50 protein-coding genes, 1 tRNA gene and 1 pseudogene (2 of these 52 only partly in view) are annotated in these 56,555 nt (G+C 63.1%); 23 read left to right on the top strand and 29 right to left on the bottom strand.

Features of this window, described 5'->3' with window-relative positions:
- The 5 genes from NKI66_RS01955 to NKI66_RS01935 form a co-directional block, all read right to left on the bottom strand.
- Positions 1 to 208 carry the 5' portion of a hypothetical protein gene (locus NKI66_RS01955; protein WP_352750642.1) on the bottom strand. 53 nt of this gene lie to the left of the window's left edge, so the window shows 208 of its 261 coding nt (coding positions 1-208); the start codon lies at positions 206 to 208; its stop codon lies off the left edge, out of view.
- Between the two features lie 4 nt (positions 209 to 212).
- A complete protein-coding gene (locus NKI66_RS01950; protein WP_013528973.1) occupies positions 213 to 467 on the bottom strand; it encodes a hypothetical protein in 255 nt (84 codons plus the stop codon).
- Between the two features lie 68 nt (positions 468 to 535).
- Positions 536 to 1,600, bottom strand: coding sequence for a SagB/ThcOx family dehydrogenase (locus NKI66_RS01945; protein ID WP_352750641.1), 1,065 nt, complete (start codon positions 1,598 to 1,600; stop codon positions 536 to 538).
- Positions 1,601 to 2,026: 426 nt separating this feature from the next.
- A complete protein-coding gene (locus tag NKI66_RS01940; RefSeq protein ID WP_352750639.1) occupies positions 2,027 to 2,776 on the bottom strand; it encodes a helix-turn-helix domain-containing protein in 750 nt (249 codons plus the stop codon).
- Positions 2,777 to 3,104: 328 nt separating this feature from the next.
- Positions 3,105 to 3,180, bottom strand: a tRNA-Ala gene (locus NKI66_RS01935).
- A 256-nt stretch (positions 3,181 to 3,436) separates the two neighbouring features.
- Between NKI66_RS01935 and NKI66_RS01930 the strand changes: the two genes are divergently transcribed.
- Together NKI66_RS01930 and NKI66_RS01925 are read left to right on the top strand one after the other, a co-directional pair.
- A complete protein-coding gene (locus tag NKI66_RS01930) occupies positions 3,437 to 3,727 on the top strand; it encodes a YggT family protein (protein ID WP_023811703.1) in 291 nt (96 codons plus the stop codon).
- A gap of 37 nt (positions 3,728 to 3,764) precedes the next feature.
- Positions 3,765 to 3,932: pseudogene (locus NKI66_RS01925) on the top strand (DUF167 family protein); the annotation flags it as partial.
- 195 nt (positions 3,933 to 4,127) lie between these two features.
- Here NKI66_RS01925 and NKI66_RS01920 read toward each other — a convergent pair.
- The 3 genes from NKI66_RS01920 to NKI66_RS01910 are packed head-to-tail and all read right to left on the bottom strand — an operon-like array spanning position 4,128 to position 6,824.
- Complete coding sequence (locus NKI66_RS01920) at positions 4,128 to 5,009, bottom strand: MurR/RpiR family transcriptional regulator (protein WP_127268067.1); 882 nt, start codon at positions 5,007 to 5,009, stop codon at positions 4,128 to 4,130.
- Between the two features lie 10 nt (positions 5,010 to 5,019).
- Positions 5,020 to 6,087 (bottom strand): ABC transporter ATP-binding protein, encoded by a 1,068-nt coding sequence (locus NKI66_RS01915; RefSeq protein ID WP_352750637.1) that lies wholly within the window; start codon positions 6,085 to 6,087, stop codon positions 5,020 to 5,022.
- Positions 6,088 to 6,089: 2 nt separating this feature from the next.
- Positions 6,090 to 6,824 (bottom strand): SDR family oxidoreductase, encoded by a 735-nt coding sequence (locus NKI66_RS01910; protein ID WP_352750716.1) that lies wholly within the window; start codon positions 6,822 to 6,824, stop codon positions 6,090 to 6,092.
- A gap of 269 nt (positions 6,825 to 7,093) precedes the next feature.
- Here NKI66_RS01910 and NKI66_RS01905 point away from each other — a divergent pair, with 269 nt between their 5' ends.
- The 4 genes from NKI66_RS01905 to NKI66_RS01890 all read left to right on the top strand — a co-directional run bounded on the left by NKI66_RS01905 (position 7,094) and on the right by NKI66_RS01890 (position 11,660).
- Complete coding sequence (locus tag NKI66_RS01905) at positions 7,094 to 8,326, top strand: ABC transporter substrate-binding protein (protein ID WP_023811707.1); 1,233 nt, start codon at positions 7,094 to 7,096, stop codon at positions 8,324 to 8,326.
- Positions 8,327 to 8,463: 137 nt separating this feature from the next.
- Positions 8,464 to 9,333, top strand: coding sequence for a carbohydrate ABC transporter permease (locus NKI66_RS01900; RefSeq protein WP_023811708.1), 870 nt, complete (start codon positions 8,464 to 8,466; stop codon positions 9,331 to 9,333).
- On the top strand, positions 9,330 to 10,154 hold the full coding sequence (locus NKI66_RS01895; RefSeq protein ID WP_013528984.1) for a carbohydrate ABC transporter permease: 825 nt from the start codon (positions 9,330 to 9,332) through the stop codon (positions 10,152 to 10,154). The genes NKI66_RS01900 and NKI66_RS01895 overlap by 4 nt, the downstream gene beginning before the upstream one ends.
- A 24-nt stretch (positions 10,155 to 10,178) precedes the next feature.
- Positions 10,179 to 11,660, top strand: a complete 1,482-nt coding sequence (locus NKI66_RS01890; RefSeq protein ID WP_352722568.1) for a M81 family metallopeptidase — start codon at positions 10,179 to 10,181, stop codon at positions 11,658 to 11,660.
- A gap of 114 nt (positions 11,661 to 11,774) precedes the next feature.
- Here the strand turns inward: NKI66_RS01890 and NKI66_RS01885 are convergent, their stop codons facing one another.
- The 6 genes from NKI66_RS01885 to NKI66_RS01860 form a co-directional block, all read right to left on the bottom strand.
- Complete coding sequence (locus NKI66_RS01885) at positions 11,775 to 13,829, bottom strand: M3 family metallopeptidase (protein WP_023811710.1); 2,055 nt, start codon at positions 13,827 to 13,829, stop codon at positions 11,775 to 11,777.
- Between the two features lie 97 nt (positions 13,830 to 13,926).
- Entirely contained in the window at positions 13,927 to 14,361 is a 435-nt protein-coding gene (locus NKI66_RS01880; RefSeq protein WP_023811711.1) for a hypothetical protein, read from the bottom strand.
- Complete coding sequence (locus tag NKI66_RS01875; protein WP_023811712.1) at positions 14,358 to 15,002, bottom strand: carbonic anhydrase; 645 nt, start codon at positions 15,000 to 15,002, stop codon at positions 14,358 to 14,360. The genes NKI66_RS01880 and NKI66_RS01875 overlap by 4 nt, the downstream gene beginning before the upstream one ends.
- A gap of 148 nt (positions 15,003 to 15,150) precedes the next feature.
- Positions 15,151 to 15,921 (bottom strand): DUF429 domain-containing protein, encoded by a 771-nt coding sequence (locus NKI66_RS01870; protein WP_023811713.1) that lies wholly within the window; start codon positions 15,919 to 15,921, stop codon positions 15,151 to 15,153.
- On the bottom strand, positions 15,918 to 16,802 hold the full coding sequence (gene pdxY / locus NKI66_RS01865; RefSeq protein ID WP_023811714.1) for a pyridoxal kinase PdxY: 885 nt from the start codon (positions 16,800 to 16,802) through the stop codon (positions 15,918 to 15,920). The genes NKI66_RS01870 and pdxY overlap by 4 nt, the downstream gene beginning before the upstream one ends.
- Before the next feature lie 13 nt (positions 16,803 to 16,815).
- On the bottom strand, positions 16,816 to 17,067 hold the full coding sequence (locus NKI66_RS01860; protein WP_023811715.1) for a hypothetical protein: 252 nt from the start codon (positions 17,065 to 17,067) through the stop codon (positions 16,816 to 16,818).
- Positions 17,068 to 17,229: 162 nt separating this feature from the next.
- Between NKI66_RS01860 and NKI66_RS01855 the strand changes: the two genes are divergently transcribed.
- The 6 genes from NKI66_RS01855 to ppa all read left to right on the top strand — a co-directional run bounded on the left by NKI66_RS01855 (position 17,230) and on the right by ppa (position 21,688).
- The gene (locus NKI66_RS01855) at positions 17,230 to 17,868 is read left to right on the top strand and encodes a LemA family protein (RefSeq protein WP_023811716.1); all 639 of its coding nucleotides are present in this window, start codon (positions 17,230 to 17,232) and stop codon (positions 17,866 to 17,868) included.
- Between the two features lie 200 nt (positions 17,869 to 18,068).
- Positions 18,069 to 18,884, top strand: coding sequence for a TPM domain-containing protein (locus NKI66_RS01850; protein ID WP_031213429.1), 816 nt, complete (start codon positions 18,069 to 18,071; stop codon positions 18,882 to 18,884).
- A 4-nt stretch (positions 18,885 to 18,888) separates the two neighbouring features.
- Positions 18,889 to 19,770, top strand: a complete 882-nt coding sequence (locus tag NKI66_RS01845; RefSeq protein ID WP_023811718.1) for a TPM domain-containing protein — start codon at positions 18,889 to 18,891, stop codon at positions 19,768 to 19,770.
- A gap of 8 nt (positions 19,771 to 19,778) precedes the next feature.
- Positions 19,779 to 20,417 (top strand): TPM domain-containing protein, encoded by a 639-nt coding sequence (locus NKI66_RS01840; protein ID WP_023811719.1) that lies wholly within the window; start codon positions 19,779 to 19,781, stop codon positions 20,415 to 20,417.
- A 117-nt stretch (positions 20,418 to 20,534) separates the two neighbouring features.
- Positions 20,535 to 21,041 carry a GNAT family N-acetyltransferase gene (locus tag NKI66_RS01835; RefSeq protein ID WP_023811720.1) on the top strand — a complete coding sequence of 169 codons (507 nt, stop codon included), beginning with the start codon at positions 20,535 to 20,537 and terminating at the stop codon, positions 21,039 to 21,041.
- 113 nt (positions 21,042 to 21,154) lie between these two features.
- A complete protein-coding gene (ppa, locus tag NKI66_RS01830; protein WP_013528997.1) occupies positions 21,155 to 21,688 on the top strand; it encodes an inorganic diphosphatase in 534 nt (177 codons plus the stop codon).
- Positions 21,689 to 22,008: 320 nt separating this feature from the next.
- Here ppa and NKI66_RS01825 read toward each other — a convergent pair whose 3' ends face one another.
- Positions 22,009 to 22,602, bottom strand: a complete 594-nt coding sequence (locus NKI66_RS01825; RefSeq protein ID WP_023811721.1) for a hypothetical protein — start codon at positions 22,600 to 22,602, stop codon at positions 22,009 to 22,011.
- A 45-nt stretch (positions 22,603 to 22,647) separates the two neighbouring features.
- Complete coding sequence (locus tag NKI66_RS01820) at positions 22,648 to 23,265, bottom strand: TetR/AcrR family transcriptional regulator (protein WP_023811722.1); 618 nt, start codon at positions 23,263 to 23,265, stop codon at positions 22,648 to 22,650.
- Between the two features lie 72 nt (positions 23,266 to 23,337).
- Between NKI66_RS01820 and NKI66_RS01815 the strand changes: the two genes are divergently transcribed.
- Together NKI66_RS01815 and NKI66_RS01810 are read left to right on the top strand one after the other, a co-directional pair.
- On the top strand, positions 23,338 to 24,621 hold the full coding sequence (locus tag NKI66_RS01815; protein WP_352676976.1) for an MFS transporter: 1,284 nt from the start codon (positions 23,338 to 23,340) through the stop codon (positions 24,619 to 24,621).
- 180 nt (positions 24,622 to 24,801) lie between these two features.
- Positions 24,802 to 26,376, top strand: a complete 1,575-nt coding sequence (locus tag NKI66_RS01810) for an alkaline phosphatase D family protein (protein WP_352676978.1) — start codon at positions 24,802 to 24,804, stop codon at positions 26,374 to 26,376.
- An 85-nt stretch (positions 26,377 to 26,461) separates the two neighbouring features.
- On the opposite strand, the gene NKI66_RS01805 is transcribed toward NKI66_RS01810, so the two are convergent.
- A complete protein-coding gene (locus NKI66_RS01805) occupies positions 26,462 to 26,743 on the bottom strand; it encodes a hypothetical protein (protein WP_245486184.1) in 282 nt (93 codons plus the stop codon).
- 197 nt (positions 26,744 to 26,940) lie between these two features.
- On the opposite strand from NKI66_RS01805, the gene typA reads away from it, so the two are divergent.
- Positions 26,941 to 28,770, top strand: coding sequence for a translational GTPase TypA (typA, locus tag NKI66_RS01800; RefSeq protein WP_128304081.1), 1,830 nt, complete (start codon positions 26,941 to 26,943; stop codon positions 28,768 to 28,770).
- 62 nt (positions 28,771 to 28,832) lie between these two features.
- On the opposite strand, the gene NKI66_RS01795 is transcribed toward typA, so the two are convergent.
- A complete protein-coding gene (locus NKI66_RS01795; protein WP_128304080.1) occupies positions 28,833 to 29,459 on the bottom strand; it encodes a DUF1062 domain-containing protein in 627 nt (208 codons plus the stop codon).
- 394 nt (positions 29,460 to 29,853) lie between these two features.
- Here NKI66_RS01795 and NKI66_RS01790 point away from each other — a divergent pair, with 394 nt between their 5' ends.
- Complete coding sequence (locus tag NKI66_RS01790) at positions 29,854 to 30,468, top strand: LysE family translocator (protein ID WP_128304079.1); 615 nt, start codon at positions 29,854 to 29,856, stop codon at positions 30,466 to 30,468.
- 4 nt (positions 30,469 to 30,472) lie between these two features.
- On the opposite strand, the gene NKI66_RS01785 is transcribed toward NKI66_RS01790, so the two are convergent.
- Together NKI66_RS01785 and NKI66_RS01780 are read right to left on the bottom strand one after the other, a co-directional pair.
- Complete coding sequence (locus tag NKI66_RS01785; protein ID WP_023811729.1) at positions 30,473 to 30,796, bottom strand: YciI family protein; 324 nt, start codon at positions 30,794 to 30,796, stop codon at positions 30,473 to 30,475.
- A gap of 136 nt (positions 30,797 to 30,932) precedes the next feature.
- Positions 30,933 to 31,496 (bottom strand): peroxidase-related enzyme, encoded by a 564-nt coding sequence (locus NKI66_RS01780; RefSeq protein ID WP_352441035.1) that lies wholly within the window; start codon positions 31,494 to 31,496, stop codon positions 30,933 to 30,935.
- 135 nt (positions 31,497 to 31,631) lie between these two features.
- On the opposite strand from NKI66_RS01780, the gene NKI66_RS01775 reads away from it, so the two are divergent.
- Entirely contained in the window at positions 31,632 to 36,446 is a 4,815-nt protein-coding gene (locus NKI66_RS01775; protein WP_352750634.1) for an NAD-glutamate dehydrogenase, read from the top strand.
- A gap of 84 nt (positions 36,447 to 36,530) precedes the next feature.
- Here the strand turns inward: NKI66_RS01775 and NKI66_RS01770 are convergent, their stop codons facing one another.
- Positions 36,531 to 38,675, bottom strand: a complete 2,145-nt coding sequence (locus NKI66_RS01770) for a TonB-dependent siderophore receptor (protein WP_352441033.1) — start codon at positions 38,673 to 38,675, stop codon at positions 36,531 to 36,533.
- A 353-nt stretch (positions 38,676 to 39,028) separates the two neighbouring features.
- Between NKI66_RS01770 and NKI66_RS01765 the strand changes: the two genes are divergently transcribed.
- The gene (locus tag NKI66_RS01765) at positions 39,029 to 40,405 is read left to right on the top strand and encodes an MFS transporter (protein WP_023811732.1); all 1,377 of its coding nucleotides are present in this window, start codon (positions 39,029 to 39,031) and stop codon (positions 40,403 to 40,405) included.
- 254 nt (positions 40,406 to 40,659) lie between these two features.
- On the opposite strand, the gene purH is transcribed toward NKI66_RS01765, so the two are convergent.
- The 4 genes from purH to htpX form a co-directional block, all read right to left on the bottom strand.
- A complete protein-coding gene (purH, locus tag NKI66_RS01760; protein WP_352722564.1) occupies positions 40,660 to 42,276 on the bottom strand; it encodes a bifunctional phosphoribosylaminoimidazolecarboxamide formyltransferase/IMP cyclohydrolase in 1,617 nt (538 codons plus the stop codon).
- Between the two features lie 350 nt (positions 42,277 to 42,626).
- A complete protein-coding gene (locus NKI66_RS01755; protein ID WP_352722563.1) occupies positions 42,627 to 44,351 on the bottom strand; it encodes a heparinase II/III family protein in 1,725 nt (574 codons plus the stop codon).
- Positions 44,352 to 44,498: 147 nt separating this feature from the next.
- A complete protein-coding gene (locus tag NKI66_RS01750; protein ID WP_352722562.1) occupies positions 44,499 to 45,893 on the bottom strand; it encodes an RsmB/NOP family class I SAM-dependent RNA methyltransferase in 1,395 nt (464 codons plus the stop codon).
- Positions 45,884 to 46,903, bottom strand: coding sequence for a zinc metalloprotease HtpX (gene htpX, locus NKI66_RS01745; protein WP_352722561.1), 1,020 nt, complete (start codon positions 46,901 to 46,903; stop codon positions 45,884 to 45,886). The genes NKI66_RS01750 and htpX overlap by 10 nt, the downstream gene beginning before the upstream one ends.
- A gap of 137 nt (positions 46,904 to 47,040) precedes the next feature.
- On the opposite strand from htpX, the gene NKI66_RS01740 reads away from it, so the two are divergent.
- A complete protein-coding gene (locus NKI66_RS01740; RefSeq protein WP_023811736.1) occupies positions 47,041 to 47,262 on the top strand; it encodes a DUF1674 domain-containing protein in 222 nt (73 codons plus the stop codon).
- Between the two features lie 8 nt (positions 47,263 to 47,270).
- Here the strand turns inward: NKI66_RS01740 and NKI66_RS01735 are convergent, their stop codons facing one another.
- Positions 47,271 to 47,936, bottom strand: coding sequence for an HAD-IA family hydrolase (locus tag NKI66_RS01735; protein ID WP_352722559.1), 666 nt, complete (start codon positions 47,934 to 47,936; stop codon positions 47,271 to 47,273).
- 168 nt (positions 47,937 to 48,104) lie between these two features.
- On the opposite strand from NKI66_RS01735, the gene NKI66_RS01730 reads away from it, so the two are divergent.
- The 3 genes from NKI66_RS01730 (at position 48,105) to NKI66_RS01720 (ending at position 52,451) form a co-directional block, all read left to right on the top strand.
- Positions 48,105 to 48,974 carry a transglutaminase-like domain-containing protein gene (locus tag NKI66_RS01730; protein WP_023811738.1) on the top strand — a complete coding sequence of 290 codons (870 nt, stop codon included), beginning with the start codon at positions 48,105 to 48,107 and terminating at the stop codon, positions 48,972 to 48,974.
- Positions 48,975 to 49,321: 347 nt separating this feature from the next.
- On the top strand, positions 49,322 to 50,797 hold the full coding sequence (locus tag NKI66_RS01725; RefSeq protein WP_352750632.1) for a TadE/TadG family type IV pilus assembly protein: 1,476 nt from the start codon (positions 49,322 to 49,324) through the stop codon (positions 50,795 to 50,797).
- 385 nt (positions 50,798 to 51,182) lie between these two features.
- On the top strand, positions 51,183 to 52,451 hold the full coding sequence (locus tag NKI66_RS01720; RefSeq protein ID WP_352441020.1) for a class I SAM-dependent methyltransferase: 1,269 nt from the start codon (positions 51,183 to 51,185) through the stop codon (positions 52,449 to 52,451).
- Between the two features lies 1 nt (position 52,452).
- Here the strand turns inward: NKI66_RS01720 and NKI66_RS01715 are convergent, their stop codons facing one another.
- Positions 52,453 to 53,196 (bottom strand): MOSC domain-containing protein, encoded by a 744-nt coding sequence (locus NKI66_RS01715; RefSeq protein WP_352555461.1) that lies wholly within the window; start codon positions 53,194 to 53,196, stop codon positions 52,453 to 52,455.
- 2 nt (positions 53,197 to 53,198) lie between these two features.
- Positions 53,199 to 55,154 (bottom strand): acetate--CoA ligase, encoded by a 1,956-nt coding sequence (gene acs / locus NKI66_RS01710; RefSeq protein ID WP_352750629.1) that lies wholly within the window; start codon positions 55,152 to 55,154, stop codon positions 53,199 to 53,201.
- A gap of 313 nt (positions 55,155 to 55,467) precedes the next feature.
- On the opposite strand from acs, the gene NKI66_RS01705 reads away from it, so the two are divergent.
- Positions 55,468 to 55,740 carry an usg protein gene (locus NKI66_RS01705; protein WP_109664371.1) on the top strand — a complete coding sequence of 91 codons (273 nt, stop codon included), beginning with the start codon at positions 55,468 to 55,470 and terminating at the stop codon, positions 55,738 to 55,740.
- Positions 55,741 to 55,798: 58 nt separating this feature from the next.
- On the opposite strand, the gene NKI66_RS01700 is transcribed toward NKI66_RS01705, so the two are convergent.
- On the bottom strand, positions 55,799 to 56,555 hold the 3' portion of the coding sequence (locus NKI66_RS01700) for an aldo/keto reductase (protein WP_128304069.1). The gene runs 278 nt beyond the window's last position; the window shows 757 of its 1,035 coding nt (coding positions 279-1,035); its start codon lies beyond the right edge, outside the window; it ends in the stop codon at positions 55,799 to 55,801.

Raw genomic sequence — 56,555 nt, 5'->3', positions numbered from 1 at the left:
GGATCGCGGTTGCATCGGAGGGGTGGCCCCTGATGATGTTGGCGACCTCGGCATCGGCCTGCTCGAACCAGTAGACCATGTCGGCGCGGTGCAGATTCGTTGCGGCTTTCTTCAGCAGCGGCAGCAGGCTTTGCAACGCGCACAGCGTCTCCCAGCGGTTTGGCCGGGAGGTCGAGCCGGCCACCGCGCATGCGGCTGACGATTGCATATCGCTACGCTCTGCGTGGCTGGGCGGCACGATTGTCTTTTGCCTGTGCCTTGGGGTGCAGCGGGTTGCCGCTGAGCTGCGCATGCCTGGCCGGCCGTGCGCCGCGAAGAACGTCGAAGGCCTCCGCATAGGCCATGCCCAGCAGATAGGAGATCATCGGAAAACGGCTTGCTTCGGCCATTTGCACGAGCTCATTGGTCATCGACGAAATATATTGAAGACTATCGATTTCCGACTGGCGTAAGGATTGATTTGGCACGTGCTGCTCCTGTCTCTGGTTATACCGTGGGGAACGCGTTACTGGCTGTGATGCACATAGTTGGTCGGCTAATTGATGGACTGGCCCGCCGTGGACGGATCTCTTTCCGGCGTCGAGAGGGTCAAGGCATAGATCGGTGCGTCGGTGAGACTGTCGAGACCAAGCAGCCGCTTGATGGCGGAATGATTGAGCGCGGCTGTCGGACATGCCGACAGGCCATGATTGGTCGCCGCCAGCATGATATTCTGGCCGATATGGCCGGCCTCGATCAGCACGACACGATAGGCGTTGGCGTCCTCATATTTCCACATCGTGCGATCGAGCCTGGCGCAAAGCAGGATCAGGCACGGCATGCTATCAGCCCACTCCTGTCCGCCGACCAGTTCGGAGATCTTCGGCAGATGATTCGCGGAAATCCTGCCAAGGTCGTGATCGGCGGCGGAATAGTGATAGACACCGGGCTCGAGGCAATCGACGCCGAGCGCGACCACATAGGCCTCGTAGGGATTCCGCGCGCCGCCGGAAGGGGTCATGCCAAGCGGCAGGGTGCCAACGCAATTGGCGGTCTCGCCGATGATGCCGAGCCCTGCGAACAGGCAATCGGAAAGCTGTTTGGCTGTGATTGTGGGCTGAGCCGCCGTGCGGTTGGTGCGGCGCCGCGCCATCAAGCTAAGAAGTTCGTTGTCTTCCAGTGCATTCGGCAGCTGGATAGCGCCGGCGGAATTCTTGAGCAGGAGGTCCGGCTGCGGCGTATGGCCGGCGCGTTCTATCTGCCGCTCTTCCGCCTGCTCGATGGTCATGTATTCGCTGTCCTGGACGCAGAAATGCATCAGCGCCGTCGGAAGCCCCCAATTCCATTGTCCTGAAAATTGTTCCTCCTGCTCAGCGAGAGGCGATCCGGCGGTGACCAGGGCGGAAAAATCGAGCAACTGCGGAACGACAGCCTTCAACTCGGACTTCGACCAGCCATGGGCGCGGGCAATGTCCGCCGTCGATGCCCATTTGTCCCACGATGCGAGAAGCCCGACCATCTCAGGGCTGCATTCGAAGACGCTTCTGGTCAGGAAGTTGCATGCCGTGACCTTGTTCGGTCCGGGGTAGAAAACGAGCGTTTTCGAAGAGCGCATTTTCATAAAGCTGATGCCATCTGCGGAGCCGAGGCGCCGACAAGCGAACCGCTCGTCGGCGCAGAACGGCTTCAGCGCTTGTTGTAGTGCATGCCCTGCGAAAAGAAGACGGTCTGCGTGCCGGCGGCAATCGTCAGCTTCGGAGCATTGATCACTTTCTTGGCCATTTTTATCCCTTTCCTGACCCCCATTTGGGATCCGTTGAAAGACCCCCAGAACGGGATCCGCGTGAAGAAGGTAAGGTCGGAAGAGTTAATGGTTTGTTAAAATTATAGTAAAACCACGAGCTGAAGACGGACGTGTGGATTATCTTTCCTGGCATTAAAGTGTAAAATATCGATTTTATTCAGATACAGAGTAGACAATCGTTGGCGTACGCTTTATCGGCGTATGCTTATTCTTATTTGGCGTAAGGGACGGCGATCCGAAGGATTAGCCCAACCCGTCCCGGGTGAGGCTGACAACCAGTTGGTCGATGCCCGGATCGTCGAGACTGATGACATGCGCCATGCTGATGGCATCCCTTGGGTGGATGTTGGCAATGTCGCGCCGCATGATGACGGACACGAATGCCGGGCCGGACTCCGTCAGAAGCATGGCCTTGCCCATCAGCACCGGTTCGGAGATGGGGGCCCACTGCACGGAGATCAGCGAGGGCTCTCCGGTCTGGCGGCGATTGATGCCGCTGAAATAGATCCAGTTCAGCCGCGAGATCGCCACGCCATAGTGATTGCCGCGCGCTCGTGCCCAGGTCGATCCCCGGCGCTCCGACCATCCGGTCACCCTTCGGAAGGTGACCAGTTCGGCTTCGCGCCGCACGAAGGTCACCGAGCGCACCAGGAGATCGAGGCGGCCCGGGATCGAAAAATAGGTGAAATAGGTGCCGCCCGCGATCGAAGGGCTGGGAGGGCGGATCATCTGGTTGAACAGGCTCTCGGACACCGGCGGCAGGCCGCGCATCGCTGGCTCGGGTGCGCCGGGATCCTGGTACAGTTCGGCCTCATCGATCCGAAAGTAATCGCATATCAGCTTGGCGGTGGCCTTGTTGGGAACGGTCTGCCCTTGCAGGTAGCGTTCGAACTGCGTGCGATTGATGTGCAGCTCACGGCATACCGCACTTACGGAGGCATGGTCCTTGCACAGCCGTCTAAGATTTGCAGCGAGATTCTCGCGAATTGACACGTCTTTGCTTCCGCGGGCGATTTTTCATTTAGACTCGAAATCCATATAGCGTCTCCGGTCGCCCCCGCCGAAACGCCCTGGTCACAACGCACAGAAAACTGATTTGGTAATCTCAATTTAGTGGGGCGGTTTGCAAAAAAAACGGAAACAATCGATGAGCGCTTCCGCTATAAGTCCAATTGACAAAAGTATTGCCGGATATTGCGAAACAGGCGGTGCGGCCCGCGGCCTTCTAAGGCGCGCTGGCACGGCAAATGCCAACCGCGGGGGCAAGCCGGGACGAGCGTCGCGGACTGCATCTGGCGCGGAGAGTGGGGAATTATTCCGCTGGTGGAGCTGAGGAGGATCGAACTCCTGACCTCGTCATTGCGAACGACGCGCTCTCCCAGCTGAGCTACAGCCCCGTCCAGCGGATGGGCGCATTTATCGGGCGCCGCGGTTTCCTGTCAAGGCGGAGGTTTGCCGAAATCCAGTGCCGTCAAGCGTGAAGCTGGCGCCGGCGGAGGGCGGCCTTGCCGGTTTTGTGTAGTCGCGCGTTCGTTGCAGTGTCGGCGACATGCCCTACAGGTCCGATTGACCCGGCATTGGCGCCCCACAGAAAGGCGGCCCTTGCCGGTTTCGCGTGCAATGGCTACATGTCGGCAACAATTGGAGACCGGCATGCTCGCCCTCATTCAGACAATCGTCATGGCGCTTGACCTCTACTGGTGGATCATCATCGCCTCGGCGATCTTTTCCTGGCTCTATGCCTTCAACGTCGTCAACTCGAAGAACCAGTTCGTCGGTTCCATCGGCAACATGCTCTACCGGCTGACCGAGCCGGCGTTGCGGCCGATCCGCCGTTTCATGCCGGACCTTGGTGGCATCGACATCTCGCCGATCATCCTGCTTCTGATCCTGTTCTTCCTGCGGCAGTTCCTGCTCACCACGGTGGCGCCTCTGATCCTGTGAGCAGGACGACGGCATGAGCACGCCGTTTCGCCTGCGCGAAAACGGCGCCGCCAATCATGCGCTCGAAAAGCTGCTTGCCAAGGCTCTGGGCGTGCCCGGGTCCGCCGTCTCGTTTGTCGCCGGCGGCACCGCGCGGCTGAAGACCGTGCACATCTCAGGCGACCAAGCAATGTTGGCCAAGGCTGTTGAGACGCTCTGCCCATAGAGCCTAATTCTGCTAGGCCGTGCCCCTCATCCGGCCGCTGCGCGGCCACCTTCTCCCCGCTGGGGAGAAGAGACTTGGGTCGACGCTGCGCACTCCTCTCCCCTCGGGGAGAGGTCGGATTGCTACGAATTGCCTCTTTGCAATTCGGTTGGCAATCCGGGTGAGGGGGCTTTTTGTCCGGCGCGATGACCCCCTTCAGTCCCCCAGCGGCAAACGCGGATCGTCGACTTTCAACGTGTTCACGCTCTGCTTGATGCGGCGCAGATTCTCCAAAACCCTTGGTCCGCGCGTCTCGGCGACCGAGGTGACGATCATGTCGACGATCGACAGCAGCGCATAGCGCGACGATGTCGGCTTGTAGATATTGCCGTCCTCGAGCGACTGGAAATGGATGACGGTGTCGGCGACCTTGGCGAGTGCGGAGTCCGGCGGGGTGATGGCGATTGTCGTGGCGCCATATTGCTGGGCGACCTGGACCGCATCGATGACCGATCGTGCATAGCCCGAGACAGAGAAGGCGATCAGCGTGGTATCGGGCGTGGCAACGGCGGCGTACATGCGTTGCAACTGTCCGTCGATCTGCGCCAGCACCGACACGCCAAGCCTGAACAGCCGGTTCTGCATTTCGGTCGCCATCATGGACGAAATGCCACCGGAGCCGATGCACAGCACATTACCGGAAACAGCGATGCGCGCGGCGACGGCGACCAGCGTCGTCATGTCGAGGTTTTCGCTGGCGCGCTGGATGGCCGATATCGCCGCTTCGGTGATGGCTGAAGCGATGCGCTGTTCGCGGGCATCGCGGCTCAACGGCTCCGGCGACAGATACTGGCCGCCGATGGCGATGGCTTGCGCCAGATAGAATTTGAAGTCGCGCAGGCCCTCGCAGCCGAGGTTGCGGCAGAACCGCGTCACCGTCGGCTCGCTGACACCGACGCGCAAGGCAATTTCCGAAATGGCCGCCTTGGAAACGAAATCGAGATCGGCAAGTACGAAGCCGGCCAGCTTGCGATCCGACTTCGTTCCGTCCTGCGACATCAGCTGCAGGCGGGTGATGATGTCGGCCGGCGTCTTCATGCTGCTATTTTCATAGAGGCAGGCCCGTCGCCTTGTCGAACAGGTGGATGTTACCGGGATCGACCGATACCGGCAGCAGGTCTCCCGGCCTGACCGGCACCCTGTCACGGAACACGGCGCGTACCGTATCAGCACCGATAGCGCCGTAGACATGTGTTTCGGAGCCGGTGGGCTCGACGACATCCACCCTGATCGCCATCGCGTCGACAGCCTCGCCGATGACAAAATGCTCGGGCCGGATGCCAGCCTCCACCGCGCTGTCCGCCGGCACCTGTTTGCCGGCAAGCGCAAGCCGCCCGCCACCGGCCGATTCGAACCAGGTTTTCCCGGGTGTCGTCTTGAGCGAACCGGACACAAAGCTCATCGACGGCGAGCCGAGGAAGGAGGCGACGAACTTGTTGGCCGGCCTGTCATAGAGCTCCAGCGGCGCCCCGACCTGCTGGATCCTGCCGCGGTCCATCACCACGATACGGTCGGCCATCGTCATGGCCTCGATCTGGTCGTGGGTGACATAGACGATCGTCGATTTCAGCCGCTGGTGCAGCGCCTTGATCTCGACGCGCATCTGCACGCGCAATTGCGCGTCGAGGTTGGACAGTGGCTCGTCGAACAGGAACACAGACGGTTCGCGCACGATGGCGCGGCCCATGGCGACGCGCTGGCGCTGGCCGCCCGACAGCTGGCGGGGATAGCGGTCTAGATAGGAGAAGAGATTGAGGACGCCGGATGCCTTCTTGACCTTCTCATCAATCACCGTGCGCGTCTCGCCGCGTATCTTCGGGCCAAAGCCGATATTGTCCGATGCCTTCAGATGCGGAAACAGCGCATAGGACTGGAACACCATGGCGATGTTGCGCTGCTGCGGCGGCAGCGCATTGGCGCGCACGCCGCCGATCAACAGGTCGCCGGAGGTGATCGTCTCCAGGCCGGCCAGCATGCGCAGCAAGGTCGACTTGCCGCAGCCGGACGGGCCGACGAGGACGACGAACTCGCCGCTCTTGATATCGAGGCTGATGTTTTCGAGTATCTTGTGCTGGCCGAAGGATTTCGACAGGTCGCGGAACTCGACGTCGGTCATGCTCACGCTCCCAATATGTCGTCGATGAAGGGCAGGCAACCGGCGGTCAGTCCCGCGTCCACGGGCATCACCACACCTGTTATTCCCGATGCGCGATCGGACGCAAGGAAGGCGACGGCTTCCGCCACTTCCGCGGCGTTGACGATGCGGCCGAGCGGATACAGCCGCTGCAATTTGCCGAGGATTTCGGGATCCTTGGCAAGGCGGTGGTCCCAGGCGGCGGTGCGGATCGATCCGGGGCAAACGACATTGGCGCGCAGGCCGCTGCGGCCGAGCTCGACGGCGATCGCCTTGGCATAGGCGTTGATGCCGGCCTTGGCGGCGGCATAGGCGGGATTGCCGAAATGCGCGATGGCGTTGACCGAGGAGATGAAGACGACGCTGCCTGAGCCGCGGCCAGCCATCGCCTTGACCAGCGGGTCGGCGAAGTTCATCACGCCGGTCAGGTTGAGGTCGAGTTCCTGCTCTATTCTGTCGGGATCGAGCGCCGAAATCGTCTCGGCGCGCGTCCAGCCGGCATTGTTGACGAGAATGTCGGGCACGCCATCCCGGTCGAGGATCGCAGCGATCGCCGTGGTTATCGACGCCTTGTCGAGAAGATCGAAGACGTGGCGGGAGGCAAAATGCGGGCTCTTCAACGCCTCGCTCGACTGGTCGCAGCCTATGACCCTGGCGCCCCTTTGCGCCATCAGCGCCACGATCGCCGTGCCGAGGCCGCCGCCAGCACCCGTCACCACGACAGTCTTGCCCTCGAACTCGGTCCTGCCTTCGAACTTGGCCCTGCCTTCGAACTCGGCCCTGCCTTCGAACTCGGATTGCGAAACCACCGTGCGTCATCCTCCGGGAGTTCTGACAGATCGTGCAAGGCCTAGGCCCGTAAATGTAATTAAGCAACAAAATAATCCGCTTGCAAGCCTTCAAATCATCGATAATGTAGGAAAGTCACATAATCTTCTGCTCCGGCAACGAAGAGGCGCGCAGGCGCAAAATCAAAATGGGAGATCAAATGAGCCTTGCAAAATGGACTGTCGGCCTGATGGCCGGAATGAGCACGCTGGCAATTGCGGCGCAGGCGGATGCGGGCGAGGTGCGGGTCACCGTGGCCGAGTACAGCGCCAAGACTGCTCCCTATTTCGCCGACGTCAAGAAGGAATTCGAGGCGGCGAACCCCGGCATCACCGTCAAGTTCGAAGTGGTGCCGTGGGATGTGCTGCTGCAGAAGCTGACCACCGACATCACCGCCGGCACCAATGCCGATCTGTCGATCATCGGCACGCGCTGGCTGATCGACTTCGTCCAGCAGGATGTCGCCGAGCCGCTCGACGGCTACATCAAACCCGACTTCAAGGACCGCTTCATCGATACCTTCCTGTCGCCCTCGATCATGGACGGCAAGACCTACGGCCTGCCGATCGCGGCCTCGGCGCGCGCCATGTACTACAACAAGGAGCTGTTCGAGAAAGCCGACATCGCCAAGCCGCCGGCAACCTGGACCGAGCTGCAGGACGATGCGCGCAAGATCAAGGCGTTGGGGTCCGGCACGTTCGGCTTCGGCCTGCAGGGCAAGGAGATCGAGACCGACGTCTATTACTATTATGCGATGTGGTCGCAGGGTACCGAAATCCTCAACAAGGACGGCACTTCGGGCCTGAGCACGCCAGGTGCGCTTGAGGCCGCCAAGCTCTATAAGTCGATGATCGACGAAGGCCTGACCGAACCCGGCGTCACCTCCAACAACCGCGAGGATGTGCAGAACCTGTTCAAGCAGGGCAAGGTCGGCATGATGATCACCGCACCCTTCCTGTCCAACCAGATCAAGGACGAGGCGCCCAACCTGAAATACGGCGTGGCGGCCATTCCGGCTGGTCCGACCGGCGCGCGCGGTACCTATGGCGTCACCGATTCCATCATCATGTTCAAGAACTCCAAGAACAAGGACGAGGCCTGGAAGCTGCTCGACTTCCTGTTCACCACGGAGCAGCGCGCCAAGTTCACACAGGGCGAAGGCTTCCTGCCGGTGAACAAGGAAGAAGCCAAGATGGACTATTACGTCAACAATGCCGATCTGGCGGCGTTCACCGCGCTCTTGCCCGACGCCCGCTTCGCGCCGGTCATTCCGGGCTGGGAAGAAGTCGCCCAGATCACGTCGGACGCCATGCAGAAGATCTATCTCGGCGGCGACCCCGAGGCAGGATTGAAAGACGCAGCAGCCAAGGCCAATGCAGTGCTGAAGAAGTAGGGCGTATCTCCCTGCGCCCGTGGCGCGCTCCACTCAGGCGGGGCGCGCCACCCCTTGGTTCCCGGCCCGGTGCGGCGGATCCGAAATTCGCATAAGCAGACCTTCTGATCCAGCGCACCGAGGTTGCAGGCCAGCAGATGCAAAATCGTTTCTTGCCCTATCTCCTGACCTTGCCCAGCCTGTTTCTGGCGGCGGTGGTCATCTTCTGGCCGGTCTGGGACCTGATCCAGATCTCGACGCATGAGGTCAGCCGCTTCGGCCAGCTTCGCGACTTCAACGACTTCGCCAATTTCGCGGCACTCGCTGCCGATCCCGATTTCACGGCCGCGCTCTGGCGCACCGGCCAATGGACGGTGATGGTGGTCGGCGGTGCGCTTCTCTTGTCGATCCCGGTGGCGATGATCCTCAACACCGATTTCTATGGCCGCGGCATCGCCCGCGTCATCATCATGCTGCCCTGGGCGGTGTCGCTGACCATGACCGCGGTGGTCTGGCGCTGGGCGCTGAGCGGCGAAAGCGGCATGCTCAATTCGGCGCTGATCGGCCTCGGGCTCATCGATCACAACATCCAATGGCTGGCGAGCGCCGAGACCGCTTTCCCGATGCAGGTGCTGATCGGTATCCTGGTGACGGTGCCGTTCACGACCACGATCTTTCTCGGCGGGCTGTCGTCGATTCCGGACGATCTCTACGAGGCGGCGGCGCTCGAAGGGGCGACGCCGCTGCAGCAGTTCCGCGAAATCACCTTTCCGCTCCTGAAACCGTTCATCAACATCGCCATCGTGCTCAACACCATCTACGTCTTCAATTCCTTCCCGATCATCTGGGTGATGACGCAGGGCGGCCCGGCCAACTCGACCGATATCCTGGTCACCCATCTCTACAAGCTGGCCTTCCGCATCGGCAAGCTGGGCGAAGCGTCGGCGGTGTCGCTGGTGATGTTCGCCATATTGCTGGTCTTCACCATGATCTATGTGCGGCTGGCGATGCGGGAGCAACGCACATGACGAGCAAGCTGAAGCGCTCCATCATCGCCTGGCTGCTGCTGGCGCCGCTGATCGTGGTGACGCTCTTTCCCTTCGCGGTGATGTTCCTGACCGCGGTCAAGCCGAGGCAGGAAGTGCTGTCGCCGACCTGGTGGCCGAGCGAATTCCGCTGGTCGAATTTTTCCGACATGTGGGTGGCGACCGGCTTCGGCCAGGCGCTGCTCAATTCGCTCTACGTGTCTGTGATCGCCACAGTCGGCGCCATCCTGATCTCGGTTCCGGCGGCCTATGCGATGTCGCGCTTCCGCTTTGCCGGCTACGGCGCCTTGCGCCAGTTCCTGCTGATTTCGCAGATGATCTCGCCGATCGTGCTGGTGCTTGGCCTGTTCCGGCTGATGGCGGCCTGGGGCCTGGTCGAGAGCACGACGGCGCTCGGCTTCATCTACATGGCCTTCAACGTCGCCTTCACGGTGTGGATGCTGCAGAGCTATTTCGACACCATTCCGCGCGATCTCGAGGAGGCGGCCTGGATGGAAGGCGCCGGCCGCTGGCTGACCTTGCGCAAGGTGTTCCTGCCGCTCTGCCTGCCGGCGATCGCGGTGACGGCGATCTTCACCTTCATCAATGCCTGGAACGAATTCGTCGTGGCGCTCACCATGTTGCGCAGCCAGGAAAGCTACACGCTGCCGATCCAGGTGTTCTCGCTGGTCGCCGGCCGCTACACCATCGAATGGCATCACGTCATGGCCGCCACGCTACTGGCGACCTTGCCGGTGGCCATCCTGTTCATCTGGCTACAGCGTTATCTCGTTCGCGGGCTGGCGCTCGGAGCGGTCAAGTAGCCGCTATCTTTCTACGGAGCTTTCATGCGCATCTTCACCGCCTCGCTGGCGACGGAAACCAACACCTTCTCGCCGGTGCCGACCGATAGGGCCTCGTTCGAGATGGCCTTCTATGCCGGGCCCGGCAAACATCCGGACACGCCGACGCTGTGCTCCTCGCCGATGGTGGCGCTGCGCCGGCGGGCAGCGGCCGAAGGCCTCGATGTCATCGAGGGCACCGCAACCTGGGCGGAGCCGGGCGGCCTGGTGCAGCGGCAGACCTATGAGGTTCTGCGCGACGAGATCCTTGGCCAGCTCGAGGCCGCGCTGCCGGTCGATGCTGTCATCCTCGGCCTGCATGGCGCCATGGTGGCGCAAGGCTATGACGACTGCGAAGGCGACCTGCTCGAACGGGTTCGCGCAATGGTCGGGCCGGAGGTGGTGATCGCAGTGGAACTCGATCCGCACAGCCATCTGACACCGAAGCGCGTGGCGGCCTCCGACATCCTCGCCTACTTCCTCGAATTTCCGCACACCGATTTCTACGAGCGCGGCGAACACGTCGTCGAGCTTGGGCTTGCGGCGGCGAGGGGCGAGATCAAGCCGGTCATTTCGACCTTCGATTGCCGCATGATCCAGGTCCTGCCGACCAGCCGCGAGCCGATGCGCTCTTTCGTCGACCGGATCAAGGCGCTGCACGGCAAGGACGGCGTGCTGTCGGTCTCCGTCATCCACGGCTTCATGGCGGCCGACGTGGCCGAGATGGGCACGCGCATCCTGGTCGTCACCGACAATGACAAGGCCAAGGGCGACGCGCTGGCGGAACGGCTCGGGCGGGAACTCTACGCGCTGCGCGAAAAGACGGCGATGACGATGCTGAGCGCCGCCGACGGCATCGATCGGGCGCTGGCCGTGCGCGCCGAGAATCCGGGCAAGCCGGTGGTCATCGCCGATATCTGGGACAATCCCGGCGGCGGTGTGCCCGGCGACGGCACCTTCGTGCTGCGCCAGATGCTGGCGCGTAGCCTGGACAAATTCGCCGTGGCGACGATCTGGGATCCGATCGCCGTCACCTTCTGCCTGGCGGCCGGCGAGGGCGCGGTCATCAACCTGCGCTTCGGCGGCAAGGCCGGGCCGCAGGCCGGCGAGCCGATCGATGCGCGCGTGCGCGTGCTGAAGGCGGTTCCGGAGGGTTGGCAGAGTTTCGGGCCAAGCCGGGTGACGCTCGGGCCGACGGCGCTGGTCCGCCTCGAAGGCACCGAGGTAGACATCATCCTCAACACCAATCGCACGCAGACCTTCGAGCCGGATATCTTTTCCAACATCGGCGTCGATCCGCTGGCCAAGGACGTGCTGCTGATCAAGTCGACCAACCATTTCTACGCCGGCTTCGAGCCGATCGCCGCCGAGATCATCTATGTCTCGGCGCCAAGTTCATATCCCAGCAATCCGGCGGTGACCGATTACAAGAAGCTGACGCGGCCGGTGTGGCCAAGGATTGCGGATCCGTGGAAGGTGGCTGGGTAATCTCCCCCCTTGCGGGGGAGATGTCGCCGAAGGCGACAGAGGGGGTCGTCGCGCGTGAAGCGCCAACCTTCTTCTGCCGCAGCAGGTCGAGTCCGGTCGAACCGACCCCCAGCGCTACACCAGCCCGCGCTTCACCATCATTGCTTCCGGCGACGGCATCTTGCCGCGAAATGCCGTATAGAGCTCTTCCGGGTCCTTCGAGCCGCCAGCGGCATAGATGTGCTTCCTCAGCCGTTCGGCCAGCGCCGGGTTGAAGGGGTCGCCGGTCTCCTCGAAGGCGGCGAAGGCGTCGGCATCGAGCACCTCCGACCACATGTAGGAGTAATAGCCGGCCGAATAGCCGTCACCGGAAAACACATGGCCGAAATGCGGGGTGCGGTGGCGCATGGCGATGGTGTCAGGCATGTGCAGCTTCGCAAGCGTTTCGGCCTCGAAACGAAGTGGCTCCTGCGGGGCATCAGGCCGTGCATGGTAGGCCATGTCCATCAAGGCGGAGGCGGTGAATTCTACCGTTGCGAAGCCGGCGCCAAACGTGCGCGCGGCCAGCATCTTGTCGAGCAGCGCCTTGGGCATCGGCTTGCCGGTCTTCACATGCAGCGCGTGCTTTTCCAGCACCGCCGGCACGGTCAGCCAATGTTCGTAGAGCTGCGAGGGCAGTTCGACGAAATCGCGGCTGACGGAGGTGCCCGAAACCGAGGGCCAGGTGACGTCGGTCAGCATGCCGTGCAGAGCATGACCGAATTCGTGGAACAGCGTTTTCGCCTCGTCCACCGACAGCAGCGCCGGCTCGCCGGCCGGCGGCTTGGCGAAGTTCATGATGTTGTAGATGACCGGGCTCGCACCGTGGCCGAGCCTGTAGCCGGATTGCAACGCGCTCATCCAGGCGCCAGAGCGCTTTGACGGCCGGGCGAAATAGTCGGCCAGGAACAGGCCGTGCTCGCTGCCATCGGCATTCTTCACCACGAAGACGCGGGCATCCGGATGCCAGGCCGCGATGCCCTTTTTCTCTTCGAAGGTGATGCCGAACAACCGTGTCGCCACATCGAAGCAAGCGTCGATGATGCGGTCGAGCTGCAAATAGGGCTTCAGTTCCGCCTCGTCGAAGGCGAATTTTTCCGCGCGCAGTTTCTCCTGGTAGAAACGCCAGTCCCAGGCAGCGAATTTTTCGTTGCTGCCGGCCTCCGTCGCCAACCGTTGCAATTCGATCTGGTCGCTTGCTGCCTTCTCCAGCGCCTTCTCCCACACCGGATCGAGCAGCGCGTGTACCGCCTTCGGCGTCTTGGCCATGGTGTCATCGAGCTTCAGCGCGGCGAAGGAGGCATAGCCGAGCAGCTTTGCCTTTTCGGCCCGCAGGCGCAGCATGTCGCGCACCACGTTCGTGTTGTCGGTGGTGTCGCCATTCTGCCCGCGCATGGTGAAGGCGCGGAAGGCGATCTCGCGCAGGTCGCGGCGTTCGGAGAAGGTCGAGAACGGCTCATAAATCGAGCGCGACAGAGTGACGGCATAGCGGCCCTTCTGGCCACGCATTTCGGCGGCCTCGGCCATGGAGCTTTTCACGAAATCCGGCAGGCCGGCAAGGTCGGCGTCATCGAGGAACAGCGCCCAGTCGCGCTCGTCGGCCAGCACATTCTGGCCGAAAGCCGTGCCGAGCGAGGACAATTCCTCGCTGATGCGTGCCAGCCGTTTCTTGCCGTCGGCGTCGAGCTTGGCGCCGGAACGGACGAAGCCCTTCCAGGTCTTTTCCAGCACCCGCAGGGTCTCTGCGTCGAGCTTCAGGCTCTCGCGGCGCTGGTAGAGATCGTCGATGCGGGCAAACAGCCGCTCATTCATCGAAATCGCCGAGAAATGCCTGGACATTTTCGGCGAGATGTCGCGCTCCAGCGCCTGGATCGTCTCGTTGGTGTAGGCGCCGGCGCGGCACCAGAAGATCGACGAGACGCGGTCGAGCGCTTCGCCGCCGAGTTCCAGCGCGGCAAGCGTGTTCTCGATGGTCGGCGCATCCTTGCAGCCGGCGATCGCCTCGATCTCGGCCTCGTGCGCCTTCAGCGCCGCGTCGAAGACCGGGGAGAAGTCGCCGTCACCAATGCGCGTGAAATCGGGCAGGCCGAGCGGCCCTTGCCACGCGGTCAGCGGATGGGCGGCGAGGTCGACGGCTTTCGTGGAAGGCATGGACAGTCTTTCGCTGGTGAGGGCAGGCAGGTGGATGGTACCCGATGTAGGGCGCGGCTGGCGGACCCGCAATATGCGGATTTGGCCGATATCGGCCTCAGAAGCCGTCGCAGTTCTCGGCGATCGTGGCTTGCGAACTGGCGGTGATGCGGTTGTCGCTTACCGCGAAGGTTTCGTGCATCAGCATGTCGTTGTTGGGGAAATCGTAGCAGGCGACCACCGTGGTGACGCCGCCTTCGCTTTTCTCGACCCTGTGCCGGATTGCCGCACCGGCAACCGCACCTTTCCACTCGTCGATCGAAGCGATGAATTCCTGCTTGCTTTGCACGATGCCGAGGTCGTCCAGCTTGATGCGGACATCGTCGGCGAGCAGGTCGGACAGTTCGGTGCGGTCGGCGACCAGCAGCGCCGAATACCAGCGGCTGATGAGGGCACGATCATCGGCGCGGGCGGCAATAATCGCTACCAGCAGCGCGGCCGCCGTCAAAACGATCGACCTGATGTTCACCACCTTGCGCGCCGCTGTGTTCATCCCAGCTCCGGCCGTTCGAAATCGCCGGTCTCCTTGTTCATCGTCCAGAGTTCGCCGGTCGAGATGTCGAACCAGGCCCCATGCAGCGACAGTCGCCCCTTGCCCTCGAGAATCGAGACGCAGGGAAAGGTTCTGAGGTTGGCGATGGAATAGCGGATCGAGATGCGCTCCAGCGCGGTCTGGCGCTCCGACGCGGTCATGAAGGTGCTGGAGGAGACGGTTTCGGCCGCCGGCGCGATCAGGCTCATCCACTTGCCGATGAAGTCGCCCGGCGACAGCGGCGCGGAGTTGGTGTCGAGCGCTGCACGGATGCCGCCGCAGCGGCCATGGCCCATGACGACGATGTTCTTGACCTTGAGGCTCTGCACGGCGAATTCAAGCGCCGCCGAGGTCGAATGGAACTCGCCGTCGGGAGCATAGGGCGGCACCAGATTGCCGACATTGCGCAGCACGAAGAGTTCGCCGGGCCCGGCGTCGAAGATCGCCTCGGGCGCCGAACGCGAATCGCAGCACGCGACGATCATCGTCTCCGGCGCCTGGCCTTCCCGAGCGAGATCGCGATAGCGCCCGCTCTCTGTGAGATAGCGGCCATTCATGAAATTGCGGTAGCCGGCGAGAAGATGTTCAGGGAGATGGGACATGGGCGGCGTCTGGAGCCTTTCCGGGTTGGATGCGGCAGCTCGTTGCGGTCTAGAGAGGCTCTAGCGGCAAAAGCCGGTCGCGAGCAATGCAGAATTATGAGGGCTGGCTAGAAATGCCATGCATCGAGCGCAACCTTGGCCAACAGCGTTACGCCCAGATGGCGACAGGAATGCCAAAGCTGTCGCGGCCCGGCGGGTCGGGCAGCGGCCGTGCCTCACCGCTGGCGATGCGACCGGCGATCAGCATCATTGCGGCCGCGTCGAGGAAATCATCGGCTGCTGCGCCGCGCGGTGGCGGCTGGTCGAGAAAGCCCGTCTCATAGCCATGCCGGCAAAGCAGAGCCTTGCGTTCCGCCATGCCGGCCGGATTGATGCTGCCCTTGATCTTCTTCGGCAGTTGCATGGCCTGATCGCCGTTCAAGCGGCAGAAAGCGACTTCCGGATGCGATTCGTAGACGCGGCCGCGCAGATCGGGTCGCGCGATCAGCAGGGCGTCGATCTCGCGAATCTTGGCAAAAATGCCGAAGGCCTGGATCGAGACGCCACGCGGCGGGTCGGATGTGGTCATGGCCACTTCGCTTGCGCGGATGTGAGCGGCATACCAGGCTTCAATGGTGGTGAAGTCGCCGGTATCGGCATAGAGCGCGGCGCGGGAGGGGATCGAGAAGACGCTGGATTGGCGTGCCCCGAGCAGCGGCCGCACCAGCGCTTCGGGGCCGCGACCGCCCTTGCCCGACAACTCGGGCAGGCCGATCGGCATGTCGACAGCGATGACAGTATCTGTGGGAAGCGATGCGAGCAGGGCAGTGAAGGTTGCAAAGACACCGACCGACGGTGCCATGCCAGAAGCGCGCCGGACGGCGATCCAGCCGGCCTTGCAGCCGTCGACGCCGACAAGCACGGCCTCAGTCGACGTCACGCCCGGCGGCCCCGCCCCGGATGCGTGAGGTGGCGAAGCTGGACCATCGCCATCGGATGCGACAGGCTCTGCGCATCGGTTTCGAGCTGCAGTTCGTCGCCGCCGCGCTTGGCGGTGCGCGCCAGGATCTCGTAGACCGCCGCCGTCGTCGATTGCAGCGCCTTGATCGGCGGCTGGCCGGACAGGATGCGTGCCAGATAGACGGCCGCCGTCAGGTCGCCCAGGCCATTCGGCGGCTTGTCGATCAGGCGATGTTCGGCGAGCAGCGCCTGGCTGCTATCGAGCAGCAGATTGCCGGTGCCGCCCATCATCATCGACGGCGCCGAGGTGACCAGCATGGTCGATGGTCCGGCGTGGAGCGCTGCCGCGATCGCCGATTTCAGGTCGGGCAACGCGGCGCCGGCCATCCATTCCAGTTCGTAGCGGTTGGGGGTGGCTATGTCGGCGATCGGCATCAGCCGGTCGCGCATGGCGATGGCGGTGGGCTCGGGCACGTAGAGGCCGCCCGAATCACCCATCACCGGATCGCAGATATAGACGGCGCCGGGCGTCCTTGCTTTCACCGCGGCGACCAGCGAGGCGACGGCCTCGGCCTGGCCGGCCTCGCCGAGATAGCCGGACAACACGGCGCCGACCTCACCCAGCCATGGTGCCCGCTCGAGATCGGCCATCAGCGCCTTGAACTGGTCGAGCGGCGGCACGATGCGCGTTGCCCGTCCATGGCCGGGATGCCAGGGCAGGATGACGGTCGGCACCGCCCAGACAGGGAAACCCAGGGTCTCCAGCGCAAAGACGGCGGCACGGTTGCCGACCGAGCCGCGCGCGACATGGCTGGAAATGACGATGACCGCACGCGGCGCGTCGGTTTGTTCGGCGCTCATTGTCGTTTGATTCCTAACTGCCCCGGATGACGTAAAGCACGAGCCAGACCATCAGGCCCAGCGCCAGCAGCAGGCCGAGCGTGCGGCCAAAGCGGGTGCCCCAGACCTCGATCGGATCGGCACGATCGGCATCGGCCGCCGTGACGTGATCGTGCATGCCTTTCGCGGCCCGCGATACAAACGAGTTGCCGGCCGGATCCGTCTCGTGCGCAATGCGCTCGAGGATACGGCGCGATTCCTTCTCGCTGTCCTGGCGCTCCGCCATGATGATGTCCCGTTTTGCAGGACCTTATCGCGTTCGTACGGCCAATCACAGAGCCTTGCAGCGGCATTGGGCATGCCAGGCGAGGGCTGCCGGCCCGGGCGGTTTTCTTGCGCGCTGATTGTGGTAATGCTTCGCGTGCAACTTCTACCGAGGGACCCCATCATGTTTGCCCAGCGCCTTGCCTCGCCGTCCACGTTCCGCACGCTGCCCGCCTTCCTGATGATGGCGATCGTGCTGCCGCTGCTTGCCGGCTGCGGCTACAACACCATCCCCACAGCGGAAGAAAACGCCAGGGCGGCATGGAGCGAGGTGCTGAACCAGTATCAGCGCCGCGCCGACCTCATCCCCAACCTGGTCGAGACGGTGAAGGGTTATGCCTCGCACGAAAAGGATACGCTCGACGCGGTGGTCGAGGCACGCGCCAAGGCAACGCAGATCACGGTAACACCGGAAACGCTGAAGGATCCCGAAGCCCTCAAGAAGTTTCAGGATGCCCAGGCGGGGCTGACCAGCGCGCTGTCGCGGCTGATCGCGGTCTCGGAGGCCTATCCCGACCTCAAGGCCAATCAGAATTTCCTGGCGCTGCAAGCCCAGCTCGAAGGCACCGAGAACCGCATCGCGGTGTCGCGGCGCGACTACATCCAGGCGGTCAGGGACTACAATCTGACGCTGAGGACCTTTCCCTCGGTGCTGTGGGCGACCTTCTGGTTCCGCGGCAACGAGCCCTTTGCCAATTTCACCGTCGCCGAAGACAAGATGCAGCCGCCGAAGGTCGATTTCGGCACGAAGCAGGGCGGGTGAAGGACGCATGGTGAGCTTGGTCATTGTCGACCTTGTGTTCCTTCACACCCCCCTCTGTCCTGCCGGACATCTCCCCCGCAAGGGGGGAGATCGGCTGCTTTGGCGGATTGGCCAATTTTCAACATCACAGGAAAAGAGCCGTCAGTGAAGACAGCCAATCTCCCCCCTTGCGGGGGAGATGTCCGGCAGGACAGAGGGGGGTGCCAAGAAACGCCAGCCTGACATTCTTGGCTGTCATTCTCAGCTTCCTCTTCCTGCCACTCGCCATCGCCGCCGATCTCCCCGTCCTGACCGGCCGTGTCGTCGACAATGCCGGCATCCTCGATGCCGCGACCAAGGCGGCGCTGACGCGGAAGCTCGCCGACTTCGAGACAAAAGGCTCCGACCAGATCGTCGTCGCGACGATCCCGAGCCTCGACGGCGAGGAGATCGAGCCTTACGCCAACCGGCTGTTCCGCTTCTGGAAGCTCGGCCAGGCGAAGGAAAACAACGGCGTGCTGCTGCTGGTGGCCCCGAACGACCGCAAGATGCGCATCGAAGTCGGTTATGGGCTGGAAGGTACGCTGACCGACCTGCATACCAAGCTGATCATCGAAAACGACATGGTGCCGGCCTTCCGCGCCGGCGATTTCTCCGGCGGTATCAGCAAGGCCGTCGATGATATGGTTATGGTGCTGGAAGGCAATCCGGAGGAGTTGGAGGCGCGCGGCGAACGCAACCAGCAGGCGCCTTTCGAGTCCGACGACCTGTTCTTCGCCGTCTTCATCAGCATCTGGGCGATCATCTTCTTCGGCAGCATCGCGGTTTCCGTGCTGCCGCCGATCTTCGGCCAGAAGCTCGGTCCCGGCCGCTACCGCTGGCTCGGCATGACCTTCGAGCCAAGCCGGCGATCCTCCCGTGGTGGCTGGTCGTCGGGAAGTTCCAGCGGCGGCTGGTCTTCGGGGTCAAGCAGCGGTGGAGGCTTTTCCGGCGGCGGCGGTTCGTCCGGCGGCGGCGGCTCGTCGGGAAGCTGGTGATGGCATGACGATACCCAGCATCGGCCTGTCGAAACGCGACCGCCTCGCCTCGGCCGTCCTGATTGCCGCGGTCGTGCTGTTCTCCTGTGTCATGGCCCACGCGGCCGACCTGCCGGCGCTGACCGGCCGTGTCGTCGACAATGCCGGCATCATCGATGCCGCGACCAAGGCGGCGCTGACGCGGAAGCTTGCCGACTTCGAGACAAAAGGTTCCGATCAGATCGTCGTCGCGACGATCCCCAGCCTCGATGGCGAGGAGATCGAGCCCTACGCCAACCGCCTGTTCCGCTTCTGGAAACTTGGCCAGGCGGGCGAGAACAATGGCGTGCTCCTGCTGGTTGCCCCGAACGACCGCAAGATGCGCATCGAGGTCGGTTATGGGCTGGAAGGTACGCTGACCGACCTGCACACCAAGCTGATCATCGAAAACGACATGGTGCCGGCCTTCCGCGCCGGGGACTTCTCCGGCGGCATCAGCAAAGCCGTCGATGACATGGTCATGGTACTGGAGGGCAATCCCGAAGAACTGGAAGCGCGAGGCAAGCGCAATCCCGCCGATGGCGGCACGCCCATCGATCCGATCGTTGCCGTGTTCCTGATCCTGTGGGCAACGATGTTTTTCGGCGGGTTGGCGATGGCGTTCCTGCCGCCGATGTTCGGCACGAAGCTGTCGCCGGGCGTGTACAGATGGCTGGGCATGACGTTTCGTTACGGCCGTGGGCCGAGCGGGTACTCGGGCAGCAGCGGCTGGACAACGGGTTCGTCTTCGGGCGGCTGGTCGTCGGGCAGCTCCGGTGGTGGTTGGTCTTCGGGATCAAGCGGCGGTGGCGGGTTTTCCGGTGGCGGCGGCTCATCGGGTGGTGGCGGTTCTTCAGGAAGCTGGTGAGACATATCATGGCAACACGACCAATCAGCCCGCAGGATCATGAGCGCATCGCAACCGCGATCCGCGGCGCCGAGGAGGAAACCGACGGCGAGATCTACTGCGTCGTGGCCCATGCCAGCGACGGCTATTTCTTCCCGGCCGCCTTCATGGCGACCGTGTGCATGCTGATCGTCAGCCTGGCGGTCGGCTACGGTCTGGAGGCCTGGTGGCTGTCGATCCGGCTGCCGCATTTCGTCCTCGCCCAGCTCCTGGCGCTTGCCTGCGTGCTGGCCTTGTTGTGGGCGCTGCCCGGCCTGCGCATCCATCTGGTGCCGAGGCGGCTGCGCTACCAGGCGGCGCACGCCAACGCGGTCAAGCAGTTCCTTGCCCGCAACGTCCACCGCACCACGGCGCGCACCGGCGTGCTGGTCTTCGTCTCGATCGCCGAGCGCTATGCCGAAGTGGTCGCCGATTCGGGCATCGACGCCAAGGTCGGCCAGCATGTCTGGGACGGTGTCGTGCGCGACTTGACCGCGCATGCCGGCGACGACCGGCTTGCCGACGGCTTCGTCAAGGCGATCGAGCAGGTGGGTGCGGTACTGGCCGAGCATTTCCCGGTCACAGTGGGCGACAGCAACGAACTCGACGACCATTTGGTCGAAATCTGAGTCCTTCCAGTGAAGCTTCGAGGGCCCTGTCTTAGGTGGTGACCGCCTGTGAGAAAGCAGCCGGCGGGCCGCCGGGACTCTTGCAATCGGGCGATGCGGGTTTATGGTTAACAAATCATGAATACGCTGACGATCGACATCCGGAAAGCCGACCCGCGCGATGCCAGTGCCATCGCCGAGGTGCATCTGGAGGCCTGGCGCGGCGCCTATTCCGGCATCATTCCGCACCGTACCCTGACATCGATGATCAACCGCCGCGGCACCGACTGGTGGGCGAATGCGATTCGCCGCGCCGCCACCGTCCTGGTGGTCGAGATCGGCGGCAAGATCGCCGGCTATGCGACGATCGGCAAGAACCGCGCCCGCGAATTGCGCCAGCAAGGCGAAATCTACGAATTGTACCTGCGCCCGGAATATCAGGGCATCGGGCTCGGCAGCCGCCTGTTCGCGGCAGCCAGGGCGCGTCTGGCCGATCACGGGTTGAAAGGCATGGTGGTGTGGGCGCTGGAGGACAACCAGAACGCGCTTGCCTTCTATGCCGGCGCCGGCGGCCGCGACGTTGCGGAAGGCGTCGAGATATTCGAGCAGAAGGCGCTCAAGAAGGTCGCTTTCGTCTGGGAATGACAGCCCGGCTTTTCGGCCGCCCGCCTCTTCCGATCGCACCCAGCACCATTCGCCGCATTGCACCATGGCGCGCCGCCCGCTATCGATCGTCCATCGAGAGAGGGATTTAAGCCATGCGCATCGAAGCCATAGCCAGCGGAAAGAACCCGCCTGAGGACGTCAACGTCATCATCGAGGTGCCGATCGGCGGCGAGCCGATCAAGTATGAGATGGACAAGGAAGCCGGCACGCTGTTCGTCGACCGCTTCCTGCACACCTCGATGCGCTACCCCGGCAATTACGGCTTCGTGCCGCACACGCTGTCGGGCGACGGCGATCCGATCGACGTGCTGGTCTGCAACACGCGCGCCCTGGTGCCGGGCTGCGTCATCAACGTCAGGCCTATCGGCGTGCTGATCATGGAAGACAATGCCGGCCAGGATGAGAAGATCATCGCCGTGCCGTCGCCGAAACTGACGCTGCGCTACGAGAACGTTACCGAATACACCCAGCTGCCCGACATCACGCGCCAGCAGGTGCAGCACTTCTTCGAGCACTACAAGGATCTCGAGCCCGGCAAATGGGTCAAGATCGAAGGCTGGCACGATTCCAAATATGCCAAGAAGATGATCGTCGACGCGATCGAGCGGGCCAAGGCGAGCAAGTAGCTGGGCTTAGGCTCTGCGGAGCATCAACCTCGCAGGGCCTAGGCCTCGCGAGGCCCCGCGACTTCGTCATACCAGGGCGGAGCAGCCGCGAAGCGGCGTCGCGGAGACCCTGGTATCCATGCCGTGACGCTCGGTGACGTGAGCGGCGGGACAAAATTCTGCGCCGCTGCGGCGGTGTTGATGTCGCGGCATGGACCCTCGGGTCTGCGCTGCGTCGCTACGCTCCTTGCTGCGCCCGTGGATGACGAAGTCAAAGGCGTTCGGTCAATCCCAACGTGTGCGACCTGCATGTGGCAGAAGTTCCGTGCTAAGCAACTGATCTAGTTATCCACCCGGCCGAAAGCCGGCACGTTGCCGATGACAGTGCGCCTGTCCTTGCCACAGGCGAAGGTCCGTGCCTTGCCGTCGGCAAGCTTGCGCGCCTGATCGTTGGCGGTGGGATTGCCCGTGGCCAGCACCAGGCCGACGGTGCAGCCGTCGCGGGCGTCCATCTGGCCGACCTTGGCGACGAGCAGCACCTCGGTCGGCTTTTTCTCGTCCTCGGGATTGCTGATCGAGCGGCGATGGATGGCGGCATAGGGCACTGCCGTGTCGCCCTTGGTTTCGATGCGCCATTCGATCTTGGCTCCGGACGAATTGAAGCCGGAAAAGCTTTCCCAGACCGTCGTCATGTCGCCGCCGGGCGGAAAGCCGTAGAACAGCGATTCACGCGCGTCGTCATAGGCGATCAGTACGGGATAGCCGCGATAGCCCGAACAGGCAAGTTCGGCCCAGTCGCCGTCGCCTTCTTCTGCCTGCGCGTAGGTCACGCAGTCCGTTTTCGAATCCAGATCGGTGTAGGCGCTGGAAATGCCGTCGGCTTGCGCCGCCTGACCGAGACCGACCAGAACAAGCGGGATCAGAATGGCACGCATGGCGGTCAATCTCCGTTGCAAGCCGCTGCAGCGTAGCGTCAAACGCTATTTCTTCAAGCTCGCTTCAATCAGCAGGTCGGCATTGCGGGCAACCGCCTGGGCCGGGCCGCCGAGCCCGAACAGCTGGCCGCTGATATAGGCGCCCTCGATCAGCAGCAGCAGGCCGTCGCCGAGCGTGTCAGGGTCTTGCGCGCCCATCGCGGCCGCCATGGCGCGCAGCCGGCGGCGCAGTTCCTGCTTGTTGGCCTCGCTGACCACGCGGGCCGGATGGCTGTGGTCGGGATATTCGACCGCCGCATTGGTCATGCCGCAGCCGCGATAATCCGCCACTTGCGTGCGCTTGCCGATGCGGGTCAGAAAAGCCTTGATCTGTGCGCGCGGCTCGCCGGGATGAGCGGCGACCGCCTCGTCGAAACGCTCCCAATATTCAAGATCGTACTGCCTGAGATAGGAGGCGGCCAGTTCATCCTTGGACGGAAAGCTGCGATAGAGGCTGGGCTTGGTGACGCCGGCACGTTTGACGATCTCGTCGACGCCTATCGCCCTGATGCCGCGCCGGTAGAACAGGTCATAGGCCACATCGAGGATCTTCTTGGCTGCTTTCGGCGGCGCCGACGCATGACCGTCGCTGATGGTCAGATCAATATTTTTGTCCGTTGGCATCGTGTGGCTCGATTGACAATGTTACCGATCGGTACGTATACATACTCCACCTGCAACGTACCGGTCAGTAACATGATAGCTCAATCCCGCCCATTTGGCCAGCGCTACGCTTTCGTCGTGGTCGGCGTCATCTTCCTTAGCCTGCTGGTCGCGGCCGGTCTGCGGTCCGCTCCCTCTGTCATGATGCTGCCGCTGGAGACCAGTTTCGGCTGGCGGCGCGACATCATCTCGCTGGCCGCAGGTGTCGGCATCCTGCTTTACGGCCTGACGGGGCCATTTGCCGCGGCCCTGATGGAGCGCATCGGGCTGCGCCGCACATTGCTGGCCTCGCTGGTGGTGATGTCGGGCTCCACGGCGCTCAGCTTGCTGATGACCAAGCCGTGGCATTTGTTCATCACTTGGGGCGTGTTCTCGGGCATTGGTTCCGGCGCTGTCGCCAGCGTGCTCGGCGCGACCATCGTCAACCGCTGGTTCAAGACCAATCGCGGCCTTGTCATGGGATTGATGTCGGCTTCCAGCGCCTCGGGCATGCTGGTGTTCCTGCCGCTGATCGCCGCTCTGGCGCAGTCGGGCGGCTGGCAGCCGGTTGTCATCGCGGTCGCGATCGCGACCGCTGCCCTGATACCGCTGGTCTGGCTGCTGGTGCCGGAGCGGCCGGCATCGATCGGCATGGTGCGCTACGGCGCCGAGGCTGACGACGTGCCGCCCACTCCGCCTGCGTCACAGGGCAATTTTCTTGCGCATACGTTCTCGACGCTGCGCCGTGCCGCCGGCACGCGGGTGTTCTGGTATCTGTTCGCCACCTTCTTCGTCTGCGGCTTCACCACCAACGGGCTGGTCGGCACGCATCTTATCGCGTTCTGCGGCGACATGGGCATCGGCGAAGTGCAGGCCGCCGGTCTGCTGTCGATGATGGGCATTTTCGACCTGATCGGCACGACGTTGTCGGGCTGGCTCACCGACCGCTTCGATCCGCGTAAGCTGCTCGGCGTCTATTATGGCATTCGTGGCCTGTCGCTGATCTATCTGCCCTATTCCGGCTTCTCGGCGACCAGCTTGATCATCTTCGCTGTGCTCTATGGTCTCGACTGGATCGCCACCGTGCCGCCGACGCTGCGGCTCGCCAACGAGGCGTTCGGCGACCGCAGCGGGCCGATCGTGTTCGGCTGGATCGTCGCCGGGCACCAGATCGGTGCGGCCGCTGCCGCCGCCTTTGGCGGCACCATGCGCGAGTTGCAGGGCAATTACGAACTGGCGTTCCTGATCGCCGGCATGACGGCAATCGCCGCCGCCTGTATCTCGCTCCTGATCAACACCAGCAAGCCGGCGTTCGATCCGGAGCCGCAAGCGGCTTAGGGAGAGGCGCTACCGGCCAAGCTGCAATCTCCCCCCTCGTGGGGGAGATCGGCAGCTTTGCCGTCCGCGCAAACGCCCACCCGCCTGTTAATCGTCAGAAAACCTTCATCATCCCGATATGCGCCTGAAACATTGACGCTGGATTTTGGTGGCACCGTTCAAGCCATCCAGGAGACAGCCATGAACAAGCTTTCGATGACCCGCCGCGCTTTTGTCACTTCCGCCGGCGCCGTTGGCCTGGCCGGCGTTTCCAGCCTGGCGCTGCCCTACTATTCGCGTGCCAATCAGCGGCCTTCCTTCACCCATGGCGTTCAGTCCGGCGATGTCGACGCAACCAGCGGCATGGTGTGGACGCGCACCGATCGCCCGTCGCGCGTCATGTTCGAAGTGTCGTCAACGGAGAATTTCGCCAATGCGACACGCCTGGCGCCGCTCGATACGTCGCCGGCCAGCGATTACACGGTCAAGCGGCTGCTCACCGACCTCGCTTCCGATCAGGATATCTTCTACCGCATGACATCGGCCGATCTCGCCGACATCAACGCCGTTTCGGAGCCGATCACCGGCCGTTTCAGGACGGCGCCAGCCTCGAAGCGCGACATCCGCTTTGCCTGGTCCGGCGACACCGCCGGCCAGGGCTGGGGCATCGACGAGACCGGCATGAAGACTTACGCCACGATCGGCAAGCACACGCCCGACTTCTTCCTGCATTCGGGCGACACCATCTATGCCGACGGCGCCATGAAGGACGAGGTCGACCTGCCCGGCGGCGGCAAGTGGAAGAACGTCGTGCTGATCGACGGCAAGCGCAAAGTCGCCGAGACGCTGGATGAATACCGGGACCAGTGGAAATACAACATGATGGACAGGAACGTGCTCGGCCTGAGCGCCATCTGCCCGACTTTCTACCAGTGGGACGACCATGAAGTGCTGAACAACTGGTCGGATTCCAAGGATCTCAGCGCCGACAGCCGCTACACGGAAAAATCCATCCACGTGCTGGCGGCCCGCGCGGCGCGGGCTTTCCACGAGATGACGACGATCCGCTACGAACCTTCCGAGCCCGGCCGCGTCTATCGCAAGATCGCTTATGGGCCGCTGCTCGACGTGTTCTTCCTCGACATGCGCTCCTATCGCGGCCCCAATGGTCCCGACATGCAGGATGAGATGACGCCGCAATCGCGCATGCTCGGCGAACAGCAGACGAAATGGCTGAAGCGCGAACTGGCGAATTCGAAGGCGACCTGGAAAATCATCGCCGCCGACATGCCGCTCGGCCTCATCGTGTGGGACGACGGCGCCAAGAAGGTCGGCGCCGAGGCGGTCAGCAATGGCGACAATGGCTTGCCAAAAGGGCGCGAGCTCGAGATCGCCGACCTGCTGCGCTTCATAAAGAATGCCGGCATCAGCAACACCGTCTGGCTCACCGCCGACGTGCATTACACGGCCGCGCATTATTACAACCCGGACAAGGCGCAGTTCCAGGAGTTCAATCCGTTCTGGGAATTCGTCTCAGGTCCGATCCATGCCGGCACGTTCGGTCCCAACGATTTCGACATGACGTTCGGTCCGGAGCTGAAGTTCATCAAGGCGCCGACCGCCGAACAGGGACAGAACCTGCCGCCCTCGGCCGGTCTGCAATTCTTCGGGCTGGTCGATATCTCAGGCGCCAGCGAGCAGATGACGGTGCGGCTGATGGATCGCGACGACAACGAACTCTACAAGGTGACGCTCGACCCGGTCCGCTCGGCATAAGCGCGCTTTCTCCTCCCCCTTGTGGGGAGGGTCGGCGCGGCGGCTTCGCAAAGCGAAGCTGGCAAGACGGGGCGGGAAGCGCCGACTAGTCCGGGTAGCAGACCATGGGGATATTCGGCCAGATGGCGCTGTCGCAGTTGGCGGTGTCCTGCCGCTGCTTGAAAGCGGCGCTGACCGGGCCGGTCACCATCGGGTCGACGCCGTCTGGTGCGTCGGCGAAAATCTGCTCGGCCGACTGTGCCTCCGACGGCAAGGCAGGCCGTGATTCCTTCATCGTCGCCGCCGACTGCGCGGCGTTGGCGGCCAGCAGGACGGCGAAGGCAACGGACGCGATGAGCGGCCAGAATCGGTTGAGTTTATCGGTCATGACGTTTGAACTGCCCGGGCCCCAAAGGGTTCCCGCCTTGGTTAACAAAATCATCTCACACGCAGATGCTTAAGATTTGATGAGTATTTGGTGACGCTCCTCCTCTTTCGCAACTGCGAAAAACCCTGTATGAGCCGCGCAACCGAAAGAGGCAGCGCCTTTTGGCCTGCTGCCTGCAACGCTTCCGAGACCAGAACATGAAAATCCGTAATATCGCGATCATCGCGCACGTCGACCATGGAAAGACCACCCTGGTCGACCAGCTTTTGAAGCAGTCCGGCTCCTTCCGAGACAATCAGCGCGTCGCCGAGCGCGCCATGGATTCCAACGACCTCGAAAAGGAACGCGGCATCACCATCCTGGCCAAGGCGACTTCGGTCGACTGGAAGGATACCCGCATCAACATCGTCGACACCCCCGGCCACGCCGATTTTGGCGGTGAGGTCGAACGCATCCTGTCGATGGTGGACTCAGCCATCGTGCTGGTCGACGCAGCCGAAGGGCCGATGCCGCAAACCAAGTTCGTCGTCGGCAAGGCGCTCAAGGTCGGCCTGAAGCCGATCGTCGTCATCAACAAGATCGACCGTCCGGACGCCCGTCATGTCGAGGTGGTCAACGAGGTGTTCGATCTTTTCGCCGCGCTCGACGCCACCGACGAGCAACTCGACTTCCCGATTCTGTACGGTTCAGGCCGCGATGGCTGGGTTTCGGAAAATCCGGAAGGACCGAAGGACCAGCAACTGGCGCCGCTGTTCGACCTCGTCATCAAGCATGTGCCGGAGCCGACCGTTCATCCAGGCCCGTTCCGCATGATCGGCACCATCCTGGAAGCCAATCCGTTCCTCGGCCGCATCATCACCGGCCGCATCGAGAGCGGCACGCTGAAGGCCAACCAGCCGGTCAAGGTGCTGCACCATGACGGCACCCAGATCGAAACCGGCCGTATTTCCAAGATACTGGCCTTCCGCGGCCTCGAGCGCCAGCCGATCGAAGAAGCGCAGGCGGGCGACATCGTCGCCATTGCCGGCCTGTCGAAGGGCACCGTCGCCGACACGTTCTGCGACCTGAGCGTGAGCGAACCGCTGCATGCGCAGCCGATAGATCCGCCGACCGTGACCATGTCGTTCCTCGTCAACGACAGTCCGCTGGCCGGCACCGAAGGCGACAAGGTGACCAGCCGCGTCATCCGCGACCGCCTGCTGCGCGAAGCCGAAGGCAATGTCGCGCTGAAGATCGAGGAATCGCCTGACAAGGATTCGTTCTTCGTCTCCGGCCGCGGCGAATTGCAACTGGCCGTGCTGATCGAGACGATGCGCCGCGAGGGTTTCGAGATTGCCGTGTCGCGTCCGCGCGTCGTCATGCAGAAGGCCGAGAATGGCGACCTGCTCGAGCCGGTCGAAGAAGTCGTCATCGACGTCGACGAGGAGCATGCCGGCGTCGTCGTGCAGAAGATGTCCGAGCGCAAGGCCGAGATGGTCGAACTGCGCCCATCCGGCGGCAACCGCCAACGCATCGTCTTCCACGCGCCGACCCGTGGCCTGATCGGCTATCAGTCGGAACTGTTGACCGACACGCGCGGCACCGCCGTGATGAACCGGCTTTTCCATGCCTATGAGCCCTACAAGGGCGAATTGCCGGGCCGCACCAATGGCGTGCTGATTTCCAACGAGCAGGGCGAGGCGGTGGCCTACGCCATGTGGAACCTGGAAGACCGCGGTCCGATGGTCATCGATCCCGGCGTCAAGGTCTATCAGGGCATGATCATCGGCATCCACTCCAGAGACAACGATCTCGAAGTGAACGTGCTCAAGGGCAAGAAGCTGACCAACATCCGCGCCGCCGGCAAGGATGAGGCCGTGAAGCTGACGCCGCCGATCCGCATGACGCTGGAGAAGGCTCTGGCCTGGATCCAGGACGACGAGCTGGTCGAGGTGACGCCGAAGACGATCCGTCTGCGCAAGCTCTATCTCGATCCGAACGAGCGCAAGCGCTTCGAGAAGTCGGCCAAGGCGGTCGGCGCGGCGTAAGCTCTCTACATTTTCCAACAATCGAGAGGGGCGGAGCAACCAGTGTTCCGCCCCTTCTTCGTTCACTCACCGGCAGCCGCGATGATGGCCTGCCGATCGGTCTCGCCGGCCAGATCGATGCGGATCGCGATTCCCGCGCGGGCCGGCTTGCGCAGGGCCTTTGCTCCATCCGGGTCAACGATGAGCAGCCGCTTCTCCTCCAGTGCCTGAAGCCGTGATCGCGAGATGCCAAGTTCGCCGGCGAGCAGCCGGTCGAGTCGCAGCGATGTCGGCATTTCGAGCCCAAGCTGGATTTCCAACACGGTCGCGGCTTCCCTGGTGTCGCCGAGCCTGCGCTTGTGAACGCTGACATCGGAGAACTCCTCGACGCGCCCGATCCGGTTGCGCAACGCGATTACATCGAAGGCATGACGATGAGCGAGTGCAGGATCGTTGCTTTCGAGTGCCGCCAGCAGCGCCGGGTCGATGTCGCGGCGGTTGCAGCGCTCGAAAATGCCGAAATTCCAGGAGTTGTCGCAGTCGATGCAGCGATAGATCAGCCACACGTCGATGCGTTTGCCATTGGCGTTGACGCGGAATTTCCCGCTGCTGCAATAGGCCTTCACAGTGCCGCAGCGATTGCAGTTGATGAGCGGCCGAGGTGGGGTTTTGGGTGCGATCGTCCAATGGATACGCAGTGGTCCAGACATGCCGATAAGCCCTTCCCGTCGGGAAGTTCATCAGGCCGGCGATGTCGAGATGCCCATGCGGGCACGGCGTGGCGAGAAGCTGCGGTTTTTGGAAATCGGGTGTCACGGGCAAAAGCCGCGCGACGCGGTTCAGCAGTGCCAAACCGGTCTCGAACCGCCGCCCAGAAGAACACATGGAAAACGAAAACAGACACCGCGAACGCGGTGTCATGCTTGTGTCGGGGGAGTTGGCGAGACCGGCGGTTACGTAGGCAAAGTGAAGCTCGAAATTGTTTCGCGGCGGCCTTTCTAGCCGCGAGATGCTGGACCGACAAGGGTCTTTTGTCGGTGCTACCGCAGCCGAGCCACTTGCGCTAATATCCGAAATCGAAGGTTTTCAACCAGAGACCCGGTTATGCACCTCACCTCGCTGCTCATCTTCGCCGCCGCTCTGTTCGTTGCCGCGGGCTCGCCCGGGCCATCGATCGCGGCGCTTGTCGCCCGCGTCATCTCGAAAGGATTTCGCGACGTGTTCCCGTTCCTGCTCGCCATGTGGATCGGCGAGGGCATCTGGCTGTCGCTGGCGGTGTTCGGCCTGGCTGTCGTGGCGCAGACCTTCCATTTCGCCTTCGTCGTGGTGAAATGGGTCGGCGTTGCCTATCTCGCTTATCTCGCCTGGAAGATGTGGACCGCCCCTGTCGACGCGAAAGAGGGCGAGATGCCGCGCGAGGATTCTCCGGCAAAGCTGTTCTTTGCCGGCATGGCGGTGACGCTCGGCAATCCCAAGATCATGATGTTCTACCTGGCGCTGCTGCCGACCATCATCGACCTCGCTTCGGTCAGCATTGTCGGCTGGGTCGAGCTGACGGCGACCATGGCCGTGGTGCTGGTCGCCATCGATCTCGCCTGGGTGCTCGCTGCATCACAGGCGCGCAAGCTTTTGAAAAGCAAGCGCGCCATGAAGATCGCCAACCGTGTCAGCGCGACGACGATGGCCGGCGCGGCGGCCGCGATCGCGGCGCGGTCCTAACCCGTCACATCATTTCAATGATCGGCGCGATTTCGACGCTGAAACCCGGATCCATCAGGATCGGGCAATCCTTGGCCTTGGCGACGGCTTCGTCGATGTCTTTCGCTTCGACGATCGTGTAGCCCGCGGTCGGATTGCTGCCGCCATTGTTCTCGACCTTGCCGCCGGGCAGCACCATCTTCGACATGCCGACCGGATTGCCGCCGTCGACCACGGCCGAGCCGAGCTTGCCGTACCAGCCGTTCCAGGCGTCCATTGCGGCTTTCCGCTCGGCCTCGTCGGTCGGCATCTTGCCCGAGCCATGATAGACGTAGAGATACTTCGCCATGTTCTCCTCCCTTGGTGAGCGGCATCGAACCGGCATGCGGTCATGCCGCCTGCCGATCATCGGACCAAACCGGCAAACAAGCAACGAGAATGCGAAACTGCTAATATAACGCTCGACCTGGCCCAGCTGCCGCGCCTCACCGTGCCATGGCGTGGTATTCGTCGTTCGGCCGCATATCGATTGCCGCAGCCACCCGGTTCGACATGTTGAAGAAGGCTGATGTCGAGGCGATGTCCCAGATGTCACGGTCGGTGAAGCCGGCCTTGCGAAGGGTGGCCCGATCGGCCTCGACGATCTTAGCCGGTTCTTCCGTCAGCTTGACGGCGAATTCGAGCATTGCGGTCTGCTTGGGCGAAAGATCGGCGGCGCGGGAATTCATCACCATCATTTCGCCGAGCGCCGGGTCGCCGGACAGCTGACGTACCGCCGCGCCATGCGCGGTCAGGCAATAGTAGCAATGATTGATCGAGGAGACGACGACCGCGATCATCTCGCGCTCCAGCTTCGAGAGGCCGGAATCACCCAGCATCAAATCGTTGTACATGTCGGTGAAAGCGCGCAGCTTCTTGTCGTCGAAGGCGTAGGCCTTGAGCACGTTGGGGACGAGGCCGAGCTTCTCCTCGCATTTGGCGAAATAGGCTTTTGTCGCGTCGCTCAGCTCTGCCTGGCCAAGGTCAAGCGCGGTGATTTTGCCGGTCATGGGTCATTTCTCCTCGTTGCGCGGCATCTTGTCGCCAAATTCCGATAATTCTTGGCAAGCCGTCAAACCTTTGTCGCCAAACAGCGGTCATCTGCTACCATAGTCGTAAAAGCATTGACGGGAGGGAATTGCGTCATGGCCAGCGTGAAATCCGCGAGCAAGCCGAAGAAAAAAGCCACGGCAGCGATTAGAGCGGAGGAAATGCCAGCCAGGCTTGCGGACTATCTGCTCGCCCGCGCGCCGGCTGAAGACATTGCTCCCTACGATGTGGCCGACCTGGAACGTGCCGCCGATCTCGCCGGCCAGGCAGTCGCCACTCACAGGAAAGGCGAGTGCGTCGTCGCCGTCGATGCCGATTCGGGCGTTGTGCGAGACGGCCGCCCGATGACGGTTGTCACAGTCGTCAACGACAACATGCCGTTCCTGTTCGATTCCATCCTCGGCGAGATCACCGAGACATCGGGCGAACCGACCCTGGTCACTCATCCGGTTATCGTGGTGCGCCACGGCAAGGGCGGCGTGGAAGAAATCCTCGGCGACGGCAATTTCGCCAAGGACGATGGCAGCCACGACCGGCTGAGCGTCATCCATGTCCACATCCCGCGGCTGACATCCGAGCAGGCGAGCGGATTGAGCGAGCGGCTGCGCAAGATCCTTGGCCAGGTTCATGCCGCCGTTCACGACTGGAGGCCGATGCTGGCCCGCCTCGATCAGGCGATCTCGGAATTCCGCTATACGGCCGTGCCGCTCGACAAGAAGAGCGTTGCCGAGGCCCTCGCCTTCCTGGAGTGGCTGCGCGACGACAATTTCACCTTCCTTGGCATGCGCGAGTTCAAATACACCGGCGGCGAGGAAAGCGGCACGCTGGAGCGCGCTGAAAAGCCTGGCCTCGGCATCCTGTCCGACCCCGACGTGCTGGTGCTCAGGCGCGGCACCGAAGCGGTGACGACGACGCCGGAGATCCGCGCCTTCCTGCATGGGCCGGAGCCCTTGATCGTCACCAAGGCCAATGCCAAGTCTTCCGTGCACCGCCGCATCTATCTCGACTATATCGGCGTCAAGACCTACACCGCCAAGGGCACACTCGCGGGCGAATTGCGCATCGTCGGCCTGTTCACCTCGACCGCCTACACGCGCTCGGTGATGAAGATCCCGTATCTCAGGTCCAAGGCCGAAACCATCATCGCCAAGTCCGGCTTCGACCGGCACGATCACTCCGGCAAGGCGCTGATCAATGTTCTGGAAAGCTATCCGCGCGACGAATTGTTCCAGGTGCCGGTGCCGGTGCTGAGGAAGCACGCCGCAGCCATTCTTGGCCTGGTCGAGCGGCCGCGCGTGCGGGCGCTGGTACGCGCCGACCAGTTCGACCGTTTCGTCTCGATCCTCGTCTTCGTGCCGCGCGACCGTTACGACAGCGTCGTGCGCGAGAAGATCGGCTCGTATCTGAAAACCGTATTCGAAGGCCGGCTGTCGGCCTATTACCCGGCCTTCCCCGAGGGCGGGCTGGCGCGCGTGCACTTCATCATCGGCCGCTCCGGCGGCAAGACGCCGAAGGTCGAACAAGCGACGATTGAGGCGGCGATCCGCGACATCGTGCGTACCTGGGAGGACGCCCTTTCCGATGCGGCCGAGGCCAGTGGCGGCGACCAGGCTTTGAAGGCGATCGCCGCGCGGCTGCCGGAAAGCTACCGCGATTCGTTTAGCGCGGCGGTGGCGCTGGCCGATGCTCGGCGCATTGCCAAAATCAGCGCCGATAATCCGATCGCCATCGACTATTATCGCCACGCCGAGCAGAAGCCGCACCAGGCGGCGCTGAAGATCTATCACCACGGCAGTCCCGTGGCGCTGTCTCGCCGCGTACCGGTGCTGGAAAACATCGGCTTCCGCGTCATCAGCGAACGCACTTTCGAGGTCGGCGACGACCAGTCCGGCATGATCAAAAGTGATCAGCCCGGAATGGTTTTCATCCACGACATGGAATTGGAAAACAGCTACGGCAAGCCGATCGACCTTGGCGATGGCGGTGCGCTGTTCGAGGACGCATTCCTGTCCGTGTGGCGCGGCGACGTCGACAATGACGGCTATAACGGCCTTGCCCAGACCGCCGGGCTCTGGTCGGGCGAAATCACCATCCTGCGCGCCTATGGCCGCTATCTGCAGCAGGTCGGCATTCCGCAAAGCCAGGACTTCATCGCCGCCGTGCTCAACCGCTATCCCGACATTGCGCGCGGCCTGCATGCGCTGTTCATCGCCCGGCTTGGCCCGACAGCCGAAGGGGAAGGCGTGGTGGCGGCAAAACATCTCAAGGCCAAGATCAAGGACGCGCTGGAGGATGTACCGAATATCGACGACGACACCATCATCCGGCGCTACCTCAATCTGATCGAAGCCTCGCTGCGCACCAATCATTTCGTTGCCGATACGAAGGCGAAAGGCCAGTCGCTGGCGATCAAGCTCGATTCGCACGCGGTCGAGGGATTACCTGCGCCGCGGCCGTGGCGGGAGATCTTCGTCTACGGATCCGAGGTCGAAGGCCTGCATCTGCGCTTCGGCCCGGTGGCGCGCGGCGGCCTGCGCTGGTCGGACCGCGCCCAGGATTACCGCACCGAGGTGCTCGGCCTGGTGAAGGCGCAGCAGGTCAAGAATGCCGTCATCGTGCCGGTCGGCGCCAAGGGCGGCTTCTATCCGAAGAAGCTGCCGATGAGCGCCGGCCGTGACGCCATCTTTGCGGCCGGCACCTCGGCCTACAAGAACTTCGTCTCCAGCCTGCTGTCGATCACCGACAATATCGGCCTCGACGGTGTCATCCCGCCGGCTGGTGTCGTGCGCCGCGACCCGGACGATCCGTATTTTGTCGTTGCCGCCGACAAGGGCACGGCGACCTTCTCCGATACCGCCAACGCGATCTCGGAAAAGCACGGCTTCTGGCTCGACGACGCTTTCGCCAGCGGCGGTTCGGCCGGTTACGATCACAAGAAGATGGGCATCACCGCCAAGGGCGCCTGGGAGGCGGTCAAGCGGCATTTCCGCGAGATCAACCGCGACATCCAGACCTCGTCCTTCACCGTCGTCGGTGTCGGCGACATGTCCGGCGACGTGTTCGGCAACGGCATGCTTTTGTCGCCGAAGACCCGGCTGATCGCCGCCTTCGACCATCGCGACATCTTCATCGATCCCGATCCCGACATGGCGGCGTCGATGGCCGAGCGCGAGCGCATGTTCGCCCTGCCTAGGTCGAGCTGGCAGGACTATGACAAGACCAAACTGTCGGAAGGCGGCATCATCGTCTCGCGCAACCAGAAGTCGATCACCCTGCCGGCTGCTGCTGCTGCGGCGATCGGCCTGGCCAAGACCACCGCCACGCCGGTCGAGATCATGACCGCCATCCTCAAGGCGCCGGTCGATCTTCTGTGGTTCGGCGGCATCGGCACGTATTTGCGGGCGTCCACCGAAACCAATGCCGAGGTCGGCGACCGCGCCAACGATGCCATCCGCATCACCGCGCTCGACGTCCGGGCGAAAGTGATCGGCGAGGGCGCCAATCTCGGCGTCACGCAGCGGGCGCGCATCGAGTTCGGCCTGAATGGCGGCCGTTGCAACTCCGACGCCATAGACAATTCGGGCGGCGTCAACTGCTCCGACGTCGAGGTCAACATCAAGATCGCGCTGGCGTCCGCCATGCGCAAGGGATCGTTGACGCGCCCGGCACGCAACAAGCTGCTGGCGGAGATGACCGAGGAGGTCGGCTCGCTGGTGCTGTCCAACAACTACCAGCAGACACTGGCTCTTTCGATCGCCCGCAAACGCGGCCTCGCCGACATCGCGCATCAAAGCCGGTTCATGACGGCGCTGGAGGCGCGCGGCCTGCTTGACCGCACTGTGGAGACGCTGCCGTCACCGGCATCGCTTGCCGAGCGCGAGGCGCGTGGCGAACCGCTGACCAGGGCCGAACTTGGCGTGCTGCTCGCCTATGCCAAGATCGTGCTGTTTTCCGACATCGTCGCCAGCGACGTGCCTGATGACGCGCATTTCGATCGCGACCTGATGGGCTACTTCCCGGACCGGATGGCGAAGAAATACGCCACTGAGATCCATGGCCACCGGCTGCGCCGCGAGATCATCACGCGCGTTGTCGCCAACGATCTGGTCAATCGCGGCGGCCCATCCTTCGTCAACCGGCTGCAGGAGGCCACGGGGCGCACCGCCGCCGACGTGGTGCGGACCTTCGCCTTGGTGCGCGACGGTTTTGCGCTGCCGGCGCTCTATCGCGAGATCGATGCGCTCGACAACCAGATCGATGGCCAGGTGCAGCTCGATCTCTATCAGATGGTCAGCCGGCTGATCTATGTGACCAGCGGCTGGTATCTGAAGAACGATGCCGGCACGGCACCGCTTGGCCAGCGCATCGCCGCGCTGCAGGAAGCACGCAAGGCGCTGGAACCCAAGCTCGTTTCGCTGCTGCCGGCTTTCTCGCGCGAGCGCATCGAGGAGAAGCGGCACGGGCTGTTCAAGAGCGGCGCGCCGGAAGGGCTGGCCGGGCAACTGGCGCTCAGCGAGGTGGCGGAACTTATCCCCGACATCGCGCTGACGGCGCGCACCGCCGGCGCCGATATCGTCGCCGCGGCCAAGGCGTTCTTCGCCGTCAGCGATGCCTTCCGCATCCCGCGTGTCGAGGACGCCGCACGCTCGATCACGCCTTCGGACTACTATGATCAACTGGCGCTGTCGCGCGCCACCGACACGATCGGCGCGGCACGGCGCGGCATCGCGGTGGCGGCACTCACCGGCCACGCCAAGACGGCCGATCCGGTGGTTGCCTGGCTGGACGCCGGCGGCGAGCGGGTGGCGCGCATCCGCGAGCGGCTGCAGGCACTGACCGAGGGCGGCGACATCACCGTGTCGCGGCTGTCGGTGGCGTCGGGGCTGATGAGCGATCTGACGGGGATGTGAACCGCCGACGATCACCACACGCATCACCGGATGCGTGTGGCTCTTTTCGAATGCCATCCGCTTCGAAACCTGCGTTCAAAAAGCTCACCAGGAATGTTTGAGCGTGCCGACGATTTTCAGCCGGTCGCCGTAAAATTCGGTTCCGTAATAGCTGGTTGTCAAATACTTCCGGTCGAACAGGTTCGTTGCGTTCAGGGCCAACGTCACGTCCTTGGTCATCTTGTAGCTGATCGCCGCATCCACCAGTGCGTAGCCGCCAATCGAAGTCGTGTTCGCGTCATCCCCGTAGGTTTGCCCGATATAGCGCACGCCACCGCCGATGGTCAGGTCGCCACGCCGTCCTTCCTCGGGAAGCGTATAATCAACCCAGGCCGACGCCAGGTGGCGAGGAACACGCTGCGGCCGATTGCCGGCATTACCGCCAATGCCGTCTTCCAGGATCTCGGCATCCCAGTAGGAATAGGCAAGCGTCAGGTTCAGGTTTTCCGCGATGGCAGCCTTGCCCTCGAGTTCGATGCCGCGGACGCCGACCTTGCCGATCTGCTGCTGGACAACAGGCGTGACATAGGTTGGAACATTGGTTTGGGTAAGGTCGAAGACCGCGGCCGTGAACAGGCCGTCGAAGCCGTCGGGCTTGTACTTGATGCCTGCCTCATACTGCTTGCCCTCTTGAGGCTTCAGCGAACCCGAGACCGCATATCCGTTGGCGCTTGGCGCCACGAGCGGCTGGAAGCTTTCCGAATAGTTGGCGTAGACCGCGAGATTCGGGGTGAATTTGTAGGTCAGGCCGGCGCGCTTGGTGAAGGCGGATGCCGTGTCGTCGTCCTGCGTTCCCGAGTCGAGATAGTCCGCCGTCGTATGCACGCGGTCCCAGCGCCCGCCCAGGGTGACGATCCAGCGGTCGTCAAACGTCAATTGCTCCTGGGCATAGACACCGACCGCCTGTTGCTTGACCCGCCAGTTCACGTAGGGGCCGAGATTGATGCAGGACAGACCGCAATAGGTCGGATTGTTGATGTCGATGGGACCGGCGGTACCGAAGAGGATGTTTTCGCGGGTGTTGTCATTGGCGTAGTCGACGCCGACAAGCGTCTTGCTGTCGATCCCGTGCCAGCCCGTATCGTATTGCAACTGATTGTCGAAGGCATAGCGGTTGGACACGCCATCGACGGAAAATGCCGTGCGATCCGCCGTGGGGTCAAGCGACGCGCCGTAGACCTCGGCGTAGTCGAGGCTCAAATGCGTGTAGCGGGCATTGGAGCGAAAGGTGAGGTTCTCGTTGAACTCGTGCTCGAACTGGTAGCCGATATCGACCTGCTCCGTGTTGAAGCGGTTGAAATCCGGCTCGCCCAGGAATGTGCCGACGTCGATATTGCCGCCAGCCGGGGTGCCGCGTGCTCCTGTCCCGTCTCGCTTGTAATAGTCAGTCAGGATGGTGAGCGACGTTCCTTCCTCGGGCTTGATGGTCAACGCGGGCGCGATGTAAAGCCGATCGTCGTTGGAATAGTCCCATCCTTGATCGCCATCCTTGGCCAGCCCGGTGAGCCGATAGGTCCACACGCCATCGGGGTCGATCGGTCCGCCAAAATCAACGCCAACCTCCTTGGTACCGTCGCCATAGGACGTGTAAATCTCCCCCTGCTTCTGGTCCAGCGGCCGCTTGGTGATGGCATTGACCAGTCCGCCAGGGCCGTTGAGACCAAAAAGCGTTGATGTCGATCCCTTCAGGACCTCCACGCGCTGAAGTCCGTAAGGCTCGAGACGGCTGGCCGTGAACCAAGCGGGGATGCGCGCCGTGAGGCCATCGCGATAAGTACCGAGCGATGTCTGGTCGAAACCGCGGATACGAATATAGTCGTATCGGTCATCGTTGCCGAACTCGTCGGTGAGGACGCTGGATGTGTAGGCCACGGCCTGCTGGAGGCTTTCGACATGGCGTGCCTCCAGTTCCTTCTGGGTTACAACTGAAACCGAGGCGGGAACGTCGACGATGGGCGTATCGGTCTTGGTGCCGGTCGCCGTATCCTCGGCGACGATCGTTTGATCGGGCCCGACAACGCGGTCCGACTTGCCGGTGACGACGATCGTTTCCAGTTGGGTTGCATCGTCCGGCGAAACCTCCTGGGCCCGGCCGGCCCCCATCGCTCCAAAGGATGCCGCTATCAAGGCACTGCTCGCAATCAATCGCCTTGCCTGAGTGCGCAACAATGCCTGTCGACCAATCGTCATTTCTTATTCCCTGTCAGACCAATATCGAGCCGTTCGACCGGTGACTTTCCGGCCCTGCGCGAGCGCAATTAGTCAAACCGGACAAAAGGAGTCAACTTAATAATCAAGAAATTCGCGCCGGCGGCAATCGCTGCGAAGCAGGGGGTGGAGGGCGGTGCCGGACCTTCGGTCCGACTTCCCCCACGAGAAAAAATAAGGGCTTGGCCCGCGCCGCGGACGAAAGCCAATTGCTGGGTTTTCGAACAATGAACCCCCGGCAGGGGCAAGGGACGGCACCAAGCTTCGTTCATTGCATGAGCGCATGAAACATGCAGACATGGCGCCCGACACGGAACCGGTGCCGGGGGATCATCATGACGGTAGAGACAGTGCAGCGTGCGTCCGGGCGCGGCATCTGGGGATGGATGTTGTTCGACTGGGCGGCGCAGCCGTTCTTCACCGTCGTCACCACCTTCATCTTCGGGCCTTATTTCGTGTCGCGGATGGCGAGCGATCCGGAAACCGGGCAAGCGGCCTGGGGCTACGGCATTGCCGCGGCCGGCCTTGTCATTGCAGTGCTGTCGCCCATCCTCGGCTCGATCGCCGACCAGACCGGACCGCGCAAGCCTTGGATCGCATTCTTTGCCGCGGTCAAGGTCACCTGCCTTTGCATGCTTTGGTTCGCGGCCCCCGGTTCGAACCTTTTCCTGGTCGTGCTGTTCTTTTCGCTGGCGTCGGTGGCGGCGGAGTTTTCGACCGTGTTCAACGATTCGATGATGCCGCGCCTGGTGCCGAAGAGCGAGATCGGCAGGATCTCCAACATGGCCTGGGGCCTTGGCTATCTCGGCGGCATGATCGCGCTGATCTTCGTCGTCGCTTGCCTGGCCGGTTCGCCGGAGACCGGCAAGACGATCATCGGCATCGACCCGCTGTTCGGGCTCGACCCGAAGCTCGGCGAGGACGCGCGCGCAACCGGGCCTTTGTCAGCCGGCTGGTACTTCCTGTTCATCCTGCCGATGTTCTTTTTCACCCCCGACGCCATCAAGGGCCTGCCGATCGGTCCGGCTGTCCGAGAGGGGTTGGCGGAGCTGAAAGTGACATTGGGCGAGGTGCGCAAGCGCAGCGGTATCTTCCGCTTCCTGGTCGCCCGCATGATCTATCAGGACGGCGTCAACGCGCTGCTGGCGTTGGGCGGCACTTTCGCCGCTGCGATGTTCCACTGGTCGATCACCGAGATCGGTATTTTCGGCATCATTCTCAACGTCGTCGCCATCTTCGGCTGCCTGGTCGCAGCCCGTCTCGACACGGCGCTTGGCTCAAAAACCATCGTCATGATCTCGCTGGTCCTGCTCAGCATCGCCACGATCGGCATCGTCTCGACCGGGCCGGGCTATACGTTGTTCGGCCTCTGGATGATGCCTGGACCGGACAGCGGCGGCCTGTTCGGCACGGCAGCGGAAAAAGCCTACATCTTCTTCGGCCTGTTGATCGGCGTGGCTTTCGGGCCGGTGCAGGCGTCGTCGCGATCCTATATGGCGCGCAGCGTCACGGCGGCAGAATCCGGCCGCTATTTCGGCATTTATGCGCTGGCCGGGCGGGCGACCAGTTTCCTGGCGCCGTTCATGGTCGCGTCGGTCACCCTGGCCAGCGGCTCGGCGCGGCTCGGCATGGCGGTGATCGTGCTGTTCCTGGGCATCGGCATGGCGATCCTGGTCAAGACGCCCTATCCGGCGGACCGGCCGGTGGATTGACTTTACCCTCCCCCTTGTGGGGGTGAGCAGCCGGTTCGCGAAGCGAATTCATCGTGCCAGTGGCACGATGAAAGGCCGGTGAACGCCGGGACGCTGCGAAGCAGCGGGGACCCGGCCCGGCGACTGGTCATTCAGAATTCAGCCCCGAGCCCTTCGCAGGCTCAGGGCGTTCGAAGCTCGAAAAGCCAAGCAATTGGCTTTTCGTTCGCTGCGCGAACCGCTTCTCACCCCCACAAAGGGGAGGGTAAAAGCAGCTAATGGCGGAAATGCCTGACGCCCGTAAACACCATAGCGATGCCGTGCTCGTCGGCGGCGGCAATGACGTCCTTGTCGTTCATCGAGCCACCCGGCTGGATGACGGCGGTGGCGCCGGCGGCGATTGCCGACAGCAAGCCATCGGCGAAGGGGAAGAAGGCGTCGGAGGCGACCACCGAGCCCTTGGTCAGCGGTTCGGCGAGGCCGGCGGCCTCGGCGGCGTCGAGTGCCTTGCGGGCGGCGATGCGTGAGGAATCGACCCGGCTCATCTGGCCGGCGCCAATGCCGACGGTGGCGCCGTCCCTGACGTAGACGATGGCGTTGGACTTGACGTGCTTGGCGATGCGGAAGGCGAATTTCAGGTCGGCCATTTCGGCCGGCGTCGGTGCCCGTGTGGTCACCACTTTCAGTTCGAGGTCGTCGACGACGGCGTTGTCCCGGCCCTGGATGAGCAGGCCGCCGGCGACGGATTTGACCGTCGTGCCCGGCGTGCGCGGGTCCGGCAGCCCACCGGTGACCAGCAGGCGCAAATTCTTCTTCCCCGCCACGATGGCCGCTGCCTCATCGGTGGCGCCGGGCGCGATAATCACCTCGGTGAAGGTTTTTACGATCTCTTCCGCCGCCTCGGCGTCGAGGGTGCGGTTGACGGCGATGATGCCGCCGAAGGCCGAGACCGGGTCGCAGGCCAGCGCCTTGGCGTAGGCGGCTTTCAGCGAGGCGCCTTCGGCAACGCCGCACGGATTGGCGTGCTTGATGATGGCGACGACGGCGGAAAGGTCGGGGTCGAACTCGCCGACCAATTCGAAAGCGGCGTCGGTGTCGTTGATGTTGTTGTAGGATAGCTGCTTGCCCTGCAGCTGGCGCGCCGTGGCGACGCCCGGGCGCTTGTCGCCGTCGACGTAGAAGCCGGCGCTCTGATGCGGGTTCTCGCCATAGCGCATCACCTCGACCAGCCTGCCGCCAAAGGCGCGCCATGTCGGATGTTCGATCTCGAGCGCCTCGGCGAACCAGCCGGAGATCGCCGCGTCATAGCTGGCGGTGCGGGCAAAGGCCTTGGCCGCCAGCTTCTTGCGGAAATCCAGCGACAGCGAGCCGATGTTCATCTCCAGCGCATTCAGCACCGAAGCGTAATCGCCGGGATCGGTGACGATGGCGACATAGGCGTGGTTCTTGGCCGAGGCGCGGATCATCGCCGGGCCGCCAATGTCGATGTTTTCGACGATCGACGCGTAATCGGCGCCGGAGCGGCGGACCTCCTCGAACGGATAGAGATTGGAGACGACGAGATCGATCGGCTCGATGCCGTATTTGCGCATTGCCGCGGAATGCTCCGGATCGTCGCGCACGCCAAGCAGCGCGCCATGCACGCCGGGATGCAAGGTCTTGACGCGGCCGTCCATGATCTCGGGGAAACCGGTGAGCTCGGAGACGTCGCGCACCGCCAGGCCCGCCTCGGTGATCGCTTTTGCCGTGCCGCCGGTCGAGACCAGTTCGACACCGGCCGCTGCCAGCGCTTTGGCGAAATCGATGAGGCCCGTCTTGTCGAAAACGGAGAGCAGGGCGCGACGCACGGGAACAAGGTCTGGTGCGGGAATGTTCTTGGCGGCGACGGCCATGGGCTGGCGGCCTTTCACGACTGGTGTGGTGGATGCCCGCGCCCGTAGCACATGCCGCCCGGAAATCAAACCGGCGGTCAGGTGGAGCAAGGCAACGAATCCGTGTTAACGGGTTTCTTCGGAGACTTCGCAGGCGCGTTGGCTGACGGAGCACCAACGAAAAAACCCGCCTATGCGGCGGGCCACTGGCGCAAACCGGCACCATAGGCAAAAATGTACCATAGCTGAGGGCACGGAGTCAAGAAAAAATTCCTATCTTGGGAAAGCTGCCGGCACAAAAGCTGCCGATGCCCCGAGCTGGTTGTCGTCAGGCCTTTTGTTAACCTGAGTTTGAAGCCCTGTCAGGAGGATCAGTTGTTTTCCGGGTGGCCGGCGATGCTGGTGCGGGTCAGCTGCCAGTGGACTTCGGCGATTTCCGAAGCCTTGAAGGCAAGCACGATCTGGCGGCTGCGGCGCGGGCCGCCAAGGCCGGCGAAATAGATCGATTCCTCGACCTCCGGCACCACTTCGGCTGCTGTGAACACCCAGGTGTCGGCCTGATCGGCGGCCAGCACCAGGCGGTCATGCTCGTCCTGCAAAAGGTTGACGTCGGGATGAACGTGGAAGCGGACGGTGACGAAGTCGCGCCCATTGTTGCGGATCGCCGTATTGCCGGGGCGCTGGAAGCGGTCGCGGCCAGCCAGCACATTGCCGTTCGACGACAGTTTCAGCTCGCGCTCATGCAGGAAGCCGAAGCGCGGGACATAGCCGTCATGGCGGGCGATGAAGCCCTGAACGCCCTTCTGGTCGGTGCGCTTGCACTGCACATGCTGCGGGCCGCCGATCAGCGGCGAACCGAGCAGGTCGTTGACGCGCAACGAATGGCTGAAGCGCGCCGACGAGGTGTCGTTGATGGTGGCGGTCGAGTGCGCGGCGGTGGCGCGCGCCAGCGGCCGGAATTCAGCCGCGCCATAGGTGTCAATGCCGGCATTGACGATGTAGTGCTGGCGGCCGGACGACAGTTCGAAGGCGAGGCAGCTGGCGTGTGCGGCGTTGGACACATCGATCGGCGGCGGCGGGCCGGTGTCGGCGATGACCGTGGTGCCGCCCATCGACAGGCGCTCATAGCCGGAATGCGGCGCATGCAGCAGCGGCGCGCCAGCGGTGTCGTCGTGGCGCAGAATGGTGGCGATGCGGTCGTGGATGGTGGCGCCCATGCCGTTGAAGCGGGCGAGGCTGCCATCCTGATGGCGGAAGAAGCGCAGCGCCGGCAGCATGCGGTCGATGGCGCCGATCAGCGCCTGCGGCGGCGTTTCCGCCTGGTTGGCATAAGTCTGGCGCAGCGGCAGAAGGTCGGCGAGGATTTCCAGGACGACCATCGGATTGCGCGAAATGTGCCCGCCATCTGCGAGGATCTGGCGGTCGAGTTCCTCGGCAAGATTGCGGGTCGCGCCCCGCAGGGCCGATGCCGGTGCCGGCAGGGACAAGGCAGCGAAGGCGAGCGCGATGCGGGCCCGCAGCCTGTCCTTGCCGTCGGGCATTTCGCGCGCCATCGACCTGAGGTAGCGGATCTGGATGGCAACCGATTTCAGGAAGGCGCGGTAGAAAGGGAACTCGGCGCCCTGCAATACGACCGAGGAGTGCTGCAACCAGGCGATGATGCGCTTGGCCGTCGTGCCCGGCTCCCAGGCGATGCCGGAGATATGGCTGCCATGCATGGTGATCCAGTCGGAGACCAGGGCGCGGGCATTGGCGGCGGCAAGCTCGGTGCCGGCGGCGCGCATATGGCGCAGCCAGCGAAAGCCGTGCAGCGTCTTCTGCCAGCCGTGATTGGGCACGTGGATCTGGAAAGGCGACTTGCCGCCGGTCTCGACCACGTGCCCCGACAGGGGATAGCGGCCGTAATAGATCTCGAGTGCGATCTGCGGGTCGGCGAGGCGCAGGTCCGGCGGTGCGATCAGCACACGTTCCGGCGTGCGGCCGGAATAGCGCCAGCGATAGACAGGCCCGGCGCGCAGGCGCCGGCGCATTTTGCGCCAGAACTCCTTCGCGACAAGCGTCCATAGACGCGTCGTGCTGCTGGCAGCAAGTGCCAAAACCCCTCCTGATCGTCCTCTACCCCGGCGCCGAGTCTACATGATTGCACGATTCGTGCGAAGGCGAATTCCACGAGCCCACGCCGGTTCACCTGGTTTTGCCCCCGATCCTACCCAAAAAAGTCAGTAATCCGGGCAGTTCAACCCCTAGCCGGCTCGCCGCATGCGAGCGGCGAAGAAACCATCGAGGCCCGAGCGTTCCGGCGCGCCGAGCTCCAGGTCGGCGGGCGTGGTGCGCAGCGTGCCTTGCGGCGTCAGGAATGGATCGATGCCGGCGATCTCGCCTTGCTGCAACGGATCGTTGGTGATTTCAGGCGTGCCGGCCAGAAAGACGCGATAGAGATCCTCGCCTTCGAGCGGATCGAGCGAACAGTTGGAAAAGACGATCGTGCCGCCGGGCTTCACCAGCGTGACGGCGCGGGCGAGCAGCCTGCGTTGCAGGTCGGCCAGTTTTTCGACATCGGCCGAAGTCTTGGTCCATGGCACGTCGGGGTGCCGCCGCACCGTGCCGGTCGACGAGCAGGGCGCGTCGAGGAGGATCGCGTCGAAGAGTTCTTCCGGCTCATATTTGAGCAGGTCGGCCTGGACGATTTCGGCAGACAGGCCGAGACGGTCGAGATTCTGCGTCAGCCGCACGAGCCGGTTTTTTGACGTGTCGACAGCGGTGACCTTCGCGCCGGCAACGATCAGCTGCGCGGTCTTGCCGCCGGGCGCGGCGCAGAGATCGGCAACCCGCAATCCCGTGACATCGCCGAACAGCCGGGCGGGCAGGCTGGCCGCGGCGTCCTGGACCCACCAGGCGCCCTCGGCAAAGCCGGGCAATTCAGTGACAGGACCGACAAGATTCTCGACCCGCACCGTGCCTGTCTGCAGGACGATGCCGCCGAGTTTTTCAGCCCAGAGTCCGGGATCGGCCTTGACCGAGAAGTCGACCGGCGCCTCAACGCGATGCGCTTCGAGGATCTGTCTGGCCTTCTCGTTGCCGTAGGTGGTCTTCAGCCGGTCGGAAAACCATTTGGGCGCTTCGTAGGTGGCGGCAAGGGCGGCAGGCAGTTCCGTTTCCTTGGCCCGTGCCAGTGTGCGCAGCACGCCATTGACGAGGCCGGAGAAACGCACCGTGCGCGGATCGGACTTGGCATGGGTCACCGCAATGTCGACGGCGGCGCTGTCGGGAATATCGAGGAACAGGATCTGTGCCGCTGCCACATGCAATATGTGCGACAAAGCGGTGGCATTGGGCGGCAGCGGTTTTTCCAGGCGCCGCGCCAGCAGCCCTGATATGGTCATGCGATAGCGCAGCGCGGTGACCAGGATGGCGCGGACCAGGCCGCGATCGCGCAAGTCGAGCGCCTTGTATTGCGGGTGGCCGTTTTCGTGATCGGTCAGCCCATCAAGCGGCGTCCTGGCGTCGATGACGGCGGCAAGCAGGCGCGCCGCCGCCTTGCGGGCGGCGAGGCCGGCAACGAAGTCGCCGCCGTCCCTGTGTTCCTGATCACCTGAAACTGTGCGTCGTGGTCCTCTGTCCGCCACGCTCACGACCATCGGCCCTTGGGCCCGGTCGGATTGCGACCCCACGGGTTGGATTTGGGCTTGGCGGCCTCCGCCGGCTGCTCGGGCCGCGCTGCCTGATCCCATGGGCCGGATGGCCGCGGTTCGTCCGCCTGGCGTGACGTTGGGGCCTGGCGCGGTGCAGCCCGGGTTTCGCTGCCGGCCATGTCGCGCGCCATCGCCTGCAAGGCTGCGATGCGGTTCTCAGTGGCGGGGTGGGTGGAGAACAGGCTGTCCATGCGCTCGCCGTGAAGAGGATTGATGATGAAGAGATGCGCGGTCGCGGGATTTCGCTCGGCATCGGGGTTGCGGATGCGTTCGGCGCCGCGGGCGATCTTGTCAAGCGCCGATGCCAGCCAGAGCGGGTGTCCACAGATTTCGGCGCCACGCCGGTCGGCCTCGTATTCGCGGGTCCGGCTGACCGCCATCTGCACGACCATCGCTGCAAACGGAGCCACGATCATCGCAACCAGCACGCCGACAAAGCCGAACGGGTTGTTGTCGCGGTTGCCGCTGAAAAAGAAGGCAAAATTGCCGAGCATCGAGATGGCACCGGCAAAGGTGGCGACGATCGTCATGGTGAGCGTGTCGCGATGCTGCACATGGGCGAGCTCGTGCGCCATGACCGCCGCGACCTCTTCAGGCGTCAGCGCCTGCAACAGGCCGGTGGAGGCAGCCACCGCCGCATTCTGCGGATTGCGGCCGGTGGCAAAGGCGTTCGGCTGCGGGTTGTCGATCAGATAGGTCTTCGGCATCGGCAGGCCGGCCTGTTTGGCCATTGCCTGGACGATGGCGTAATATTCGGGCGCGTTCCTTTCATCGACCTCGACGGCACGGTTCATCGACAGCACCATCTTGTCGGCATTCCAGTAGCTGAACAGGTTGGTGCCGGCGGCGATCAGCAGCGCGATCATCATGCCGCCGGTTCCGCCGATCAAAAAGCCGACGCCCATGAACAGCGCGGTCATCGCGGCAAGAAGCATGGCGGTGCGGATGGTGTTCATCGTCTGCTCCTGTCCGGGGGATAGCGAAAAGGGGTCGATCGTCGTGGGTTCATGGCTATATGATGGGAAACGCCAGTTCCTGTTTCAATTGACTGGACTCAATCTGCTGACTGGACTCAATCTACCGAGATTATCGCATGACCGACGAAATCAGTAAAACAGGCGCCGCTCCTGCCGAAGCGGCATCGCAAAGAGAGCTAGCGCCGGCCGCACGCCGTGCGTTGGCCGAGGCCGCAGCGCGGCGGGAAGACTACCGCGAAAAGGAGGTCGCGCTGCCGAAGGAGATCGGCGGCCGCGGCGGCAAGGAGCCAGGGCGCTACGGCGACTGGGAAGTAAAGGGCCTGACCAGCGACTTCTAGATGCCTCCCTACGCAGCGTTGCGCTGCGGCTCGAGCGCGATCCAGCCACGCTCGTCGACCGTGATGCCGACCATGTCGTAGCCTGCGATCGCCGCATGTTGCGTTGGCAAGGGGTGCTTGTGCGTGGCGCTGATGACCATGACCGCCGCGCCCGCCGCTTCGGCTGCCGCGATGCCAGCTGGAGCATCCTCGAAGACGAGGCAATCGCGCGCGTCGACGCCGAGTCGTTCCGCGCCAAGCCGGAAGCAATCGGGCGCCGGCTTGCCGCGGGAGACATCTTCCGCCGCGACGATGACGCCCGGCACGGGGATGCCGGCGGCCTTCATGCGCAACAGCGCCAGCTCACGTGGGGCGGAGGTTACGATCGCCCAGCGTTCGGGCGGCAGCGAATCGAGAAATGCCACGGCGCCGGCGATCTGGAGAATGCCATCGAGATCGGCCGCCTCGGCCTTCAGCAGCAGATCAGCCTCGTGTCCCGGATCGACGCCCGGCAGCGCCAGGCCGGTGATGGTCTCGATCGCGCGCACGCCATGGATCGTCGGCAGGAAGGCGGCGACGTCGAGGCCCTGGCGGCGTGCCCAATCGCTCCACACCCGTTCCGCCGAGGCGATGGAATTGATGAGCGTGCCGTCCATGTCGAAGAGGAAGGCCGCGAAGTTTCTGCCTGAATACATGATTTTCCTTGAGTTCGGGGAGCGCTGGTGGGGTTGCCGAACCTAACCCCTCGACCGCGGCAGGGGAAGACACGGGGTGGGCTTTTCGATCGGCCCAGGGAACCGCGGTATCCTCCGGGCGTTTGGGAAGGACTGCTTCTCACAACAACGATCGAAGGGGGACCAACGATGCTGATCCGGCTCGGCTACGAAATCGCCATCGAATGCGTAGCCGCCACGCCGGTGATTTCAGTGCTCGAGATCCATCGGGACAGGCAGGCCGACATCAAGCGGCAGACGCGGGTGCTGACCTCGCCCGCGGTGCCGACAAGGCTGTACCATGACCTGCATGGCAATGCCTGCCGGCGCTTCACAGCACCCGCCGGTGGTTTTCGCATCCTGTATGACGCGGTCGTCGAGGACAGCGGCGAGACGGACGAGGTCAACACGCTGGCCAGGGAAGTGCCGGTGGCGGACCTGCCCGACGAAGTTCTCGGTTATCTCCTGGGCAGCCGCTATTGCGAGACGGATCATCTGAGCAGCCTGGCCTGGGAGCTCTTCGGCGACATCCCGTCCGGCTGGGCGCGCGTGCAGGCGATCGTCGATTATGTCCACAACCGGCTGTCGTTCGGCTATGGCTATGCGCGCTCGACCCGCACCGCGGCGCAGGCGCATGAGGAGCGCGTCGGGGTCTGCCGTGACTTCGCCCATCTGGCGATCACGCTTTGCCGCTGCATGAACATTCCGGCACGCTACGTGAACGGCTATCTCGGCGATATCGGCGTGCCAGCCGATCCGGCGCCGATGGACTTCTCGGCGTGGCTGGAAGTGTTCCTCGACGGCAAATGGTACACGTTCGATCCTCGCCACAACACGCCGAGAACCGGCCGTATCGTCATCGCCCGCGGCCGCGACGCCACCGACGTGCCGCTGCTGCACAGTTTCGGCCCCCACCGGCTCAGCCTGTTCAAGGTGTGGACCTACGAACAGGAAGGCAATCTGTTCAACCCGCCCTACCACGGCATCGACAGGACCGTCAGCGCACAGATGCTGGCGTAGTCGCGAGGCCTACCGTTGCAACTGCTCCAGGGTGGTCAGGAGGTTTTCTCCGGGCCGCAACTTTCGGGACACATGGTCCGCTTCGGCACAGTGAGCTTGTGCCGCAACAGGACGCCGTCGACGGCGTCGCGGTGCCTCGGGCCAGATCATGGTAAGCGGCTGGTAAACGCCAGCGCCATGGTGCGTTCCCGTTTACCAGCCGTTCACCTTTGTTGGTTCCAAAGTTTAACAAAAACAGCGACTTGCTACTGGAAAGCCAGCTCTCCGCCCAGCTAGGGCGTCATCCGGCGGGAATCCTGCATTGCCCTTTCCGCGGCGACGAGGCCGAGGCGAGTGGAGGCTGTAGGATGCGAAATTACGGGGGTCTTGTTCACGCGGTTGGCGGGTTCGCCAGGGATCGCGGTGGAAATTTCGCAGTCCTGTTCGGCCTTAGCGCCTCGGTCTTGGCGCTGGCCGTGGGCTTTTCGGTCAACGTATCGCAGCTCTACAATGCGAAAACGAGCCTTCAGGGCGTGGTCGACGCCGCGGTCACGTCGACGGCACGCGACCTGACGACCGGTGTCATCAAGGAAGCCGATGCCAACAAATCGGTGCAGGCCTTTCTCGACGCCAACAGCCAGGCAGGCATTCTGCAGGCCGACCAGATCGTACTCGACAAGCTGATCGTCAACAGGACTGCCAAGACGGTCCAGGCCGACGCCCATGTCGATGTCGGGCTGTATTTCCCGATTTTTGGCACGGGCGACATGAAACGCGTCGCCGCCTCCACGACGGCGCTCTATTCGGACAAGACCATCGAAGTGGCGATGATGCTCGATGTGACCGGGTCGATGAGGAAGCGCGGCAAGGTCGACAAAATCGGCGATCTGAAAGCTGCTGCAAAAAACGCCGTCCGGACGATGCTGCAGAACCAGGATCCGAAGAACCCCCGCATCCGCGTCGCGATTGTGCCTTACGCATCAGGTGTGAACGCCGGCAAGCTGGCGGAAAACGTCTATGCCGAGAAGCAAGGGAGCTCTGAACTGCCACCCGTCGCCGGCAGTCCGCTTCTCGTCGCCAAGACGGGCAAAAATCTGCTGCCCTCCTTCAGCGAGTACATCTCCATCGTCGGCGCGGCGATGCCACATCCCGACAACTGCGCCACGGAGCGCAAGGACAAGAACGGCAACGCGGATATGAGCGCCGACGGCCCAGACACGGTTCGCACCGACAAGGAAGGCAAGAAATATTATGCCCTGGTCAATCGGGACGATCATCTCGGCGGGGACATGAACAGGTGCCCTGATGCGGAAGTGATCCCGCTGACCGCCGATTCCGATGCATTGCTTGAATCGATCGAGGACTTCCAGGCCGATGGTTACACGGCCGGCGCGATCGCCATTCAGTGGACCTACTATATGCTGTCGCCGCAATGGCGCACTGCGATCAGAAATGCCGGTCTCGGCAAAGGCGCCTCGGACGCCGATCCGAAGAAGATCGCCAAGGTCGCGATCCTGATGACCGATGGCCAATTCAATACCGCCTTCGCCGGTGCTGGGGACAGCTACAACAGCCAGGGCAACCTTGCGCGCGGCAACGCCGGAACGCTGTGCGGCAACATGAAAAATGACGGCATCGAGATTTTCACCATCGGCTTCGATCTGAACAACAAGGACATGTCGGCAACCGAGCGGGACCAGGCAAAGGCGGTGCTGAAGGACTGTTCATCGAAGGACGCCTCCGCCGCCAAGAGACATTTCTTCGAGGTGTCCACCGGAGCAGAATTGGATGCCGCCTTTCAGGAAATCATCCGCAACACCGAAAAGGTCGCATTGACCCAGTAGTCTAGTCCGCAAACGGAAAAGGCCGCCGCTTCTTTCGAAGCCGGCGGCCTTCCGTGTTTCCGTCCGTGGCGCGGCCCTATGGCGATGACCTATGAGGTCACCCGCCGCGCATTTCGCGCCTTAACGGGAAGACTGCTTCCCGAAAGTGCAATCCGCTGAGGCCACGTTCTGGAAAACGAAATCACTCGACATCGGATCACCTCCTTTCGATTTGTTGAACACATACTCATGATGGGGTGCGTTGCAGCAAAAGACAAGGCGCAGGTTTGAAAAAGTGGGAAGGTGCTTTTGGCACGACACTGGGTTGCGGGCTGTCGGCCGGGCAGGCAAGATCATGGCATAGAGCCGAGCCGGCAATCCGGGTCGGCCCCTGTGGGAGGGATGCATGGAGGCAGCCGAGAGAGCGGCGCGGATCGTGCGGACGGTTGTCGAGACGCTGAAACCGGGCTTTGCCGTCAGGCTGTGGACCGGGGAGCGGATCGGCCCCGCCACGGGTCCAGTGCTCACCATCAACGACCAGGACATCGTCTGGCAGGTGGTGAAGCGACCATCCCTGTCGACGCTGATCGAAATGTGGATTTCCAAGACGATCGATATCGAAGACGGGACGTTTTTCGACTTCTACGCCCTGCCGTCGCAAGGCAAGCTCAGAACCAAGCTCAAATCGCTGCCGAAAATGGCGATCCTGCGCGACCTGCCTTCCGTGCTTTTGGCACGCAGGCAGATGACGGCGCGGACCGATCTGTCGGGGCGCAATCCCTATGTCAGCGGTTCGAGCCAGGAGGCGATCCAGCATCACTATGACATTTCGAACGCCTTCTACCGGCTCTTCCTTGACGAGCGCATGGTCTACAGTTGCGGCTACTTCAAGGATTTCGCCAACAGCATCGATCAAGCGCAGATCGACAAGCTCGACCATATCTGCCGCAAGCTCCGGCTGAAGCCTGGCGAACGACTGCTCGACATCGGCTGTGGCTGGGGAGCGATGCTCATCCATGCCGCGAAGAACTATGGCGTCATCGGCCACGGTGTCTCGCTGTCGCAGGCCCAGACCAATCTTGCCCGTGAACGCATCCGCGCCGAGGGTCTGGAGGACCGCATCACCATCGAGATCAAATCCTATGCCGAACTCACCGGCTCGTTCGACAAGATCTCGTCGATCGGCATGTTCGAGCATCTCGGGCTCGCCAACCACGCGACCTATTTCTCAACTGTCCACCGCCTGCTGAAGCCCGGCGGCATCTATCTGCATCACGCCATCACCAGGCGCAGCAAGGGCGACATGAAGAAGACCCTGCGCAAGGGGCCGGAGTTCAAGGCGCTGATCAAATACATTTTCCCCGGCGGCGAACTCGACACGATCGGCATGACAACAGGCAATCTCGAGGCGCACGGCTTCCTGGTCTACGACGTCGAGAATCTGCGCGAGCATTACGCCCGCACCTGTCGCCTGTGGGCCGAGCGCCTGCACGCGCGTTTCGACGAGGCTATCGCCGAGGTGGGCGAGGCCAGGGCGCGGCTATGGCTGCTCTACCTGACCGGCTGTTCGATCACCTTCGAACGTGCCTCGGCACAGATTTTCCAGACCGTCGTCACCAAGCGCGCGCGCGGCCCAAGCGGCCTGCCGCCGACGCGGGCAGATCTGTATCGATAGCTTACACGAAGCGCATCGCGTCGCCGACTTCGACGCGCGCCGGCCGGTCGATCGTGCAGTAGACGCCGAGATTGTGGGCGTTGTGGCGGACCAGGTTGCGCAGGATCGCCGGATCATGGTCGAAGCCATCCTGGGCGACGATGGTGAAACCGCAGCGGCGGCAGGGTTCGGAGACAGTCAGCAGGAGATCGCCGATGGCAAGCTTGCGGCCGATCCATTCCGTTTCCGGAAACGACCCTTCGATTGCCGTCATGTCGACGACGATGTTGGGCCGGAAGCGGCGTGGGTCGGCGACCCCTTCCGGATGCAACGCTTTGAGCCGTGCCAGCGAGGCGGTGGTCAACAGATGGATGGGCGCCTTGCGGTAGCGCTCCGCGGTCAGCGGGCCGGAATAGTCAGGTCCGGCATTCTCGCGGCGAAACGGTCGGATCGAGGCCTCGAAGCCGAGATAGGCCGACACCGCGCGGTCGCTCTCGATACTTGGCGCAGCCAGCCAGTTGTCCCCGGGAACGGCAATCTCGAGTTCCAGGGTCGGCGACAGCCGGGTGCGGATGCGCGGCACCTTGTGCCATTTCGGGTCGCGGTCCGGTCGCGCGATCTCATTGTCGGACGCGTCGACGAGGCCGAACATGCGGTCGCCCTCGATGCTCTCGATATCGACCGAGATTGTTTCCCGACGCTCGCCGGCAAGCGAACTCGCCGGATAGCGCCAGAGTTCACTGACAGTGCCGAGCGCGGCCTGCATCATCAGCTCTTCTTGTTTTGCCGGTTGGCGACCAAATCATCGACGACGGCCGGATCCGCGAGCGTCGAGGTATCGCCGAGCGCTGAAAAATCGTCCTCGGCAATCTTGCGCAGGATGCGGCGCATGATCTTGCCGGAGCGCGTCTTCGGCAGGCCGGGCGCGAACTGGAGCTTGTCGGGCGAAGCGATGGCCCCGATCTCCTTGCGGACATGGGCGATCAGCTCCTTGCGCAGATCCTCGCTCGGCTGCTCGCCGGCCATCAGCGTGACGTAGCAGTAGATGCCCTGGCCCTTGATGTCGTGCGGATAGCCGACGACGGCGGCTTCCGAAACCTTGTCGTGGCTGACCAGTGCGGATTCGACCTCGGCCGTGCCCATACGATGGCCGGAGACGTTGATGACGTCGTCGACGCGGCCGGTGATCCAGTAATAGCCATCGGCGTCGCGGCGGCAGCCGTCGCCGGTGAAGTACTTGCCCTTGTAGGTCGAGAAATAGGTCTGGATGAAACGATCATGATCGCCATAGACGGTGCGCATCTGGCCGGGCCAGGAATCGGTGATGCACAGATTGCCGTCGGCGGCACCTTCCAGCACCTTGCCCTCGCCGTCGACCAGCTGCGGCTTGACGCCGAAGAAGGGCCGTGTCGCCGAACCCGCCTTGAGGTCGGTGGCGCCGGGCAGCGGCGTGATCAGGATGCCGCCGGTCTCGGTCTGCCACCATGTGTCGACGATCGGAACCTTGCCGTTGCCGACGATGTTGAAATACCACTCCCAGGCTTCCGGATTGATAGGCTCGCCGACCGAACCCAGCACGCGCAGCGACTTGCGCGACGTCTTGGTGACATGCGCATCGCCGGCGCCCATCAGCGCGCGCAGGGCCGTCGGCGCGGTGTAGAAGATGTTGACCTTGTGCTTGTCGATGACTTCCCAGAAGCGCGACTGAGACGGATAGTTCGGCACGCCTTCGAACATCAGCGTGGTGGCGCCGTTGGCGAGCGGGCCATAGACGATGTAGCTGTGGCCGGTGACCCAGCCGACATCGGCGGTGCACCAGTAGATGTCGCCGTCATGGTAGTCGAAGACATATTGGTGCGTCATCGAGACGTAGACGAGATAGCCGGCGGTGGTGTGCAGCACGCCCTTCGGCTTGCCGGTCGAGCCCGATGTGTAAAGGATGAACAGCGGGTCCTCGGCCTTCATCTTCTCGGGCTTGCATTCGGCTTTCACCGTCGCGATCTCGTCGTGGTACCAGACGTCGCGGCCGGGAACCCAGCCGGTCTTGCCGCCGGTGCGACGCACGACCACCACCTTTTCGACTTTCGTCCCGGCCTTCGCGGCGATCTCGATCGCCTTGTCGGTGTTTTCCTTCAACGGGATCGGCTTGCCGCCGCGCAGGCCTTCATCTGATGTGATGACGAAGGTCGACTTGCAGTCGTCGATGCGGCCGGCCAGCGCATCCGGCGAGAAACCGCCGAAGACGATCGAATGGACGGCGCCGATACGCGTGCAGGCCAGCATCGCATAGGCGGCTTCCGGGATCATCGGCATGTAGATGGTGACGCGGTCGCCTTTCTTGACGCCGTGTTTCTTCATCACATTGGCGAGCCGGCAGACATGCTCGTAGAGCTCGTTATAGGTGATCTTCTTGTCGTCGTAGGGATTGTCACCTTCCCAGATGATGGCGGTCTGGTTGCCGCGCTTCTTCAGGTGCCGGTCGATGCAGTTGTAGGAGACATTGGTCAGTCCGTCCTCGAACCATTTGATCGAGACCTTGCCGTCGAAGGAGGCGTTCTTGACCTTGCTGAAGGGCTTGAACCAGTCGATCCGCTTGCCGTGCTTGCCCCAGAATTTGTCCGGGTTCTTGAGGCTGTCGGCATACCATTTCAGGTAGGTGTCATTGTCGATCAGCGCGTTTTTCTTCCACGCCGGCTGGACGCGATGGACATGAACCTCGGACATTCCTGACTTTCCTCCCGAACAATCGCCGGCTTGAAATGCCGGCGGGATCGCAGCGACACGGCCGCGAATTCGGCGGCATTATTACCAGTTCCGCCGTTACGGCAACATTAGACGTTGGATTCGCGCGGCGGGATGCCGCAGGTGTTTTTCCCGCCGCTGTCAGCACTCGATCAGCGTCGCTGCTAACTGCATGTTTTCGCGCGGAAAACCCGTTTTCGATCAGGAAAAATCAATAGACAGTTAAGCAACGGCGCGCACACTCTGACGTTGGGAGGAAAGGAGACTCAACCAGGACCGCCCAAGGGGGACTGCCATGCGCGACCATTCCGAAATGGACCTGATGCTCAAAGGCTATGGCCTGACCACGGCCAAGATTCTCTATCACTTTCCCGATCATCCGCATCTGTTGCAGAGCTTCATCTGGCAGGACTACGATCTGGCGCCACAATTTCCGGTACTGATCAAGTTCATCGAGTTCTGGAAGGCCAAGCTGGACGGGCCGCTGCATTCGATCAGCTACACCCACCAGAAGCTGATCGCGCCGAATGAATGGCGCAAGGTGGATGGTGAGTTCGTGCTGCACTGAACGCGGTACAACCGATCTCCCCCGCAAGGGGGGAGATTGGCAGCTTCAACGCCAGTGCTCACACCACCGGCGGATTGAGCCGGGCAAAGCCTTCCTGCCGCCGATACGGGAAGTACGGGTAGGGCGCGGTGACTTCGCTTGCCGCGTCGAGTTTCCTGATCTGCTCCGGCGTCAAATTCCAGCCGACGGCGCCGAGGTTCTGGCGCAGCTGTTCTTCGTTGCGGGCGCCGATGATGACGGAGGAAACAGTCGGACGCTGCAGCAGCCAGTTGATGGCGATCTGCGGCACGGTCTTGCCGGTTTCCAGCGCCACCGCATCGAGCGCATCCATCACCCGATAGAGATGCTCGTCCTCGACCGGCGGTCCGAAGCTTGCCGTGTCGTGCAGCCGGCTCTTTTCCGGCAAGGACTGGCCACGGCGGATCTTGCCGGTCAGGCGGCCCCAGCCAAGCGGGCTCCACACCAGCGCGCCGACGCCCTGGTCGAGGCCGAGCGGCATCAGCTCCCATTCATAGTCGCGCCCGACCAGCGAATAGTAGACCTGATGCGCGACATAGCGTGGATAGCCTTGGCTGTCGGCTTGCGCCAACGACTTCATCACCTGCCAGCCGGAGAAATTGGAGACGCCGACATAGCGCAGCTTGCCGGCGCGCACGAGTTCGTCCAGCGTCGACAAGACCTCCTCGATCGGCGTCCCGGCGTCGAAAGCGTGCAGTTGCAACAGGTCGATGTAATCGGTGCCGAGGCGCCTCAGCGCATCATCCACGGATCTGATCAGCCGCGACCGAGACGAGCCATAGTCGGCCGGCCCATCG

It is taken from the genome of Mesorhizobium sp. M0518 (assembly GCF_040321125.1).
Classification (GTDB): Bacteria; Pseudomonadota; Alphaproteobacteria; order Rhizobiales; family Rhizobiaceae; genus Mesorhizobium.
This window is presented reverse-complemented; position numbering and strand designations above follow the sequence as displayed.

Coding starts and splice junctions, on each gene's coding strand:
- NKI66_RS01805 (WP_245486184.1), bottom strand. CDS start 26,743: ATGACCGATAAACTCAACCGATTCTGGCCGCTCATCGCGTCCGTTGCC.
- NKI66_RS01855 (WP_023811716.1), top strand. CDS start 17,230: ATGTTTGCCCAGCGCCTTGCCTCGCCGTCCACGTTCCGCACGCTGCCC.
- NKI66_RS01895 (WP_013528984.1), top strand. CDS start 9,330: ATGACGAGCAAGCTGAAGCGCTCCATCATCGCCTGGCTGCTGCTGGCG.
- NKI66_RS01915 (WP_352750637.1), bottom strand. CDS start 6,087: ATGACCGACGTCGAGTTCCGCGACCTGTCGAAATCCTTCGGCCAGCAC.
- NKI66_RS01825 (WP_023811721.1), bottom strand. CDS start 22,602: ATGCGTGCCATTCTGATCCCGCTTGTTCTGGTCGGTCTCGGTCAGGCG.
- ppa (WP_013528997.1), top strand. CDS start 21,155: ATGCGCATCGAAGCCATAGCCAGCGGAAAGAACCCGCCTGAGGACGTC.
- NKI66_RS01885 (WP_023811710.1), bottom strand. CDS start 13,829: ATGCCTTCCACGAAAGCCGTCGACCTCGCCGCCCATCCGCTGACCGCG.
- NKI66_RS01750 (WP_352722562.1), bottom strand. CDS start 45,893: ATGGTCGTGAGCGTGGCGGACAGAGGACCACGACGCACAGTTTCAGGT.
- NKI66_RS01795 (WP_128304080.1), bottom strand. CDS start 29,459: ATGTCTGGACCACTGCGTATCCATTGGACGATCGCACCCAAAACCCCA.
- NKI66_RS01770 (WP_352441033.1), bottom strand. CDS start 38,675: ATGACGATTGGTCGACAGGCATTGTTGCGCACTCAGGCAAGGCGATTG.
- NKI66_RS01735 (WP_352722559.1), bottom strand. CDS start 47,936: ATGTATTCAGGCAGAAACTTCGCGGCCTTCCTCTTCGACATGGACGGC.
- NKI66_RS01930 (WP_023811703.1), top strand. CDS start 3,437: ATGCTCGCCCTCATTCAGACAATCGTCATGGCGCTTGACCTCTACTGG.
- NKI66_RS01725 (WP_352750632.1), top strand. CDS start 49,322: ATGCGAAATTACGGGGGTCTTGTTCACGCGGTTGGCGGGTTCGCCAGG.
- NKI66_RS01730 (WP_023811738.1), top strand. CDS start 48,105: ATGCTGATCCGGCTCGGCTACGAAATCGCCATCGAATGCGTAGCCGCC.
- htpX (WP_352722561.1), bottom strand. CDS start 46,903: ATGAACACCATCCGCACCGCCATGCTTCTTGCCGCGATGACCGCGCTG.
- NKI66_RS01835 (WP_023811720.1), top strand. CDS start 20,535: ATGAATACGCTGACGATCGACATCCGGAAAGCCGACCCGCGCGATGCC.
- NKI66_RS01765 (WP_023811732.1), top strand. CDS start 39,029: ATGACGGTAGAGACAGTGCAGCGTGCGTCCGGGCGCGGCATCTGGGGA.
- NKI66_RS01945 (WP_352750641.1), bottom strand. CDS start 1,600: ATGAAAATGCGCTCTTCGAAAACGCTCGTTTTCTACCCCGGACCGAAC.
- NKI66_RS01705 (WP_109664371.1), top strand. CDS start 55,468: ATGCGCGACCATTCCGAAATGGACCTGATGCTCAAAGGCTATGGCCTG.
- NKI66_RS01715 (WP_352555461.1), bottom strand. CDS start 53,196: ATGCAGGCCGCGCTCGGCACTGTCAGTGAACTCTGGCGCTATCCGGCG.
- NKI66_RS01900 (WP_023811708.1), top strand. CDS start 8,464: ATGCAAAATCGTTTCTTGCCCTATCTCCTGACCTTGCCCAGCCTGTTT.
- NKI66_RS01790 (WP_128304079.1), top strand. CDS start 29,854: ATGCACCTCACCTCGCTGCTCATCTTCGCCGCCGCTCTGTTCGTTGCC.
- NKI66_RS01880 (WP_023811711.1), bottom strand. CDS start 14,361: ATGAACACAGCGGCGCGCAAGGTGGTGAACATCAGGTCGATCGTTTTG.
- NKI66_RS01740 (WP_023811736.1), top strand. CDS start 47,041: ATGACCGACGAAATCAGTAAAACAGGCGCCGCTCCTGCCGAAGCGGCA.
- NKI66_RS01860 (WP_023811715.1), bottom strand. CDS start 17,067: ATGGCGGAGCGCCAGGACAGCGAGAAGGAATCGCGCCGTATCCTCGAG.
- NKI66_RS01775 (WP_352750634.1), top strand. CDS start 31,632: ATGGCCAGCGTGAAATCCGCGAGCAAGCCGAAGAAAAAAGCCACGGCA.
- NKI66_RS01815 (WP_352676976.1), top strand. CDS start 23,338: ATGATAGCTCAATCCCGCCCATTTGGCCAGCGCTACGCTTTCGTCGTG.
- NKI66_RS01780 (WP_352441035.1), bottom strand. CDS start 31,496: ATGACCGGCAAAATCACCGCGCTTGACCTTGGCCAGGCAGAGCTGAGC.
- NKI66_RS01785 (WP_023811729.1), bottom strand. CDS start 30,796: ATGGCGAAGTATCTCTACGTCTATCATGGCTCGGGCAAGATGCCGACC.
- NKI66_RS01720 (WP_352441020.1), top strand. CDS start 51,183: ATGGAGGCAGCCGAGAGAGCGGCGCGGATCGTGCGGACGGTTGTCGAG.
- NKI66_RS01920 (WP_127268067.1), bottom strand. CDS start 5,009: ATGAAGACGCCGGCCGACATCATCACCCGCCTGCAGCTGATGTCGCAG.
- NKI66_RS01890 (WP_352722568.1), top strand. CDS start 10,179: ATGCGCATCTTCACCGCCTCGCTGGCGACGGAAACCAACACCTTCTCG.
- NKI66_RS01875 (WP_023811712.1), bottom strand. CDS start 15,002: ATGTCCCATCTCCCTGAACATCTTCTCGCCGGCTACCGCAATTTCATG.
- acs (WP_352750629.1), bottom strand. CDS start 55,154: ATGTCCGAGGTTCATGTCCATCGCGTCCAGCCGGCGTGGAAGAAAAAC.
- NKI66_RS01845 (WP_023811718.1), top strand. CDS start 18,889: ATGACGATACCCAGCATCGGCCTGTCGAAACGCGACCGCCTCGCCTCG.
- typA (WP_128304081.1), top strand. CDS start 26,941: ATGAAAATCCGTAATATCGCGATCATCGCGCACGTCGACCATGGAAAG.
- NKI66_RS01840 (WP_023811719.1), top strand. CDS start 19,779: ATGGCAACACGACCAATCAGCCCGCAGGATCATGAGCGCATCGCAACC.
- purH (WP_352722564.1), bottom strand. CDS start 42,276: ATGGCCGTCGCCGCCAAGAACATTCCCGCACCAGACCTTGTTCCCGTG.
- NKI66_RS01820 (WP_023811722.1), bottom strand. CDS start 23,265: ATGCCAACGGACAAAAATATTGATCTGACCATCAGCGACGGTCATGCG.
- pdxY (WP_023811714.1), bottom strand. CDS start 16,802: ATGAGCGCCGAACAAACCGACGCGCCGCGTGCGGTCATCGTCATTTCC.
- NKI66_RS01810 (WP_352676978.1), top strand. CDS start 24,802: ATGAACAAGCTTTCGATGACCCGCCGCGCTTTTGTCACTTCCGCCGGC.
- NKI66_RS01905 (WP_023811707.1), top strand. CDS start 7,094: ATGAGCCTTGCAAAATGGACTGTCGGCCTGATGGCCGGAATGAGCACG.